A 57,021-nucleotide genomic window follows, 5' to 3' on the forward strand; every position below is an offset into this window, starting at 1 on the left:
GCGGGGCGCGCTCGCCCGTTGCCTGGGGCGCGCCCTTCGCGGCCGGCTGGCGCGCGCCGCCGCGCCGTTCGTCGCCGCGCGGTGCGGGTGCCGCCGTGCCCGCCGGCTTGTCCTGCTGCTGGCGGGGCGGCTGGCCCTGCTGCTGGCCCTGCTGCTGGCGCGCATCGGCCGCACCATCCGGGTGCTGCGCCGACGGCGTATTGGCCCGCGTCGGCGCGGGACTTTTAGAAACATTCGACATGGGGGCGCATTATAATCCCGCCCATGAATTCCCAAACCGACCTCCCTCCCGCCCAGACCGGCGCCGCGACGCCGCCGGCCGCCGACGATTCGGCCGCCAGCCACGCGCAGTTCGTCGACTGGATGCGCTCCGTCGCGCCCTATATCCACAAGTTCCGCAACAGCACGTTCGTCGTGGGGTTCGGCGGCGAGGTGGTGCAGCAGGGGCTGCTGAATGCGCTCGTGTCCGACATCGCGCTGTTGCAGGCGATGGGCATCCAGATCGTGCTGGTGCACGGCTCGCGCCCGCAGGTCGAGGAGCAGTTGAGCCTGCACGGTGTCGAATCCGAGTTTTCGCACGGGCTGCGCATCACCGATGCGCGCGCGCTCGAATCCGCGAAGGAAGCGGCCGGCGAGGTGCGTCTCGACATCGAGGCCGCGATCAGCCAGGGTCTGCCGAACTCGCCGATGGCGCACGCGCACATCAGCGTTGTGTCGGGCAACTTCGTGACCGCGCGGCCGGTGGGGATTCTCGACGGGGTCGATTTCGCGCACACGGGCATCGTGCGCAAGATCGACGCCGAATCGATCCGTCATTCGCTCGCGAGCCGCAAGCTCGTGCTGCTGTCGCCGCTCGGTTTCTCGCCGACCGGCGAAGCGTTCAACCTGTCGATGGAAGACGTCGCGTCGGCGGCCGCGATCGCGCTGCGCGCCGACAAGATCATCTTCCTGACCGAAGGGCCCGGCATCGTCGACGACGAAGGCGAGCTGGTCCGCGAAATGTCGCTCGACGCCGCGGCCGAGCTGCTCGATTCTGGCAACATCCAGGGCGACGACGCGTTCTTCCTGAAGCATTCGATCCGCGCGTGCCGCGGCGGCGTGACCCGCGCGCACCTGATCCCGCAGTCGCTCGACGGCAGCATGCTGCTCGAACTGTTCCTGCACGACGGCGTCGGCACGATGATCTCGTACGAGAATCTCGAGAGCCTGCGCGAGGCGACGCCGGACGACGTCGGCGGCATCCTGTCGCTGATCGAGCCGCTCGAGTCGGACGGCACGCTGGTGCGGCGCGGCCGCCACCAGATCGAACGCGACATCGACCACTTCTCGGTGATCGAGCACGACGGCGTGCTGTTCGGCTGCGCGGCGCTGTACCCGTACCAGCAGGAGAAGATCGGCGAGATGGCGTGCCTGACGGTCGCGCCGGAAGCGCAGGGCTCGGGCGACGGCGAGCGCCTGCTCAAGCGCATCGAGCAGCGTGCCCGCGCGCGCGGCCTCACGCACATCTTCGTGCTCACGACGCGCACCGAGCACTGGTTCCTCAAGCGCGGCTTCGTCAAGGTCAGCGTCGACGACCTGCCGGAAGACCGTCGCAAACTCTATAACTGGCAGCGCAAGTCGCTCGTGCTGATGAAGCAGCTCTGAGCACCGGCACGACTGCCCTTCCCCCCAGACACCGATTACAGGAGAAGTACACGATGGCTCGAATGATCCAATGCGCGAAGCTCGGCAAGGAAGCCGAAGGCCTCGATTTCCCGCCGCTGCCGGGCGAACTCGGCAAGCGCATTTACGAGAGCGTCTCGAAGGAAGCGTGGCAAGGCTGGCTCAAGCAGCAGACGATGCTGATCAACGAAAACCGCCTGAACATGGCCGATCCGCGCGCGCGTCAGTACCTGATGAAGCAGACCGAGAAGTACTTCTTCGGCGACGGCGCGGACCAGGCGTCCGGCTACGTGCCGCCGACGGAAGGCTGAAGCGACGCGACTCGCGACGGCAGGCCGCGCCGGCCTCGTCGCGACGTGAAGCCAACGCCCAGGCAAACGGCACCGTGTCTCGCACGGTGCCGTTTGCTTTTGGGAAGCGTGATCCGGTGCGAGCCGACGCCGCGCGACGCACGCTCGGTCCGGCACGCGATGCCGCCGGAGCGCCGAATTACCGCGCGACCGCGCCGGCGGATTGCCGCCTCACCGAATTACCGCGTCGCCAGCGTGCCGAATCGCGCCGGCCTCCCCGCGTCACCCCGCCGGTTTCAACGTGCCGCGATCGTCGGGCTGCGCCGGCGCGCCGGCCGGACAATCGGCCCCCGCGCCTTCGGTGCCCCACTCGGCCGCATCGCTGCGCTCGGCGCTCGACAACTCGTCGGCGCGATACCCGGTGCGGTTCAGCAGCGCCAGCATGCACGCCAGCGACACGAGCGCGTACAGCCCCGACGCGATCGCGACGCCGACGATGCTGCCCGTCGCATTGAGAATCGCCTGCGCGAGCACCGGCGTGCCGCCGCCGACGACCAGCGCGCTCAACTGATACGCGAGCGACAGGCCCGTATAGCGGATGTTCGCCGGGAACACGCGGGCGAGCACGCCGCCGACCGCGCCGTAGAACATCGCCGACGGAATCGTCGAGATGCACATGCCCGCGACGGCGACCCAGTACGAACGCGTCGCGAGCGCGTGGAACATCACGGGCATCAGCACGATTTCCGGGATCAGGATCCAGCCCATCGCGCGCCGCATGTCGACCTTCGACACGAACCACGCACCGACCGGCTGCATCAGGAACTGCACGACGAGCGAGATCGACAGGATGCCGAGGAACGTGCCCTGCGCGTAGCCGAGTTCCTTCGTCGCCCACGACAGCGCGAACGTGCTGCGGAAATACGTGACGTTGATCACCGGCAGCGTGCCGGCCGCGAGCAGCACGACGACCCAGTGGTCGCGCACGACGTCGCGCAGCGGCAGCTTCACCGTGCGCTTGCGCGCGAGCACGCGCTGCATGTCGATCGACTCCTCGAGCCGCAGCCGGATCACCATCCCGATGACCACGAGCACGGCCGACAGCAGGAACGGAATGCGCCAGCCCCACATCAGGAACGACGGGGTCGGCAGCGCGCTCAGCGCGAAGAATGCCGCCGTGGCCAACAGGTTGCCGGTGGGCGAGCCTTGCTGCGCGAACGCCGCATACAGGATGCTGCGATGCTTCGGCGCATTCTCGCTCGCGATCAGCACCGCGCCGCCCCACTCGCCGCCGACCGCGATGCCCTGCAGCACGCGCAGCACGACGAGGCCCGCCGGCGCCCACACGCCGATCGACGCGTAACCGGGCAGCAGGCCGATGCCCGTCGTCGCGAGCCCCATCATCACCAGCGTGATCACGAGCGCGGTCTTGCGGCCGACGCGATCGCCGAGATGCCCGAACACGATGCCGCCGAGCGGCCGCGCGGCGAAGCCGGCCCAGAACGTGACGAACGCGAGCAGCGTCGCGACGCCGGGATCCATCGTGCCGGAAAAGAACACCTTGCCGAACACGAGCGCCGCGGCCGTGCCGTAGATGTAGAAGTCGTACCACTCGATCGTGGTGCCGACGAACGCCGCGAGGGCGGCGCGGCCGGGCCGCGGTTGTGCGGCGGGCGGGGATTGAGGACGGCTCATCGATGTCTCCATATTGGGGTGATCGGGGGCGCGACTCGCGCGCGCCTTTCCCGGTGGCCGGCATCACGCCGCCGGCCAGCGGCGTCGTGTCAGTCGGGCGGCGATTCGCCGGCCGCCGTCTTCAGCACGCCGGCATCGAGCAGTTGCTGCTGAAGCGCGCGATCGACGCCGAGCCGGTCGAGCACCGCGCGCGTGTCGCGGCCGAGCGCGGGCGGCGCCGACCGGTAGGTGGCCGGCGTGCGCGACAGCTTCACCGGCGACGCGGTGCCGCGATACGCGCCGATCTCGACGAACAGGTTGCGGTGCAGCGCATGCGGATCGTGCGCGACGTCGGCCACCGTGCGCACCGGCCCGCACGGCACGCCGGCCGCCATCAGGTCACGCGCGAGCGGCTCGCATGCGTGCGCGGCGAGCCGCGCTTCCAGCTCGGCCTTCAGCGCGGGCCGGTGCGCGCAGCGGCTGCGGTTGTCGACGAAGCGCGGATCGCCGGCGAGCGCCGGCGCGCCGAGATGCGCGACGAGCCGCGCGAACTGCCGGTCGTTGCCGACCGCGAGGAAAATCGGCACGGTGGCCGTGCGGTAGCTGTCGTACGGCGCGATGTTCGGGTGCGCGTTGCCGCTGCGCTCCGGCACGCGACCCGAGCCGAAGAAATTCGGCAGGTGCGGATGCAGCAGCGACACGCCGCAGTCGTACAGCGCGACGTCGATCGACTGCCCGCGCCCGCTCTTCTCGCGCTCCGCGAGCGCCAGCAGGATGCCGGCGAGCGCGTTGAGCCCCGTGACCATGTCGACGATCGGCAGGCCGATGCGGGTCGCGTCGCCGTCGCGTTCGCCGTTCACGCTCATCAGCCCGGCCATCGCCTGGATCACCGCGTCGTAGCCGGGCAGCCCGCCGAGCGGGCCGTCGTCGCCGAAGCCCGTCACCGCGCAGTGGATCAGGCGCGGAAAGCGCGGCTGCAGGTCGCGTGCGTAGTCCATCCCCCAGCGCGCGAGCGTACCCGGCTTGAAATTCTCGACGAGCACGTCGGCTTCCTCGAGCAGGCGCCACAGGATCGCGCGCCCTTCGTCGCGCGACAGGTCGAGCGCGAGCCCTTCCTTGTTGCGGTTCACGCCCATGAAATACCAGGCCGTGTCGCCGAGGAACGGCGGCCCCCAGCCGCGCGTCTCGTCGCCGGCGGGCGGCTCGATCTTGACCACCATCGCGCCGTGATCAGCGAGCGCCTGCGTGCAGTACGGGCCGCCGAGCACCCGGCTCAGGTCGATGACCTTCAGGCCGTCCAGTGCGCCACGCGTCGCGTTCATCGCTCGACCTCCGGCAGCAGGTCGAGCGCCGTGTCGAGCGCGACCGGCAGACCGCGCAGCAGCGCGTCGGACGCGGCCGATTCGTCGTCGCGCAGAGCCGGCGCGAGCGGATCGACCGGCAGCAGCTTGTGACGCACGATCAGGTGCGCCAGCGCGAGACGGCGGAAATCCGGCGCGAGCCGCGCGCCCTCGCAGGCCATCAATACGGCCGCGCTCGCGTAATACAGCGCGGACGCGGCTTGCCGCACACGCGCGTCGTCGCCTTCGTCAGCGACCCGCGCGAGCCCGTCGCACGCCCGCGCCAGAATGCGCCGCAACGCCGTGCGGCTCGCCTCGGGCAGCGGCGCCGCGCCCAGGCGATCGCCGAGGAACGTGCGCAGCGCGTCGAGCGCATGCTCGCGCTGCGCGGCGCGCGCGACGTCGAGCGCGACGATGTTGCTGGTGCCCTCCCAGATCGAGCCGAGATGCGCGTCGCGCACGAGCCGCGCATCGCTCCATTCCTCGATATAGCCGGTGCCGCCGCGCACTTCCATCGCGTCGCCCGTCACGCGGCGCGCGTCGCGGCACGCGCGGAACTTGATCAGCGGCGTCAGGATCCGCACGCAGCGCGCGGCCTGCTCGTCGCCCGCGTCGGCCTGCGGCAGCAGCAGCGCGATCTGCATGAACATCGCGCGCGCGGCCTCGGCCGGCAGCAGCATCTTCATCAGCTGGCGCTGCATCAGCGGCATCTCGATCAGCTTGCGGCCGAACGCCTCGCGATGCGCGGCCACGTGCAGCGCTTCGTTCAGCGCGCGCCGCATCAGCCCCGCCGCGCGCACGCCGTTCGACAGCCGCGACATGTTGATCATGTCGGCCATCTGGTGAAAGCCGCGGCCGATCTCGCCGATCAGGTACGCCTGCGCGCCTTCGAGCGCGATCTCGCCGCTCGCCATCGAACGGCTGCCGAGCTTGTCCTTCAGCCGCACGATCCGGTAGCGGTTGCGCGTGCCGTCCGGCAGCGTCTTCGGCAGCAGGAACAGCGCGAGGCCCTTGATGCCGTCCGGCGCGCCGTCGGGCCGCGCGAGCACCATCGCGAGATCGGCGTCCGCGTTCGAGCAGAACCACTTGTCGCCGGTCAGCCGCCAGACGGTCTCGCCGTGCACGTCGGTTTCGCAGGTCGCGCGCGTCGCGATCCGGCCGACGTCGGAGCCGGCCGCCTGCTCGGTCATGAACATCGCGCCCTGGTACAGCGTGTCGAAGTCGCGCGACGCGAGCATCGGCAGGTAGCGCGCGACCAGCGCGGGATCGCCGAAGCGGCGCAGCGTGCGCGTCAGCGAATCGGTCATGCTGACCGGGCAGCACAGCCCGAATTCCGCCTGCACGAACAGGAACGTCAGCGCGTACTTGACGAGCGGCGGCACGGTTTCGGCTCCGTGGCTCAGCGACGCGAGCCCCAGCTCCGCATACGCGACGCGTTCGAGCGCGACGTACGCCGGGTCCTTGTCGATCCGCTGCACGGCCTCGCCGCGCCGGTTGCGATGCTCGAGCACGGGCGGATGCTTGTCCGCGCGCGACGCCCATTCGTCGAGTTCGCCCGACGCGCGCGCGCCGAGCGCGTGCAGCCGCGGCTCGAGTTCGGCATAGCGCGCATCGCCGAGATGCAGCTTCAGCAATGCGCCGAGATCGGGGTCGACGGTGAAGAAATTGATGCCCCGGCTGTCGGGGATATTGGATGCGCCGGTGTCGGGCGTGCGAGCGGTGTCGTTCATGCATGCGTCTCCTGGGTTGCCTGTGCGGCGACCGGGCCGCGCGCCGCGGCGTCCGGCCGATCCTGCGTCAAGCCTCCCGCAGAGCGTAGGCGCGCGATCGATAAGCGTCCAATACAGGATTTGTCCGGTACGATAGATATCGCTTATCAATGCGGACGCCGGGAGGAGACACCATGGAACTGAGGCAGTTGCGCTACTTCGTGGCGGTCGCCGAGGAACTGCATTTCGGGCGCGCGGCGAAGCGCCTGTTCATCTCGCAGCCGGCGCTGAGCTTCGACATCCGCAAGTTCGAGGACGCGCTCGGCGTGCAGTTGTTCTCGCGCACCAACAAGACGGTCGCGCTGACCAACGCGGGCGAGGTACTGCTCGGCGAAGCGCGCCGGCTGCTGCTGCAGGCGGCCGAAGCCGAGCGCCTGACGGTGCGCTCCGCATCGGGGCTCGCGGGTCGGCTGCGGATCGGCTTCGTCCACTCGATGCTGTATCGCGGGCTGCCCGACGCCGTGCGGCGCTTCGAGGCCGACTATCCGGGCGTCGAGGTCGTGCTGAGCGAGATGAACACGCACGCGCAGGTGCAGGCGATCCAGCGTGGCCAGATCGATCTCGGCTATGCGCACTGGGGCCACTTCCCGCCCGAGGTGGAATCGGTGCCCGTCTATGCGGAGCCGTTCGTGTGCTGCCTGCCGGCCGCGCATCCACTGGCGCGGCGCAGGCAGGTCGCGCTCGCCACGCTCGCGACCGAACCGTTCATCCTGTTTCCGCGCGACGCCGCACCGCACTATCACGACCTGATCATCGCGCAGTGCGTGAACGCGGGATTCAGTCCGCTGATCCGTCACGAGGCGCGGCTGTGGCAGACGATCCTGTCGATGATCGAATTCGGGATGGGCATCGCGCTGGTGCCGCGCGTGCTGCAGCAGGCGAAAAGCGACCGGCTCGCGTTCCTGCCGCTGAAGGATGCGTCGCTCGAATCGCGCACGCTCGCGCTGAAACGCAGCGGCACCGCCGAACCGGTGGCGCTGCGCTTTGCCGGCTACGTACGCGCGTCGATCGATGCGCTGCCCGCGCTCGCGGGCTGAGCGCGCGGCTCGCGAACCGGTGCTTGCGGCTATTTGAAAAAATTTGCAGAAAGGGCTTTACGAGCCCCAAAATCTCTGACATAATTTGATTCTTCTTTGGGCGGTTAGCTCAGCGGTAGAGCACTGCCTTCACACGGCAGGGGTCACTGGTTCGATCCCAGTACCGCCCACCAAAGAATTCAAGGGCCTGCGTCTCACGACGCAGGCCCTTTTCGTTTTGGGCGTCGCGCGTGCCCCGAGCGACGCGGGCGCCACGTCATACGACGCCCACGTCCGCACGCAGCTACCGGCTTACCGTGCGCGTCCCACCCGCTCCGCCGTCGCGTCGAACGCGCGCTTCGCCTTGTCGACGATCTCGTCGACCTCCGCCTCGCGAATCACGAGCGGCGGCGACAGCAGCATCCGGTCGCCGGTCGCGCGCATGATCAGGTTGCCGTTGAAGCAGAAGTCGCGGCAGATCGTGCCGATATCGACGTCCGCGCCGAAGCGCTCGCGCCGGCTCCGGTCGCGCGCCAGCTGAACGCCGGCGACGAGTCCCGCTCCCGCGATCTCCCCGACGATCGGGTGGTCGCCCAGCGCGTCGCGCAGCCGGCGCTGGAAATACGGCCCGATGTCGGTCTTCACGCGCTCGACGATGCCCTCGTCGCGCAGCAGCTTCAGGTTCGCGACCGCGACGGCGGCTGCCACCGGGTGACCCGAATACGTGAGGCCGTGATTGAATTCGCCGTTGTCGATGATCGGGCGCGCGACGCGCTCGTGAATGCCGACCGCGCCCATCGGTACGTAGCCCGACGTGAGGCCCTTGGCCATCGTGATCAGATCCGGCTCGAAGCCGAAGTGCTGGTGCGCGAACCATTCGCCGGTACGGCCGAAACCGCCGATCACTTCGTCGGCGGCCAGCAGGATGTCGTACTTGCGGCAGATCCGCTGGATTTCCGGCCAGTAAGTCGACGGCGGGAAGATCACGCCGCCCGCGCCCTGGAACGGCTCGCCGATGAAGGCCGCGACGTTCTCCGCACCGAGTTCGAGAATCTTCGCTTCGAGCTGCTGCGCGCGCGCGAGGCCGAATGCTTCGGGCGTCTCGCCGGCTTGCGCTTCGCCGAAGAAATACGGCTGGTCGATGTGCACGATGTGCTCGACCTTCGACGGCATCTGCTCGTGCATGTAGCCCATCCCGCCGAGCGTGCCGCCCGCGATCGTCGAGCCGTGATAGCCGTTCTTGCGCGAGATCACGTATTTCTTCTGCGGCTTGCCCTGCACGCGCCAGTACTGGTGCACGAGACGCAGCACGGTGTCGTTGCCTTCCGAGCCGCTGTTGCAATAGAAGAAGTGGTTGAAGCCGGCCGGCGTCACTTCCGCGAGCATCGCGGAAAGTTCGATCACCGGCGGGTGCGTGGTCTTGAAGAACGTGTTGTAGAACGGCAGTTCCTGGATCTGGCGATACGCGGCGTCGGCGAGTTCCTTGCGCCCGTAACCGACGTTCACGCACCACAGGCCGGCCATCCCGTCGATCACCTTGTTGCCGTCCGAGTCCCACAGGTAGACGCCGTCGGCCTTCACGATCACGCGGCTGCCGGCACGATTGAGCGCGCCCATGTCCGAGAACGGATGGATGTGGTGCGCGGCGTCGAGCGCGCGAAAATCGGCGGTCGAGCGCGGCGAAAAAGCTTCGTTTCGATCGGTCATGTTTTCTCCGTCAAACAGCGCCGCACGCTTACACGTGCAGCAGCAGATGCCTGCGTTCCCACGAGCTGATCACGCGGAAGAACGCTTCGTATTCGGTTTCCTTCAACGCCAGGTAGGCCTTCACGAACTTGTCGCCGAGAATGCCGGCGAGCGGCTCGCATGCGGCCATCAGCGAGATGCCCTCCTCGAGATTGCGCGGCAGCTGGTACGGCAGGTCGTAGCCGTCCGACGCGATCGGCTCGGTCGGCGCAAGCTGTTGCGTCATGCCGAGATAGCCGGCGGCAAGCGTTGCCGCGAATGCCAGATACGGATTGCAGTCGACGCCCGGAATCCGGTTCTCGATGCGTCGCGCGACGGGGCTCGACTGCGGAATGCGAAAGCCCACCGTGCGGTTGTCGTAGCCCCACTGCACGTTGATCGGCGCGGCCATGAAGCGCGACAGGCGGCGGTACGAATTGATGTACGGCGCGAAGATCGGCATCAGCGCCGGCGTGTACTTCTGCAGTCCCGCCAGGTAGCTGTGGAACAGCGGCGACACGGCGCCGCCTTCGTCGGCGAACAAATTGCGCCCGGTGCGCGCATCGGCCAGGCTCTGGTGAATGTGCATCGCGGAGCCCGGCTCGCCTTCCATCGGCTTGGCCATGAACGTCGCGTACATGTTGTGACGCAGCGCGGCCTCGCGCACCGTGCGCTTGAACAGGAACACCTGGTCGGCGAGCGGCAGCGCGTCGCCGTGCACGAAGTTGATCTCCATTTGCGCGGCGCCGACTTCGTGAATCAGCGTCTCGATGTCGAGGCCCTGCATTTCGCAGTATTCGTAGATGTCCTCGAACAGCGGATCGAACTCGTTGACGGCCTCGATCGAATACGACTGGCGGCCGGTTTCCGCCCGCCCGGTGCGGCCGACGGGCGGACGCAGCGGCAGGTCGGGATCGGCGTTCATGTCGACCAGGTAGAACTCCAGCTCGGGCGCGACGACCGGCTTCCAGCCCTTCGCCTCGTACAGGTCGAGCACGCGGCGCAGCACGTAGCGCGGCGAGATCTCGACCGGCGAGCCGTCGAAGTGCACGCAGTCGTGGATCACCTGCGCGGTCGGGTCGACCGCCCACGGGATCAGGCAGATCGTCGACGGATCGGGCACGCACACCATGTCGGGATCGGTCACGCCGGTCAGCGTGCCGTCCTCCGGATAGTCGCCGGTGACGGTCTGCACCATCACGGCCTGCGGCAGGCGCATCGATTCGCCGGATTCGAACTTGTTGCGTGGAATGATCTTGCCGCGCGCGATGCCGGCCATGTCGGGAATGATGGCCTCGACTTCGGTGATGCGGTGCTGTCGCAGGAATTCGCTCAGTTCGGGTTGCATGATCGGCCTCGTTCAGTCGATGTCGGATGCGGCCGGCGACGGCATCGCGCCGCCGGTCGCATGAATGCGATGTGTCATGTGCGCGCGGCACGCCGCGCCGAATGCCGCGAAGATGTCGCGCGACAGCGGCTGCTCTGCGTAGCGCCATTCGGGATGCCACTGCACGCCCAGCGCGAACGCACGCGCGCCGCGCACGCTGACGGCCTCGATCAGCCCGTCGGGTGCGCTCGCTTCGACGGCGAGCCCCGCGCCCAGACGCGCGATGCCCTGGTCGTGCAGCGAGTTGACCGTCGCCTCGTGCGCACCGCGCGCGACCCGCTGCAGCAGACCGCCGGGCGCGAGTTGCACCACGTGCGCGGGACCGTACTGCCGCTCGAGCGGATCGGCCGGGCGTTCGCGATGATCGTCGAAGCCGGTCGTCGCGTGCAGCCGCTGATGCAGCGTGCCGCCGTACGCGACGTTCAGCTCCTGCATGCCGCGGCAGATCGCGAGCACCGGCACGCCCGCGTCGATCGCCGCGCGGATCAGCGGCAACGCGGTCGCATCGCGCGCCGGATCGTGCAGCGTGTCGGGCGCGCTCGCGGCACCGCCGTAATGATGCGGTTCGACGTTCGAATAGCTGCCGGTCAACAGCAGCCCGTCGATTGCCGCGACGATCGCGTCGGCCGGCTGCCGCGCGCCGAGCGCGGGCAGCACGAACGCCAGCGCGCCGGCGCCGTCGACGACGGCGGCGAGGTACTTCTCGCCCGCCGTGTGGTTTGGATGGGCGCCGCGCAGGATGCGGTCGGCGGTGACGGCTACGATCGGTCGTGCGCGCATCGGCGTCTCTCCGGTAATGGCGCGCGACATGCTTGCGCGCGCAACGAGGCGGGTTCGCGGGTACGCCGCACGCGCGTGCCATCCCGCCGCGCAGGCGCGATCCTGCCGCGCGGATGCCGCGGCAACAGGCGGTACGGCCCGGGACGGAAGCGGAAAGGGACGCTAGGGCAACAACGATGCGCTGCCGTCGCACTGCACCGCGCTGCACAGGTGCGCGGTCACGAGATTGAAGCGGCGCGGGCCGCGATGAGAAATGGCGAAGAAGCGAGGCTCGCGTAACGGGGCGGCGCGCGTGCCGCGATCAGCATGCCGGTTCGGCCCGGCCTGAGGCGGCGCGCCCGCCGACGGACTTCGGGTCCGGCGTATCGAAGGGCTGGCGGCTTTCACGATCGTACTCGACTGACTGATGGAGACAGGACACGTGTCGCAATGCCGCGTGGCGACACGTCAGCAAGATGTCTCGCAGCGGATTCGGCGTAGCACGGCCATCGTCGAGGGCCTCGCCGCCGGTGCGCGCGTGACGACTTCCTGACATTCAGCTTATATCACCTAAAAATTGCGTCAACTTTTCGGGGGCGGACGACGATATCGATCAGACGAAAAAAACGGCATCGATCCGCGCGATCGATGCCGTTTCGTGCGTTGCATCGGCTTGCCTGCTACGTGCCGGCGGGGCGGCACGCATCGTCGCGCCGCGCCGCCGCATGGACGCGGCCCGTGCTCAACGATGCGCGAGTGCGGTTTCGACGAGCGTCTGCAATAGCGGCGCGATCCGTGCTGCACGCGCTTCGTCGTACGCGTACGGACGCGTCTCCTCCATGTAGGTGATCTGCGACAGTTCGAGTTGCACGGCCTCGACGCCGGTATCGGGCACGCCATAGTGTCGCGTGATGTAGCCGCCCTTGAAGCGCCCGTTCGCGACGGCCGTATAGCCGCCGTGCGCGAGCACGCGCGCGGCCAGTGCCTCCGCGAGGCCCGGCGCCGCACTCGCGCCGCTCGACGTGCCGAAGTTGAAGTCCGGCAGGCGGCCGTCGAAGAAACGCGGCACGTGCGAGCGGATCGAATGCGCTTCCCACACGAGCACGCGGCCGTGTTCGCCCTTCAGCCGCGCGATCTCGCGTTGCAGCGCGTCGTGATACGGCACCCAGTAGCGGTCGCGGCGACGCATGATCTCGTCGTTGCCGGGCAGCGCGTTCGCCGGATACAGCGGCGCCTTGTCGAACGTATCGACCGGCACGAGCCCCGTCGTGTCCTGCCCCGGATACAGGTTCTCGTTGTCGGGCGGACGGTTCAGGTCGACGACGTAACGCGCGTGCGACGGCACGAGGATCGACGCGCCGAGATCGGCCGCGAACCCGTACAGCCGCTCGAGATGCCAGTCGCAATCGTCGACGAAGCGCGCGTCGGGCGTCATCGTCGCGGCGATGTCGTCGGGGATGTGCGTACCTGCGTGCGGAATCGAGATCAGCAGCGGCAACGTGCCCTGCTTCAGCGTGAATACAGCCGGTTGTTCAGTCATGTCGCCTCACCGTAAGAGTCGGCCGGCGCACGCATGCGGCGTGCGCCGGTTGCCGCGCGTCAGCGCAGCAGTTGCGCCAGCGCGGCGCGGTAGTCGGCATACGCGGCGGCTTCGTCGCGATGGCGGCGGCCGCTCACGACGCGCTCGCCGCCCGTGTAGACGTCGAGCACCGGCGTCTCGCCGTGCTCGGCGAACACGATGCCCGACAGCCATGCCGCGCTGCCGTGTTCGGCGATCGCCGGGTGATCGGGATCGAGCACGAGCCAGTCGGCGCGACAACCTTCGCGCAGCGCGCCGATGCGTCGCCCGCTCGCCTGCGCGCCGCCCGCGAGCGACGCATCGAACAGGCGATCGGCGACGTGCGCCTGCGTGTCGCTTGCCAGCACGTTGCGCGCGCGGTGCACGAGCCGCTGCCCGTATTCGAGCAGGCGCAGCTCCGAGCGCCAGTCGACCGACGCGTGGCTGTCCGAGCCGATGCCGATCACGCCGCCTTGCGCGAGATAGTCGACGGCCGGGAACACGCCGTCGCCGAGGTTCGCTTCGGTCGTCAGGCACAGCCCGGCGACCGCGCGGCGCTTCGCGAGCGCCGCCGTCTCGACCGCGTCGACGTGCGTCGCGTGCACGAGACACCAGCGCGCATCGACGTCGAAGCGATCGAGCAGCCATTGTACGGGGCGTGCGCCGTACGCGCGAACGCAGTCGTCGACTTCGGCCGTCTGCTCGGCGATATGGATATGCACCGGCGCATCGTCGGGCAATCCTTCGAGCAGCGCACGCAACCCGTTTTCGGATACCGCGCGCAGCGAATGCGGCGCGACGCCGTAGCGCAGCCCGCCATGCTCGGGCGCCGCGCGACGCATCGCATCGAGCAGTTCGAGCACGCCGTCGGGCGTGTTGATGAAGCGGCGCTGGTCGTCGCGCGGCGGCTTGTTGCCGAAGCCGGCGAACTGGTACGACACGGGCAGCATCGTGATGCCGACGCCGGCCGAGCGCGCGGCATCGATCACGCGCGTGCCGAGCTCCGCGATCTGCGGATAGCGCGAGCCGTCCTGCGCGTGATGCACGTAGTGGAATTCGCACACCGACGTGTAGCCGCACTTGAGCATCTCGACATACAGCCAGCGTGCAATCGCCGCGAGCGCGTCGGGCGTGATCTTCAGCGCGAAGCGGTACATCAGGTCGCGCCAGCTCCAGAAGCTGTCGGCGGGATTCGCGCGGTATTCGGTGAGCCCCGCCATCGCGCGCTGGAACGCGTGCGAATGCAGGTTCGGCATGCCGGGCAGCACCGGCCCGGCCGCGCGTGCGACGCCTGCCGGCGCGTCGGTGTCGGGCGTGACGTCGGTCAGCGTGCCGCTCGCGTCCCAGCGCAGCAGCACGTTGCGGCGCCAGCCATCGGGCAGGTAGGCATGGTCCGCGAACAACAGGGTGTCGGTCATTGCGAGTCCTTATCGACCGGTTCAGGCGCGTCAGCGTCTCGTCCGGTCCGGTGCCGCGGCCGGCAGGCGTGAGCGCGTCGCGCTTGCCCCTGCCTCGCGGCGATCGACCGGAGTGCGCCGTTGCGCCGGGTCCGGTCCCATGCAAAACGTCGGCCGGACCGGGTCCGTCACGACCCGGCCCGATCCGTCGCCAAACTTATCCGTTCATCCGGCGAAACACGGTCGTGCCGCCGCGTACGACCTGCTCGCACAGCGGCCGGCCGATCCAGTACGCCAGCTCGGCCAGCGAGCCGACCGACCAGACGGCGAAGTCGGCCTGGCGACCGACCTCGAGCGCGCCGTGGCGATCCGCGCGGCCGAGCGCCGCGGCCGCATGGCGCGTGACGCCCTGCAGCACCTCGGGCACCGTCATGCGGAACAGCGTGCAGCCCATGTTCAACGTCAGCAGCAGCGATTCGAGCGGCGACGTGCCCGGGTTGTGATCGGTCGCGAGCGCGATCGGCACGCCGTGCTTGCGCAGCAGCTCGATCGGCGGCAGTTGCGTTTCGCGGATGAAGTAGTACGCGCCGGGCAACAGCACGGCGACCGTGCCGGCCGCCTTCATCGCCTCGATGCCGGCTTCGTCGAGAAATTCAAGGTGATCGGCAGACAGCGCGCGGTAACGCGCGGCGAGCGCCGTCCCGCCCGCATTCGACAGTTGCTCCGCATGCAGCTTCACCGGCAGCCCGCGCCGCGTCGCGGCCTCGAACACGCGCTCGGTTTGCGCGAGCGAAAAGCCGATGCGTTCGCAGAACACGTCGACCGCGTCGACGAGCCCTTCATCGGCCAGCGTCGGCAGCATGCGGTCGCACACTTCGTCGATGTACGCATCCGCGCGCCCCGCATATTCGGGCGGCAGTGCGTGCGCGCCGAGGAAGGTCGTATGGACGGTGACCGGGAAGCGTTCGCCGAGCTGGCGCGCGACGCGCAGCATCTTGCGCTCGCTCGCGAGGTCGAGCCCGTAGCCGGACTTGATCTCGATCGCGGTCACGCCTTCGGCGAGCAGCGGCTGCAGGCGCGCGGCGGCCTGCACGAACAGCGTCGTCTCGTCGGCCGCGCGCGTCGCGCGCACCGTCGACACGATCCCGCCGCCCTGCCGCGCGATTTCCTCGTAGCTGACGCCCGCGAGGCGCTGCGCGAACTCGTCGGCACGCGTGCCGCCGTACACGAGATGCGTATGGCAGTCGACGAGGCCCGGCGTCACCCACGCGCCGTGCAGGTCCTCGCGCCGCCAGTGCGCATAACCGTGCGGCAGCGCGGACAGCGCGCCGAGCCACGCGATCGTGCCGGTTTCGTCGACGGCGATCGCCGCGTCGTCGATCGTCTCGTCGGGATGGCCGTGCGGACACAGCCTCAGGTGATGCCAGACAGTCGGTTTCATGCGTTCAGTCTCGTTCGCCGACGGCAAGCGAGACGGCGAGCAGCGCGCCGCCTCCGCTCACGACGACGTCAAACGCACGCCGCGGCCCGTCGAGCCGCAACGTGTCCATGTCTTCCAGCGCGTAGTGCGTGCCGTCGAGGTCGACGCCCACCGCACCGGCCGCGCAAAACAGCAGCACGGTATCGGCCGGCGCAAGGCGGTGAGCCCCCGCGCGCCACACGTCGAGCGTGCCACGCGCGGCCGAACGGCGCGTCATCAGGTTGAAGTCGCGCGTCGCGCCGTCGTGCAGCGTCGCGTCGATCGCCGTCTCGCCCGCGAAATCCGCACGGGCCAGCGGTGCGTCGAGCACGTGCCGCGGGCCGCCCGCCTCGGCGAGCGTCATGCCCGCGCCGGACAGCAGCACGAGCGTGCGGTCGATCCCGTCGAAACGCGAGAACGGGCCGGCCGTGCCGACGTCCGCGACGCTCACGCGCCACGCGAACGCATCGAGTGCCGCGCCGGGCGGAAACGCGCCGATCTCGCGCGTCACGCCGCCGCCGTTCTTCCACGGCGACGCAACGAGATCCGCCGCGCGGATCATCGTTGCGTGCAGCGGCGCCTGGTCGAGCGCCGTCATGCTCAGCGGCCGAGCATCGGCAGCTTCAGGCCGGCTTCGCGAGCCGTCTGCTGCGCGAGTTCGTAGCCGGCATCCGCATGGCGCATCACACCCGTGGCCGGATCGTTCAGCAGCACGCGGCCGAGACGCTCGTGCGCGTCGGCGGTGCCGTCGGCGACGATCACGACGCCCGAGTGCTGCGAGAAGCCCATTCCGACGCCGCCGCCATGGTGCAGCGACACCCACGATGCACCGCCCGCGGTATTCAGCAGCGCGTTCAGCAACGGCCAGTCGCTGACGGCGTCCGAACCGTCCTTCATCGATTCCGTCTCGCGGTTCGGGCTCGCGACCGAACCGGTGTCGAGGTGGTCGCGGCCGATCACGATCGGCGCCTTCAGTTCGCCGTTCTTCACCATCTCGTTGAACGCCTGGCCGAGGCGGTAGCGATCCTTCACGCCGACCCAGCAGATCCGCGCCGGCAGGCCCTGGAACGCGATGCGCTCACGCGCCATGTCGAGCCAGTTGTGCAGGTGCGGATCGTCGGGGATCAGCTCCTTCACCTTCTGGTCGGTCTTGTAGATGTCTTCCGGATCGCCGGACAGCGCGACCCAGCGGAACGGACCCTTGCCTTCGCAGAACAGCGGGCGGATGTACGCCGGCACGAAGCCCGGGAAGTCGAACGCGTTCTCGACGCCCATTTCCAGCGCCATCTGGCGGATGTTGTTGCCGTAGTCGAGCGTCGCCGCGCCGCGTTCCTGCAGCGCCAGCATCGCGCGCACCTGGACGGCCATCGACTGCTTCGCAACCTTCACGATGCTCTGCGGATCGACCTTCTGCGCTTCGCGCCATTGCGCGACGGTCCAGCCTTGCGGCAGGTAGCCGTTGATCGGGTCGTGCGCGCTCGTCTGGTCGGTCACGCAGTCCGGCGTGATGCCGCGCTTGACGAGTTCCGGGAACACGTCGGCCGCGTTTCCGAGCAGGCCGATCGACACCGGCTTGCCGGTGCGCTTCGCTTCGTCGATCATGGCGAGCGCTTCGTCGAGCGTCGTCGCCTTCTTGTCGACGTAGCGGGTCTTCAGGCGGAAGTCGATACGCGTCTCGTCGCATTCGACCGCGATCATCGAGAAGCCGGCCATCGTCGCGGCGAGCGGCTGCGCGCCGCCCATCCCGCCCAGGCCGCCCGTCAGGATCCAGCGGCCCGACGGATCGCCGTTGAAGTGCTGGTTCGCGACCGAGAAGAAGGTTTCATAGGTGCCCTGCACGATGCCCTGGCTGCCGATGTAGATCCAGCTGCCGGCCGTCATCTGGCCGTACATCATCAGGCCCTTGCGGTCGAGCTCGTGGAAGTGATCCCAGTTCGCCCAGTGCGGCACCAGGTTCGAGTTCGCGAGCAGCACGCGCGGCGCATCCTTGTGGGTGCGGAACACGCCGACCGGCTTGCCCGACTGGATCAGCAGCGTTTCGTTTTCCTCGAGATCCTTCAGCGACGCGAGGATCTGGTCGTAGCATTCCCAGTTGCGCGCAGCACGCCCGATGCCGCCGTACACGACGAGCGCATGCGGATGCTCGGCGACTTCCGGGTCGAGGTTGTTCTGGATCATCCGGTAGGCCGCTTCGGCCAGCCAGGTCTTGCAGGTCTTCTCGCTGCCGCGCGGCGCGCGGATCGTGCGCGTCGGATCGAGACGGGGATCGATGTGTTTCGGATGGTTCATGACGACTGCTCCCGAAGGAAAATGACTATCAAATAGGAATCAGAAATGCCCGGTGAAGCGATAACGGCTGCCGGGATGCCACAGATTCGCCACCGAGGCGACGACGCCCTGCGACCAGGTGCGCCGATGTAAAACCAGACACGGCTCGACGTCGTCCATCCGCAGCTGCTCGCGCCGCTCCGGCGCCGGGGCCGCCGCTTCGATCCGGTACTCGACGCGCTGCAGCGGCGCCGCGCGCATCAGGTACAGGTTCGGCGTCGTGTTCGTGAAATCCTGCTCGGCGTAATCCGGCGCGACCGCCGGATTCACCCATCGTTCTTCGAGCTGCACCGGCTCGTCGTTCTCGAAGTGCAGCACCTGCGAATGAAACAGCTTGGTGCGCACGGCCACCTGCATCTCGTCGGCGAGGGCATCGTCGGCGCGGATCGTGTCGAGCCCGAGCACGCTGGCGCGGTACGCATGCCCGCGCGCGCCGACTTCCTCGGAGATGCTGCGGATCGCGACCAGCGTCGACTCGTACTTCGGCCGCGCGACGTAGGTGCCCGCGCCCTTCATGCGCGTGAGCACCTGCTCGGCCGTCAACTCGCGCAGCGCGCGGTTGACGGTCATGCGCGCCACCTTGAACTCGCGCGCCAGCTCGTTCTCGGACGGCACCTGGTCGCCCTCCTCCCACTCGCCGGCATGGATGCGGGCCAGGATGAAATCCTTGATCTCCTGGTAGACCGGCGCACTCATCGGCTTACTGTTCCGATGCGAACGAGAACGGCGCGACCTTCGCGAACGCGCGCTCGCCGACCAGCTTCGCGATCACCGCGATGTCCGGTGCGAAATAGTGGTCGAGTTCGTAGTGCGCGACCTGGCTGCGGATCGTCTCCATCACCGGCGCGAGCTTCGGGCTCGTGTGGTACGGCGCGCGCAGGTCGACGCCCTGCGCGGCGGCCAGCAGTTCGATCGCGAGGATGTGCTTCGTGTTGTCCGCGATGTCGGCGAGCTTGCGCGCGGCGAACGTCGCCATCGACACGTGGTCTTCCTGGTTCGCCGAGGTCGGCAGCGAGTCGACCGACGCCGGGTGCGCGAGCGTCTTGTTTTCCGATGCGAGCGCGGCTGCCGTCACGTGAGCGATCATGAAGCCGGAGTTCACGCCGCCGTCCTTCACGAGGAACGGGGGCAGGCCCGACAGCGTCGCGTCGATCAGCAGCGCGATGCGGCGTTCGGCCAGCGCACCGATTTCCGATGCGGCGAGCGCGAGGTTGTCGGCCGCGAACGCGACGGGCTCCGCGTGGAAGTTGCCGCCCGACAGCACTTCGCCGGTGTCCGGGAAGATCAGCGGGTTGTCCGACACGGCATTCGCTTCGACCAGCAGCACGTCGGCCGCATGACGCATCTGGTCCAGGCACGCGCCCATCACCTGCGGCTGGCAGCGCAGGCTGTACGGGTCCTGCACCTTGTCGCAGTCGCGGTGCGACTGGTTGATCGGCGAGCCTTCGAGCAGTTCGCGGTACGACGCGGCCGCGTCGATCTGGCCTTGATGGCCGCGCAGTTCGTGGATGCGCGCGTCGAACGGCTTCACCGAGCCGGCTGCCGCGTCGACCGACAGCGCACCGGCGACGAGCGCGGTGCGGTACAGGTCTTCGATCGCGAACATGTTGTCGAGCGCCAGCGCGGTCGATGCCTGCGTGCCGTTCAGGAGCGCCAGGCCTTCCTTCGCCTGCAGCGTCAGCGGCGCGAGGCCCGCGACGCGCAGGCCGTCGAGCGCGCTCGCCCGTTCGCCGCGGATGAACACTTCGCCGACGCCCAGCAGCACGGCCGACATGTGCGCGAGCGGCGCGAGGTCGCCCGACGCGCCGACCGAGCCCTTCACCGGGATCAGCGGCAGCACGTCGGCGTTGAACAGCGTGATCAGCGCGTCCATTACTTCACGACGGATGCCCGAGTGGCCGCGGCCGAGGCTCGACAGCTTCAGCGCCATCAGCAGGCGCACCGACGAACGCGCCATCGGCTCGCCGACGCCGACCGCGTGCGACAGCACGAGGTTCTTCTGCAGCAGTTCGAGCTGGTCGTGCGGGATGTGGGTGCTGGCCAGGCGGCCGAAGCCCGTGTTGATGCCGTAGGCCGGCTCGCCCTTCGCGGCGATGTCGGCGACGGCCTTCGCGCCGGCGTCGATCTTCGCGAAGCTCGCCGGATCGAGCTTCAGTTGCACGGATTCGCGTGCGATCTGGCGCAGTTGCGGGAGGGTCAGATGGCCGGGGGTCAACGTAATCATGTGAGCAATCCTGTCTAGACAAGTTCGGAATGGATTGAAGTGTAGCCACGTCAACTTGTCTAGACAACCCGTTTTTCACCGAATTCGACTCGGGAGTTTCCCTGATGTCCGGCGCGGCCCGCCCGGCCGGCCGGCGACGCACGGGGCTTAACATGTGTTGCAATTATTTTGTTTTTGGCAACATACGGATCACCACTCGCCCCGGAGACCGTCATGCACCTCCCGTCCCGATTCGCCGCCCGCCTCGGCGGCTCCCTGCTCGTCGCCGCATGCGTGCTCGCGTGCGGCGCATCCGTCGCCGCGGAACCGCTGTCCGGCACGCTCGAGAAGATCCGGCAGGCCAACCTGATTTCGATCGGTCATCGCGAAACGTCGGTGCCGTTCTCCTACGTCGATGCGGGCGGCAAGGTCATCGGCTTCTCGCAGGACCTGTGCGAGCGCGTGATCGCCGCGGTGAAGGCGCGCACCGGCAAGCCCGACCTGCAGGTGCGCTTCATTCCGGTCACGTCGCAGAACCGCATTCCGCTCGTGCAGAACGGCACCGTCGATCTCGAATGCGGCGTGACGACCAACCTCGCCGCACGCCATGCGCAGGTCGCGTTCTCGACCACCTTCTTCGTCGCGACGACGCGCCTGCTCACGCGCACCACGTCGGGCATCCGCGACTTCCCCGATCTGGCCGGCAAGACGGTCGTGACGAACCAGGGCACGACGTCCGAACGCCTGCTGCGCAAGATGAACGAGGAAAAGAAGATGAACATGCAGATCATCAGCGCGAAGGACTACGGCGAAGGGCGCCTGACGCTCGAATCGGGCCGCGCGGCCGCGTACATGATGGACGACGTGCTGCTCGCGGGCGTGCGCCAGCTCGCCGCGAAACCGGCCGACTGGCGGCTCGTCGGCACGCCGCAATCGTCGGAAGCCTACGGGTTCATGCTGCGCAAGGACGATCCGCAGTTCAAGGCGCTCGTCGACGGCGTGCTCGTGCAGTTGATGAAAAGCGGCGAGATCGACGCGCTGTACGACAAATGGTTCATGAAGCCGGTGCCGCCGAAGGGGCTGTCGTTCGACTTCCCGATGAGCGACGTGATCAAGGCGCGCTATGCGGCGCCGAACGACGCGCCGCTCGAGTAAGCGCCGCGCGTCGACTCCGGCTTACGCGCGCGTCCACGCGACGCATGCCGCGTAGTCGGGCGCCGCGTCGAGCCACGCCGCGTCGAACGCCGCGACGCCGGCAGCAGGCGCGGCCGGCTCGACGATCGTCGTCGCGGGCGTCGTGGCGTCGCGCGGCGGCACGACCGCGAACGCGCGCAGCCCGCCGACGATGCCGGTGCCGAGCGCCTTGAGCAGCGCCTCCTTCGCGGACCACACCCGCATGAATTCGCGCTCGCGCGTGCCGCCCGGCAGGCTGTCGAGATACGCGACCTCCGCGGGGGCGCACACTTCGCGCGTCAGCGCGCGCCAGTCGGCCGCGCGATTGCAGCCCTCGATATCGACGCCGACTCGGCCTGCCGGCGCCCACGCGATCAGCGCATGATCGCCTGCGTGCGATACGTTGAAGTCGAGCGACGTGCGATGCGCGCGGTCCAGCGACGGCCGCCCCGATGCGTCGACGACGATCGCGACCGCTCGTGGTGCGATGCCGAGCACCGCGCCGAGCACGTCGCGCAGTGCAGCGCGCGTCGCGGCGCTGCGTACCGCATCCTCGTGCCGCAGGAAGCGCGCGGCGCGTGCGCGCTCGTCGCCGCTCAGCGCCGCATACGCGGGCGACGCGAGCGGCACGCGCCAGTCGAAATCGACGCGCGCGATCCGCACGCCGGCGCGCGCCGCGGCGGGCGGCACGTCGAGTGCGTGCACGCGCCATGCGCGGCACGCTTCAACGGGAGAAGCGGAATCGGACGGAATGGACATCGGCGCGCGGCAGCCTGTGCTGTGAAACGAAACGTCCGATGTTAATCGATCGCGGCCGCCCGAGGCCGCCGCGACACGATCGGGAATTGAACGGGGGCGGCGTGACGCGTTCGTGTCTGCCCCCCGATCACCCGTTCGCGGCCCTACCCGGCACGCCGCTTCCCGTCACTCGTCCACGCGAAGCCGGATGCAGCGCATGCACGGCGCCCGGCGCGTCGGCGGGCAGCACGCCGTGTTGCAGCCAGTACAGCGCGACGGGCCACAGCGTATCGGTGAAGCGGCTGTGGAAAAACGCGAAATGGCCGATCGCGTCGACGCCGATGTCGGCCGGCGCGATCCGCAGATGCGTGACGTTGCTGCCCGTGTAGTAGCCGACCAGCCGCTCGATCGCGTCGACCGTGCCAAACGCGTCGTCGTCGAGGCCGATCGCGAGCATCGGCGCCGACAGCCCCGCGAAGCGGGCCGGCAACGCGGCGCGGCTCGCGCCGCTGTCGTCGAGCTCGCGGCCGATGTAGCCGTCCTCGAAACGCGGCTGCGAACGCGCCCACGACAGCGCGATACCGCGCGGCGTGTCCTCCATCCAGCCGAGCCGCTTCGCGGGCACGTAGCCGAACACGGCCGCGAGCGCCGGCATCGCGACATGCCACTTCCACCACATGCGGCGCCGCTCGGCCGGCAGGTAATCGCGCCAGTACGCATACTGCGCGCCGACGGTCACCGCATGCCGCACATGCACGTTCGATGGCGCGAGGCCGAGCACGCAGCCGCCGATGCTGTGCGCGACCACATCGAGCGGCTGGCCCGGAAACGCGTCGCGCGCGTAGTGCAGCGCGGCCTCGCAATCGAGCCGCCCCCAGTCGAGCCAGTTCGCGCGCAGCTTCGCAAGCTGCGCCGGGCGCGACCCGCCGATGCCGCGATAGTCGTAGACGAGCACGTCGCGCCCTTGCGCGAACAGCCAGGCCGCGAAGCGGAAGTAGTAGTCGCAGCGCACCGACGTCGCGCAATTGATCACCGTGACCGGCCGCACGGCGCCGCCGCCGCGATGGCGCCAGACGTGGCCGCGCAATGCGTAACCGTCGGCTGCGCGCAGCGTCACGGGCTCGGGCGGCAACGCCCCCGCCGCGCGACTGCCCTGCGCCGCCGCCCCGCCTGCTTCGTTCGAAATCGTCATCGTGTCTCCTGTCGACCTCAGTTAGCGCTTTGGCGCTTACTGAAGTCCCATGCATGGCTGTCGGTCCGAGTGAGCGCTTCAGCGCCGATTCGGACCCGATGCATCGCGGTCGGCCCGGTGGGCGCTTCGGCGCCTGCTCGGCCCCTTCATTCGCGATCAACCGGCCTCCATTGAACTTGACGCGTGCCGCGTTCTCAACCAATCTTGCTGCTCCGTTCGCATGAGTCACGCGCATGTCAACGCCACTCGTCCGTCTCCCGTCGCTCGATCTCGTCCGCGGTTTCGTCGCCGTCGGCCGCCGCATGAGCATCACGCTCGCCGCGCAGGACCTGTGCGTCACGCAGTCGGCGGTCAGCCGTCAGATCCATGCGCTCGAAGCGCATCTCGGCGTCGCGCTGCTGCAGCGCGGCTACCGGAAGATCGCGTTCACGCCGGAAGGCGAGCGACTGTTCCGCGTCGCCGATGCCGCGCTGCACGGCCTGCAGGACACCGTCGCGTCGCTCGCCGCCGCGCGCGAGCGTCAGCCCGTGACGATCACCGCCAGCATCGGCGTCACCGCGCTGTGGCTGCTGCCGCGGCTCGGGCGACTGCAGGCGCGGCTGCCCGGGATCGACCTGCGCGTCGCCGCGAACGACAAGGTACTCGATTTGCGCGCCGAAGGCATCGACCTCGGCATCCGCTACTGCCCGCGCGAGCGCGCGCCGGCCGGCGCGCTGCGCCTGTTCGACGAGATCGTCGTGCCGGTCGCGCACCCCGCGCTCGCCGCGCGGCCGGTCACGAGCGCGGCCGCGATCGCCGATCACGTGCTGCTCGAATTCGACGGGCCGCCGCAACCGCAACTGCAGTGGCACGCGCATCTGCATGCGGCCGGGCTCGACGACGCGCGCCCGAAAGGCGTGCTGCGCTTCAACCAGTACGACCAGGTGATCCAGGCCGCGATCGCCGGCCAGGGCATCGCGCTCGGCCGGCTCGCGCTGGTCGCGCCGATGCTCGCCGACGGCCGGCTCGCGGTGCTCGGGCCGCACACGCAGACGCTGTCGGAAACGTACGGCTACTGGCTGTTCCAGCACGATCCGGCCCCGCGCCGCGAAGTCGCCGACGTGCGCGACTGGATGCTCGCCGAAGCGGCCGAATGCGACGCGGCGATGCACGCGCACGATACGACGTCGGCCTGAGCCGGCCGCGCGGAGACCCGTGCGGACAGGCAAGCGCGCCCTCGCATTCCCGCTGCGCATGCGAACCTGACCGAATGATCGCTTGAGCGACGGCAGCCGCGATCGTCTAATCGGATCGAGCGCGGCCGTTTCGCCGCGCGCCTTCATCCGGAGACACGCATGACCCCGATCGAGCAGGAAGTCCGGCGCCGCTGGCTGCCCGTGCTGGCAGGCGGCCTGATCATGGGCGCCGCGCTCGGCATCCGTCACGTGCAGGGCCTGTTCCTCGCGCCCGTGTCGCTCGACCACGGCTGGTCGCGCGAAGCGTTCGGGCTGGCGCTGGCGCTGCAGAACCTGATCTGGGGCGTCGCGCAGCCGTTCACCGGGATGGTGGCCGACCGCTTCGGCTCGGTGCGCGTGATCGTCGCCGGCATGCTGCTGTACGCGGCCGGGCTCGTCACGATGGCGCACGCGGCCACGACCGGCCTGTTCACGGTCGGCGCCGGCCTCGTGATCGGCATCGCGCTGTCGGGCTCGGCGTTCGCGTCGATCTACGGCGCGCTGAGCCGCCTGTTTCCACCCGACCGGCGCGGCTGGGCGCTCGGTGTCGCCGGCGCGATCGGCGGGCTCGGCCAGTTCTGCATGGTGCCCGTCGCGCAGGCACTGATCGGCGGCATCGGCTGGCGCCACGCGTTCATCGCGCTGGCGCTCGTCGCCGCGCTGCTCGCGCCGCTCGCGGTGCTGCTGCGCGACCGGCCCGCGCAGGTGGCCAGCGCCGCCGCCGGCCCCGACCAGTCGATCGGCGAAGCCGTGCGCGAGGCGTTCGCGCATCGCGGCTTCTGGCTGCTGAACGCGGGCTTCTTCGCGTGCGGCTTCCAGCTCGCGTTCATCGCGACGCACCTGCCCGCGTACCTGCTCGACCACGGGCTGCCGGCGCGCCCCGCGAGCGTCGCGCTCGCGCTGATCGCGCTGACCAACGTGGCCGGCACCTACGCGTGCGGCCATCTCGGCGGGCTGCTGCGGCGCAAGTACGTGCTGTCGGTGCTGTATCTCGTGCGCGCGCTCGCGATGGCCGCGTTCGTCGCCGTGCCGCTGTCGCCCGCGAGCGTCTACGTGTTCGCGGCCGTGATGGGGTTCACGTGGCTCGGCACGGTGCCGCTGACGAACGGCGTGATCTCGCAGGTGTTCGGCGTGCGCTACATCGCGACGCTGTTCGGCTTCGTGTTCTTCGGACACCAGCTCGGCAGCTTCTTCGGCGTGTGGCTCGGCGCGCTCGTGTACGACGCGACGCATTCGTACCTGCCGCTGTGGCTCGGCTCGATCGCGCTCGGCGTGCTCGCGGCGCTGCTGCACCTGCCGATCGACGACGCGCGCGTCGCCCGCCCGACGTCGGGCCGCGCGGCATGGGCCTGATCCGGGCGGCGCTGACCGCCGGCACGCTCGCGTTCGTCGCGTGGTGCGGCGCGGCCTACTTCGGTTCCGACGTCGCCTACGCGCTGCTCGAGCACGTCGCGTTCTGCAATTGAGGCGGCGAACCGCGGCGTACGGTCAGCGGCGCTTCGGCAACGCGGCCAGCGCGTCGAGCGCACGGGCACGCGCGGCCGCGTGTTCGACGAGCGGCGCCGGATAGTCGATGCCGAGCCGGATGCCGGCCGCTTCGAGCGCCAGCGGCGACGCTTCCCACGGCGCATGGATCGACGCATCGTCGAGGCCGGCAAGCTCGGGCACCCAGCGCCGTACGTACGCGCCGTCCGGATCGAACTTCTGCCCCTGCGCGACCGGATTGAAGATGCGGAAATACGGCGCGGCATCGGCGCCGCAGCCAGCCACCCACTGCCAGCTCGCCGCGTTGTTCGCGGGATCGGCGTCGACCAGCGTATCGCGGAACCATGCTTCGCCCGCGCGCCAGTCGATCAGCAGGTGCTTGATCAGGAACGACGCGACGACCATCCGCACGCGGTTGTGCATCCAGCCGGTCGTCCACAGCTCGCGCAGGCCCGCATCGACGAGCGGGTAGCCGGTCCGGCCGCGCTGCCACGCACGTAACGCGGCGGGATCGTCGCGCCACGGCATCGCATCGAATTGCGCGCGGAAGTTGTCGGTCGCGAGCGTCGGGAAGTGATACAGCAGCGTGTAGCTGAATTCGCGCCAGCCGAGCTCGCTCAGGAACTTGTCGGCATCGGCCGCGTATGCCGCGCCGCCCGCGCTCGCCGCGCCCTGCACCGCATGCCACACCTGCCTGGGCGACACGTTGCCGAAGCGCAGGAACGGCGACAGCCGGCTCGTCGCCGGGCGGTCGGGCCGGTCGCGCGCATCCGCATAGCCGGCGAGCGATGTCGTGAGAAACGCATCGAGCTGTGCATGCGCACCGGCTTCGTCGGGCGCCGGCCACGCATCGCGCAGTCCGCCGGCCCAGTCCGGCGCATGCGGACGCAACGCGAGCGCGTCGAGCGCCAGCGCGCGGTCGCGCACGGCCTTCGGCCACGAATGAAACACGATCTGCCCGGGTGCCGGCAGCGGCGCGGCGACCGCGCGATCGCGGCGTGCCGCGCGCCAGTACGCGGTGAATACCTGATACGGGCCGCCGCTGCCCGTCAGCACCTCCCACGGCTCGTTCAGCAGGCTGCCGTTGCTGCTCTCGACCGCCACGCCGCGCGCCTTGAGCGACGTCTTCAGCGCCGCGTCGGCGTCGCGCTGCGGCTGCGCATAGCGGCGGTTCCAGTACACGGCCGCCGCGCCCGTGTCGCGAACGAGTCGCTCGATCTCGCGCTGCGCGTCGCCGCGCAACAGCAGCAGGCGCCCGCCATGCCGCGCGAGCGCGGCGTCGAGCCCCGCCAGCGACCCGTGCAGCCACCAGCGCGCCGCCCCGCCGAGCGCGGGCCCGGCGCCGGCGCCCGTGTCGTCGACGAAGACGCACACGAGCGGCCGGCCGGATTCGACCGCAAGCGTCAGCGCGGGCTGATCGGTCACGCGCAGATCGTCGCGGAACCAGACGATCGCGGGAGCAACGGACGACTGGGCGGGCACGGGCACCTCGATGACGAAAGCGAAAAGAGATGCGTATTGTCGCGGCTGCGCGGCGCGGTGTCGACGCCGCCGACGGTCGGGCCAATCCTGCCGCCCCGCCGCGCCCGGTGAAACGCCTTAGTCCGTTCCGACGATTCTTCACCGTGCGCGCCGGCCTACGCTCGATGTCGGGTGCGCCGCGCGGCGCCGCACGTCGCCGGCCGCGACCGGCCCCGCCTGCTCCGCGCCGCACCCGTCGCGCGCGCCGGCCGATACCGGCGCGATTCCTTCCGACCGCTGCACCGCCTGAAGCCACGCGGGCGCGCAGCCTGATCCGATCCGCCGCCATGACCAAACCCTCGAATCTCGTCACCTCGATCACCGTCGACATCGATGCGCCGGCCGCCGTCGTCTGGGAAGTGCTGACCGACTTCCCGCGCTACGGCGAATGGAACACGTTCTGCATCGGCTTCGAAACGACCGGCAAACTCGGCGATTTCGTGCACATGCAGATTCGCATTCCGGGCACGGAGACCGTGATTCCCGTCGACGAAATCCTCGTCGCATACGAGCCCGAACGCCTGCTGTCGTGGGAGCAACGCCCGACCGACGACAACAAGGACGCCGCGCGCCGCGACCAGTACATCGACGCGACGGGCGCGGAGCGCTGCCGCTACTTCACGACCGACCAGTTCCTCGGCGTCAACGCGGACACGATCATGCAGCACCACGGCGCGTGGGTGAAACAGGGTTTCGATCAGTGCGCGCGCGACGTGAAGCGGCGCGCCGAAGCGCTGCATGCGGCACGCACGCGCAAAAGCAGCTGAGCGGGAGCGGTCGATGCCCGATCTGCACACGCTGTCCGATCATCACGACATCCGCGAGCGGGTCGTCCCGTATTCGAGCGCGATCGACTCGTGCGACTTCGATGCGCTCGACACGGTATTCACGCCCGACGCGGCGATCGACTGTCGCGCAATGGGCGGCATCGCCGGTCGCTATCCGGACGTGAAAGCGTGGCTGCGCACCGTGCTGCCGCGATTTCCGCGGTATCAGCATCTGGTCGGCAACCTGTCGATCCGGCTCGACGGCGACACCGCGCGCGGCCGCACGATCTGCTTCAATCCGATGGAAGTCGCGCTGCCGGACGGCGGCACGCAGGTGATGTTTCTCGGGCTGTGGTACGTCGACCGGTTCGTGCGTACCGCGCACGGCTCGCGCATCGCCGAGCGCGTCGAGGCGCGCTGCTACGGCCACAACGTGCCGGCCGCGCTCGCCGGGACGATCGGCTGATCCGGTCATGCTACGCGCGCCGTGCGATGGCTGCGCGACGCGCGCAGCGTCGATGCATTGCGTCGATCGCGGCGTCAGTCGAGCCGGAACGCGGCCTCGAAACGCTCGGCGAATGCGTCGAACTCGGCTTCCGGCAGATGGTTGATGCCGCCCGCGCGCTTGCGCCCGCCGCCCGTCGCGAAGCCGCGGCAGAACTCGTCCGCGCCGATCGGCCGGCCGTCGGGCACGCGCACGCTGACGACCAACCCGCCGTCCGCGCGCGGCGACAGCACCGCGAGCGCCGCATGCGGCGCATTGCGCATCCGCTCGTTCGCGAGCATGCCGGTCGCACGCCGCGCCCACGGGTGGTCGGGCATCCGGACCAGCGTCGCGCCCGGCACCTCGCGCAGCGGCGCGAGTGCGCGCGCGCGCGCCATGTCGTCGCGGTAGCCGTCGCGCAACGCGGCGAACACGGCCGTCTCGCGCACGAACTCGAGCGGATCGGTGCACGGCAGCATCGCGTCCGCGAGCGCCGCCGGATCGAAATGCAGATCGCCGACGCACTCGCCGTACGCGTTGTAGTTCAGGTAGAGCCCGAGCTCGGCCAGCACGCAACGCTCGGCTTCGTCGACCCCATGCTCGCGCGCGAGTGCGTCGCCGAGCGCCGGCAGTTCGTCGCCGAACGCCGCGACGATCGCCCAGCGCACGTACCGGCCGCCGAGATAGCGATTCACGATCGCGCTCGTGCAGACGTCGGCTGCCGTGTCGATATGCGCGTCGAAGCGCGGATCGTCGGGCAGCGCGCCCGCGAAGTGATGGTCGAAATAACGGACCGTCGCGCCGTCACGCAGCAATCGCGCGCACGCGTCGCGGTTCTGGTCGTGCGATACGTCGAGCACGGTGACGAGGTCGCCCACGCGCGCGTCGATGCGCTCGAGCAGCCGGATGTCGCGCTTCACGCCGGTCACGAGCGTGCCGTGCACGCGTTCCGCGAGCCGCAGTTGCTGAAGCGCGCACAGGCCGTCCGCGTCGCCGTTGAACGCGAAGACGTGCCGCGCGTACTGGTTGTCCTGCATGATCCGTGGCTCCATCGTCAAGGCATGAAATCGCCGCCGTTCGCGTCGAGCGTCGCGCCCGTCACCGCGTTCGCGTAGTCGGACGCGAGGAACAGCGCCGCACGCGCGCAATCGTCGTCGGTCGGCAGCTTCGCGAGCGCGATGTTCGACGCGATCGGCGCAACGATCTGCGCCTCCGTCATCCCGTAGTCGGCGGCCGCCTGCCGGAAATAGGTCTGCGTCGGCACGCCCCACATCCAGCCCATGTGGATGCTGTTCGCGCGAATGCCGTGCACGCCGAGTTCGCGCGCCAGGTATTTTGCCGCAACCGCGAGCGCGCCCTTCGATACAGCGTAGCCGCCCTCCCCTGCAAACGGCTTGCGGGTCGCCTGCGTGTTGATCATCACGATCGCGCCGCGCTGCTGCCGTTTCATGTGCGGCACGACTTCCTGCGTGAGCGCCATCGTACCGAACACGTTGGTTTCGAACACCGCGCGCCAGCCGTCGAGGTCGGCTTGCTCCACCGGCTCCGGAAACGTCCCATGCACGAACGCGCTGTTCACGAGCGCGTCGATCCGGCCGAAGCGCTCGACGGCCCGCGTCGCGAGCTGCCGGCATTGTGCCCGATCGGTGATGTCGGTCTGCACCTTCAGCACCGCGCAATCGACATCGAGTGCACGGATTCGTGCGTCGGCGTCGTCGAGCTTTTCCATCGTGCGCGCCGCGACCACCACGCCGCGTGCGCCCTCGCGCGCGGCTTCGACCGCGAGCTTCACGCCGAGCCCCGGCCCGATTCCGGAAATCACGACGATCTTGTCCTTCAGCAACATGGGTTGTCTCCTGGTTGTCGTTCGTCTTGCGTACGCGGCCGTCAGACGGCGGCCTGCAGGTGCCGCGCGCGATACGCGGCGAAGTCGCGCGCGAGCTGCGCGTCGGTGAAGCCGAAGCGGGCGATCGAATAGTCGTGCGCGGCGCGCTTGTCGCGGCCGTTGCGCGCGATCCAGTCGGCCATCGCCGCACGCTGCCGCGCATCGACGGACATGCCGGCGAACGCATACACGGCGTGCGCCACCCCCAGCGGATTCGACACGGTGTCCTCGAACCGCACGTCGAGAAACCGGTGGGCTGGCAGCGCATCGCGCGCCGCCATCGCCGCACCGATCGCGCGCGCCATCCCCGCGTTCCACTGCGCGCCGACGGCGAGCGGATCGGGATCGTCCGCGTACAGTTGCCACAGCGTGTGCGCCATGCTCGCCATCGACGGAATCGTCTGCGCCGGATCGCGGTGCGTGAGCACGACCTGCGCACGCGGAAACACGCGGCACAGCACGTCGAGCGCATGCAGGTGCTGCGGCGTTTTCAGCAGCCAGCGCTCGGCCGGCGCGACGCCGCGCCGCGCCTTCTGCCACTGCAGGAACTGCAGCATCCGTTTCAGGTACGTGTAGACCGGCGTGAGATCCTGCCGCGCGAGCCAGGCCGTATAGCGCGGCACGTTCGCGTACGAATCCATCGCGCACACGAACGAATGCTCCATCAGCATGAATTCCTCGTCGGCGAGCATCGCGTCGAGCGGATGGATCGTCAGGATCTGCGGGATGCAGTCGATCATCGTCGCGACCTCGGCCTGCGCGCGCGCGATGCGCACGGCCGGCGCGTCGAGCGTCTCGCCGGCAAGCGGCGCCGGGTAGCGCGTTTCCCACCACGCGGCCGAATGAAAGCGCGGGTCGACGGCCAGTAGCCGCTGCAGCAGCGTCGTGCCCGTACGCGGCAGGCCGACGATCACGAGCGGATCGTCGATTGCAATGTCCGCGATCTCCGGATGGCGCCGGAAGTAATCCTCGACGACGAGCCGGTTCACGAGCTGGCCGACGAGCTTTTCGCGCATCATCGCCGCGCCGCGCGCGGACAGCGCCGCTTCGTCGATCAGCGACGCGCACATCACGTCGAGCGCGTCGCGATACGGCCCGTCGCCGAACGCGGTGAGCCCGCCCGTGCGCGACACGGCCTCGGCCATCAAGCCATCGGGGGCGAGCAGCGTGCGAGCCTGGTCGAGCGGCGCGTTCATGCGGCCTCCTTCAGCGCGGCGAGCTTCACGACGCGCGTGCGCGGATGCACCGGTTGCGCGGCGCCCACCCAGCGCCAGCAGATCGTGCCGGTGCGATGCCCGGCGGTATCGAGCCAGTTCGCGCTGCCCGGCCGCGTGGCCGCGACGATCACCGTCACCCCGCCGTCCGCATTGGGCCGAGCGCTGTGCTTGTTCACGCAGATGTCGAAGTGCCGATAGTCGAGCGACTCCATCCAGTAGTTGTTGAGCTGCACGTTCCAGAAATCGCAGTCCGGCACGGTATCGACGTCGATCACGAGCGCCTCGTCGGCGGCGAGCGACCAGCACGAGTGGTAGTAGTAGATGTTCGGATCGCCGCCGACCGACTGGCACAGCGCCTGGTCGGCGGGCGGCAGCGCGTTCATGTGCGGGCGATAGCTCGCGGCCCAGTCCGCGAACAGCTTCGACGTCTGCTCGACGAACTGCGCGGCGCGCATCAGGCCGCCCTGCAGCGCGAGCGGATCGAGCGGCGCGGGGCGCGCCTGCGCATCGATGCGTTCGATCTTCAGTTGCGCGGGCGTCTCCGTGCGCCGGTCGAGGAAGGTCTGGCGCACCAGCAGCGCGTTGGTGTCCGGCTCCATCCGCACCCAGTTGCCCGCGCGCGGCGTCGCGCTCAACACGATCTCGACGCTGCCGTCCGGCGCGATCTCGAGCTGCTTCGCGTCGAGAAAGCCTGTCTGCAGCATCTTGCCGTCGGTCTCGTAGCCGCCCTTCTGCGTGCCGAAGCTCAGGTATGCGACCGTGCCGCGCCGTCCCGTCACGCGGTATTCGCAGCGGCCGTCGACGCGCGCGTACTGGTACAGGTTGTCGGGGTTGTCGGCGCCGATCTTCGCGGTCTCGTGGGACGGCGAGAAGAAGCCCGGCCACGCGCCGTCCGCGAACTCGACGTGCATTTCCAGCGCGATGCGCATCAGTCGGCTCAGGTAGCGGAAGCCTTCCGCACGCGTGAGCGGATCGTCCGGCGCGTCGGTGCGCAGGATCTGTTCTCCGCTGCGTTTCAGGGTGTCGCAGAAATCGGCCCAGGTCTGGCCCGAAAGCAATTGCGTGGCGCGTGTGTCATCCGTCATGTGTCGTCTCCGCCGATGGTCGAGCGCTCACCTTAAGCGGCGCCGCCGCGCGCCACTTCGTCCGGGTGGACTAAGGAAAGATCCGCTCCACGGCCGCGTGCCGGTTTAGTCCACCCGGACGAAGAGCGGCATGCCGCCCGCTGGATACCGTTGGCGCCATGCCCGCAACGCCGCACATGTCGCGCGGCGCCGGCATGAAACAAGGAGACGAACGATGTTGACCCACCTGGAGCGGCTGGAGGCCGAAAGCATCCACATCATGCGCGAGGTCGTGGCCGAGAGCGAGAACCCGGTGATGCTGTATTCGATCGGCAAGGACAGCTCGGTCATGCTGCATCTCGCGATGAAGGCGTTCTACCCGGCGAAGCCGCCCTTTCCGCTACTGCACGTCGATACGACGTGGAAATTCCGCGAGATGATCGCGTTTCGCGACGAGACGGCCGCGCGCCTCGGCCTCGACCTGCGCGTGCACGTCAACCCCGACGGCATCGCGAACGGCATCAATCCGTTCACGCACGGCTCGGCCGTGCACACCGACGTGTGGAAGACGCAAGGGCTCAAGCAGGCGCTCGATCACTACGGTTTCGACGCCGCGTTCGGCGGCGCACGCCGCGACGAGGAGAAATCGCGCGCGAAGGAGCGCATCGTGTCGCTGCGTTCGGACCAGCACCGCTGGGACCCGAAGCGCCAGCGCCCCGAGCTCTGGTCGCTGTACAACGCGCGCAAGCGCAAGGGCGAAAGCCTGCGCGTGTTCCCGATCTCGAACTGGACCGAGCTCGATATCTGGCAGTACATCCGGCTTCACGACATCCCGATCGTGCCGCTCTACTTCGCGAAGGAACGGCCCGTCGTCGAACGCGACGGCGCGCTGATCATGGTCGACGACGAACGCCTGCCGCTGCGTGACGGCGAAGTGCCGCGGATGCGCAACGTGCGCTTTCGCACGCTCGGCTGCTATCCGCTCACGGGCGCGATCGACAGCGACGCGACGACGCTCGACGACATCCTGCGGGAGATGCGCGACACGCGGACGTCCGAACGCCAGGGACGGCTGATCGACAGCGATTCGGCCGGTTCGATGGAAAGGAAGAAACAGGAGGGATATTTCTGATGGCACACGTACTCGCCGCGCCCGAGGCGCCCCCTATCCACGCCGACGAGACGCGAACGAAGGACCTGCTGCGTTTCATCACCTGCGGCAGCGTCGACGACGGCAAGAGCACGCTGATCGGCCGCCTGCTCTACGAATCGAACATGCTGTTCGACGACCAGCTCACGCAGCTCGAAGCCGATTCGAAGAAGGTCGGCACGCAGGGCGGCGAACTCGATTTCGCGCTGCTCGTCGACGGCCTGTCGGCCGAACGCGAGCAAGGCATCACGATCGACGTCGCGTACCGCTTCTTCGCGACCGCGCGGCGCAAGTTCATCGTCGCCGATACGCCCGGCCACGAACAGTACACGCGCAACATGATCACCGGCGCGTCGACCGCCGATCTCGCGGTGATCCTGATCGACGCGCGCAAGGGCGTGCTCACGCAGACGCGCCGTCACAGCCATCTCGTCGCGCTGATCGGCATCAAGCGCGTCGTGCTCGCGATCAACAAGATGGACCTCGTCGACTACGACCGGGCCGTGTTCGAGCGTATCGATGCGGACTACCGCGCGTTCGCGGCCGAGCTCGGGTTCGCCGAGATCGTCAGCATTCCGATGTCCGCGCTGCGCGGCGACAACGTGATCGCGCCGAGCGCACGGATGCCGTGGTACGCGGGCCCGCCGCTGATGCAGCATCTCGACCGCCTGCCGCTCGCCGCGCGCGTGACGCACGACGAACCGTTCCGGCTGCCGGTGCAATGGGTCAACCGTCCGCACCTGAATTTCCGCGGCTACGCGGGCAGCATCGCGTCGGGCGAGATTCGCGTCGGCGAACGCGTGCGCGTGCTGCCGTCCGGCAGGGAAAGCCGCGTCGCGTCGGTGATCACGCCGGCCGGCGAAGCCGGCATCGCCCGCGCCGGCGAAGCGGTGACGCTCACGCTCGCCGACGAAATCGACATCAGCCGCGGCGACCTGATCGCGCGTGCGGACGCGCCGCCGGAAGTCGCCGACCAGTTCGAGGCGACGCTCGTGTGGATGCACGACGAGCCGCTGCTGCCCGGCCGCCCGTATCTCGTGAAGCTCGGCACGCAGACGGTCGGCGCGACCTGCGCGACGCCGAAGTACAAGATCGACGTGAACACGCGCGAGCATCTCGCCGCGCGCACGCTCGCGCTGAACGAGATCGGCGTGTGCAACCTGAGCTTCGACCGGCCCGTCGCGTTCGATCCGTACGACCGGAACCGTCATACGGGCGGCTTCATCGTGATCGACCGCTTCAGCAACGACACGGTCGGCGCCGGGATGCTGCACTTCGCGCTGCGCCGCGCGCACAACGTGCACTGGCAGGCCGTCGACGTCGATCGCGACGCGCGCGCGCGGCAGAAGGCGCAGACGCCGCGCATCGTGTGGCTGACGGGGCTGTCGGGCGCCGGCAAGTCGACGATCGCGAACCTCGTCGAGCAACGGCTGCACGCGCTCGGCAAGCATACGTACCTGCTCGACGGCGACAACGTGCGGCACGGCCTCAACCGCGATCTCGGCTTCACCGAGGCCGACCGCGTGGAGAACATCCGGCGCGTCGCCGAAGTCGCGCGGCTGATGCTCGACGCGGGGCTCATCACGCTCGTGTCGTTCATCTCGCCGTTCCGCGCCGAGCGCGACATGGCGCGCGCGCTGGCGGGCCCGGACGAATTCGTCGAAGTGTTCGTCGACACGCCGCTCGCGGTCGCGGAGGAGCGCGATCCGAAGGGCTTGTACAAGAAGGCGCGGCGCGGCGAGCTGAAGCACTTCACCGGCATCGATTCGCCATACGAGCCGCCCGTGCAGCCGGAGTTGCGTGTCGACACGGTGACCGAGTCGCCGGAGGTCGCGGCGGATCGCATCGTCGCGTACCTGCTGCGCGAACGCGCGGCGTAAGCGGCGCCCGCCTGCCCGCGTCGCCTACTCCGTTCGGATGACGCGCGCGGCAGGCGGGCCGCTATGCTGGTTCGGAACCTTTCATCCGGACCAGGAGAACACGAGCATGCGGATCGCGCTGGCGCCCGGCGACACGGCCGCGCACGATGGTTTCGACGACGCGGCATGGAGCGCGCGCGAGCTCAGCGCATGGCTCGGGCTCGTCTATCAGGGTCCGTCGGAAACCACGCCGTGGGCCGGCTTTCTCGAAGCGGTTCGCGTGCGACTCGATGCGAGCTTCACGACGCTCGTGCTGCGCAATCCGGGCGGCGCGCGACACGGGCTGATCATCAACGCGTCCGCGCACGGCCCGCTGCTGCCCGGCGAACCGTCGTACAGCGAGCAGTTCTATGCGCTGTGCCCGTTTCTCGACCACCCGCCCGGCCAGGTGTTCACGGCCGACCGCCTGTTCGGCGACGCCGCGTGGCGCGCGCACGATTTCTACCGGCAATACCTGCAGCCGCTCGACCTGCGCTACATCCTCGGCGCGAACCTGCGCGGCGAACGCGGCGTCGAGTGCGCGTTCTTCGTGAGCCGCCCGCACGGCGGCCGCGATTTCGACGCGACCGAGCGCGCGCAGGTCGCGACGCTGCTGCCGCACCTGCAACGCGCGGTCGAGCTGCACGCGGCGCTCGACGTCCTCGATGCCGAACGCGCGCTGTATGCGGGCACCGTCGACCGGCTCGACGTCGGCACCGCGATCGTCGACGAGGACGGCCGCGTGATCAAGCGCAACCGCATCGCCGAACGGCTGATCGACCAGCAGGACGGGCTGTGCGTGCGGCAGGAGCGGCTTCACGCGTCGTGCCCGCTCGACGAGCGCCGGCTGCAGAAGGCGCTGCAGGCCGCGCTCGAGCATTTCCGCGCCGGGGCGCTCACGCGCATCGAGGCCACCACGCTGTCGCGTCCCGGCGGCGCGATGCCGTTGAGCGTGCTGCTGCGCCCGCTCGCGCCCTATCGCGGCGCCGAGGACCGCCAGCATCGGCCGGCCGTCGCGGTGTTCGTCCGCGATCCGGCCGCGTCGCCGCAGACATCACGCGACATGCTGCACCGGCTGTTCCGGCTCACGCCGATGGAAACCGAAATCGCGCTGCTGCTGGTTGACGGGCTGACGCTCGACGAAGCGGCGGCCGCGACCGGCATCACGAAGAACACTGCCCGCGCGCACCTGCGCGGCATTTTCGCGAAAACGGGGGCGACGCGGCAGGCCGTGCTCGTGAAGACGCTGCTCAACAGCGTGGTGTCGATGGCGTAGCGCGCCGTGCCGGCACTCGGCACGATCTCATTTCACGTCATACGTCATCAGACGTTGTCGAATGACGCGTCGATCGCCGGCATTCGCCAAATTTTAGGAAATTTCCGGGTAAACCCGCGACGTCATCGTCGATGCTCCGGCGTACCATGTCATACGACGACATACTACATCGACCGCCACCCAGACGCCGACGCGGGCTGCCGCCCCGTCCGCCGCCCGACCGGAGACACCCTTGAACCCGCCCTCGTCCGCCCTGCCCGGCCGCGACCCGCTCGCGTCGGCCGTCTCGAAAGTGAAGTGGCACGTGCTGCCGCTCGTGCTGATCATGTTCATCGCGAACTATATCGACCGCGTGAACGTCGGCTTCGTCGATCGCCATCTCGAAGCGTCGATCGGCATCGGCGCGGCCGCGTACGGGCTCGGCGCCGGGCTGTTCTTCGTCGGCTATGCGCTGTTCGAAGTGCCGTCGAACCTGCTGATGCAGCGCTACGGCGCGCGCGTCTGGCTGGCGCGGATCATGGCGACGTGGGGCATCGTCGCGGCCGCGATGGCGTTCGTGTGGAACGACACGTCGTTCTACACGCTGCGCTTCCTGCTCGGCGCGGCCGAGGCCGGCTTCTTCCCCGGTGTCGTGCTGTACCTGTCGCAATGGCTGCCGCCGCAGGAACGCGGCAAGGCGATGGCGATCTTCCTCGGCGGCTCCGCGTTCGCGTCGGTGCTGTCCGGGCCCGTGACCGGCGCGCTGCTGTCGATCCGCGGCTTCGGCCTCCAGGGCTGGCAATGGATGTTCCTGATCGAAGGGCTGTTCTCGGTCGCGCTGTGCGGCGCGAGCTGGCTGCTGCTGAAATCGCATATCCGCGACGCGACGTGGCTCACGGCCGAGGAACGCACGGCGCTCCAGCACGCGCTCGACGCGGAGCGTGCGACGCGCGACGTCCGCTCGAACGTGCCGGTGCGCGCCACCGCGCTGCTGCGCGATCCGCAGATCATGCTGTTCTGCTTCCTGTATTTCGCGATCCAGCTGACGATTTACGCGGCCACGTTCTGGCTGCCGACCATCATCCGCAGGATGGGCGGCCTCACCGATTTCCAGGTCGGCCTGTACAACACGATTCCGTGGATCATCGCGATCGGCGCGATGTACGGCTTCGCGGTGCTGTCGTCGAAGTGGAAGCATCCGCAGCGCTGGCTCGCGTTCTCGCTCGTGCTCGCCGCGTGCGGGCTGTTCGCGTCGACGTCGCCCAGTCCGGTGTGGTCGTTCGCGTCGATCTGCTTCGCCGCGCTCGGTTTCAAGGCCGCGGCGTCGCTGTTCTGGCCGATCCCGCAGGGCTATCTCGACACGCGCGTGGCCGCCGCCGTGATCGCGCTGATCAACTCGGTCGGCAACCTCGGCGGCTTCGTCGCGCCGACGGCCTTCGGCTATCTGAAGCAACATACGGGTTCGATCACGGGCGGGCTGTATGCGCTCGCGATCGCTTCGCTCGTCGCCGCGGTCGCCGCGCTGTTCGCGCGCACGCACCGGCGCAGCGAGCCGCCGCGCGGCCAGCCGGCCGACGAATCCTTCACGCACGCTCCGATGCTCCGCCATGCCGAACACTGACCGCCTGACCGTCGTCGTCTCGAATGCCGTCGACGGCGACCTCGCCACGTTCTCCCTCGCAGGCGACGGCACGCTCGCGCCGCTCGCCCGCTATCCCGCCGCCGACGTCGCGATGCCGATCGCCGTGCAGGCCGACCGCACGCGGCTCTACGTCGCGACCCGCGGCGAACAGCCGACGATCGTCGCGTTCCGCGTCGCGGCCACGGGCGCGCTCGCGCGCATCGGCACGACCGCGATCGACGCGAGTCACGCGTACCTGTCGCTCGACCGCGGCGGCCGCTGGCTGCTCGGCGCGTCGTACGGCGGCCATTCGCTGAGCCTTTACGACGCCGCGCGCGTGCGCGACGGCGACGGTACGCCGCTGCAGGTCGCGGGCGGCATCGCGAACGCGCACGCGGTGATCGTGTCGCCGGACAACCGCTTCGCGTACGTCAGCTCGCTCGGCTCGGACCGCGTGTTCGGCTTCGCGCTCGTCGAGGACGCCGCCGGGTTGCGCGCGGTCGAACACGGCGAAACGCGCGTGCCGGCCGGCTTCGGTCCGCGTCACCTGCGATTCGCGGACGACGGCCGCACGCTCGTCGTCGTCAGCGAATTCCAGGCCACGCTCGCCACCTTCGCCCGCGACACCGCCACCGGCCGGCTCGGCGACGCACACGTGAGCGCGCGTCACCCGGCCGTCGCCGCGCTCGCGCAAGGCCATGCGCGCCCGCCCGCTCCTGTCGAGCCGTCCGTGTGGGCCGCGGACCTGCACCTGACGCCCGACGAGCGCTTCGCGTACGTCAGCGAACGCACGTCGAGCCGGTTGCTCGGCTATCGCCGCAACGACGACGGGTCGTTCGCCCCCGCGCACGCGACGGCCACCGAAGCGCAGCCGCGCGGGTTCGCGATCGATCCGTCGGGACACTGGCTGATCGCCTGCGGCGAGCAGTCCGAACACGTCGCGGTGTATGCGATCGCGCCGGACGACGGCACGCTGTCGCTGCACGCGCGCGTGCCGGGCGGCCGCGGCGCGAACTGGGTCGCGATCGTCTGAAGTCGGGCGGTCTGAAGAAGAAACGGCGCCCGTACGGGAACCTGCACGCCCATGCGGGTGCGGCGTTCAGCGCCGCTCGCTCGGCGCGACGCCCGTCCAGCGCTTGAACGCGCGCGTGAAATTGGCGCGATCGGTATAGCCGACGCGCGCCGCGATCTCGTCGACCGGCAGCCGCGTGCCTTCGAGCAGCCGCAGCGCGTCGCGCAGCCGGATCTCGTCGAGCAGCGCCGAATAGGTCGCGCCGTATTCGGCGAGCTTGCGCTTGAGCGTGCGCGCCGACACATGCAGCTCGCGCGCGACGTCGTCGACCGACGGATAGCCGCCTTCGCCGCAGATCAGCAGGTTGCGCACGCGCTCGACGATGCTCTCCGCATAGCCGAGCCGCGCGAGTTCCGCCTCGCACTGCTGGACGATCATCTGCGCGGTCTGCGCGTTCGCGGTGCCGATCGGCTCGTCGAGCAGCGCGGCGTCGCAGCGGATGCGGTTCGCGCTCGCATCGAAATGGCAGCGCGGCAGCCGCGCGCGATAACGCTCGAACCACGGCGGCTCGGGCCATTCGAAATGGAGTTCGGCACGCGACTGGAGCGTGCGGCCCGGCGTCGGATACAGCAGCGAATTGAACAGGATCGCGGTTTCGACCAGAAAGTTTTCCACCGCGAACTGGCGCAGCCGGCCGAGCGGAAACGCTTCGAGCACGTCGATGTCGACGATGCCGTCGAGCTGCGCGAGCCGCACCGAGAAAAACGGCACGCGCGTCGGCAGGTAGCGGATGCCGAGCGCGATCGCCTCGCCGAGCGTCGCGCAGCTCATCAGCCCGAAGCCGATCAGTCCCGCTTTCGTGAGGCTGCTGCGCAGGCCGATCTCGATCGCGATCGACGGATCGTCGGTCGCGTCGAGCAGGTTGAACACGATCGCCGCCTGCTGCAGCGGCGTGATGCGCGCATCGGGCTGCGCGAGCCGGTCGCGCTCGACGCCCGAGCCGGCGAGAATGCGACCGCCGTCGATGCCGCGCTCCTCGGCCAGCATCAGCATGAACAGCGCATACGCGGACGACACCGTCGCCTTGTTCAACTGGCGCGCGGCATCCGGAACGGACAGGGCCATGCGGCTAACTCCGGAGCGGTTTCGGCGGATTGTAGCGTCGCTGGCCCGCAATGACACCGCGGCGGCACTCTAGCCATGGGACGGCATCGGCCACCGGAGCGCCGGCCAACGTGGCCCGAAATGACACCACCATTGGCACCGACGGCCCTCGCATGCGCGCCGGCACGCGCCTATGCTTGTCACATCGGCATTGCGCCCCACTCTTTCCGCACGGATTCCGGTCGATGAGCCAACCCGCACGAACCGCCTTTCGCCACGACGCCGACAAGGTCGCGTACGTCCGCCGCGAAGTGAACGCCGCGAGCGACGCGATCCGCGCACGCTTTCCGCTGCTCGACAACCAGAACCTCGTCGGTGCGACCGTGATGGCCGTGTCGGTGAGCGCGATGCTCGCGATCGCGTGGCTGTATGCGCGCGGCGCGATCGCGTGGTACGTCGCGCTGCCGCTCGCCGCGTTCGTCACGTCGCTGATCCACGAGCTCGAGCACGACCTGATCCACCTGATGTACTTCAAGAAGACGCCGTGGGCCTATCACCTGATGATGGCGCTGTGCTGGCTCACGCGGCCCGGCACGATCAACCCGTGGACGCGCCGGCGCATGCACCTGCATCACCACAAGGTGTCGGGCGGCGAATCGGATCTCGAGGAATTCGGCATCACCAACGGCGAGCGCTGGGGCGTGAAGCGCCTGCTGATGATCGCGGACGGCATGCTCGCCGTCGTGCTGCGGCCGGCCGCGATGCGCCGCAAGGTGAAGCAGTACGTGGCCGCGCAGCCGGTGCAGGATCCGTCCGAGCGCCTGCAGTTGCGCATCGAGCAGGTGTCGTCGTACATGCCGGTCGGTCACCTGTACTACACGCTGTGGCACGCGTTCATCGTCTATCACGTCGGCCTGTTCGCGCTGCATGCGTTCGGTTACGCGGTGACGGTGCCGGCCGTCGTCGAACGCGCGATGAGCGTCGTCGATTTCCTGGCGGTGGTGTGGCTCGGGCCGAACTTCGTGCGCAGCTTCTGCATCAACTTCGTCAGCTCGAACATGCACTATTTCGGCGACATCGACTCGCGCAACGTGATCCAGCAGACGCAGGTGCTGAACCCGTGGTGGATGCTGCCGTTCCAGCTGTTCTGCTTCAATTTCGGCAGCACGCACGCGATCCATCACTTCGTGGTGCGCGATCCGTTCTACATCCGGCAACTGACCGCCCGCACCGCGCACGCGGCGCTGCGCGAAGTCGGCGTGCGCTTCAACGACGTCGGCACGTTCGCCCGTGCGAATCGCTGGGGCGGCTATCACCCGTCTCGCGGCACACACCACGCGCAGGCCGACGCGTAACGCCGGCGGCGCGCGGCATCAGCGCCTCGTCACTCGCCGATCGGCGGCATCGGCCCCTGCCCGCGGATCCACGACCAGTTCGCGAGTTCAGCCATTTCCTTGTCGCCACGGCTGTCGCCGTACGCGAACAACTGCTTCGGCGGCCGGCTGCCCCACCATCCGCGCAGCCGCACGACCTTCTGCGGCCCCCAGCAGTTCTCGCCGTCGAGCCGGCCGGCGAAGACGCCGCGCTCGAACGCGAGCCGCGTCGCGAGCACGGCGTCGAAGCCGGCCGTCTTCGCCCACTTCTCCAGATACAGCGACGGCGACGCGCTGACCAGCACGACTTCATGCCCGCGCGCCCGATGCTCGCGGACACGCTCGAGCATTTCCGGACGCACGAGGTTCGGCAGATAGCTATCGACGAACCGGCGCGCCTGCGCGTCGAGCACGTCCTCGCGGATCGGCCCGAACGCGAACGACGCGAACTTCGCCTTCGCGTCGCCGCGCGACAGCAGCCCGGCCTTCATCGCGACGATCCACGGCAGCGCGCGCAGCCCGGCCCACGCGAAACGCGGCGTGCCGACCGTCTGGCGGACGAAATGGCGAAAGCTGTCGGTGGTCGTGATGGTGCCGTCGAAATCGAAGGCGGCGACGATGCGGTCGGTCATGGAGAATCGGCGGGAAAGCGATGAGATGCCCGGGAAGATAGCAGACTCGCGGCCGCCCGCGCGAAACCGTCGCGCCCGACACGCGACTGCGCGCGCCGCAGCGCGTGCGGTCGCATCGTTCGCTCAGCGCGACGGCCGCGCAGCCAGCGCCGCCGGCAGCACGACGTTCATCAGGTGATCGGCACGCGACAGCAGGTCGGTCACGCGCTCGTCGAGCCCGCGCAGTTGCGCCGGCTGCATCCGGATCTGCTGGACGGCCTGTCCGACGATGTTGCGGCGGTCGAACAGCGTGCGCTCGACGCCCGCATCGTCCGGCGCGCGCACGACGTCCGACACCGCGCTCAGCGCCGCGAGCACGACCACGAGGTTTTCCTCCGCATGGCGGACCTTGGCGGCGAGTTCCTCGGTACGGCGCGGGAAAAAGCCGAGCGACTGCTTGAGCGCACCGAGCGCCGCGCGATAGTCGACATGGCCGGACGCCGCCCCGAACCAGCGTTCGAACATGCCGGCCTTGCGCGTCGCTTGCGCGAGCATCCCGGCCATCATGTCGGCCGCGCCGAGTTCGTTGAATTCGCGCGTCGTCGCCGCGACCGCTTCGACGAGGTTGCCGGCCGTCTCCAGCGCGCCGTCGCCGATCGTCGCGACCGTCGCGAGCTTCAGCGGCACCAGTTGCCGGATATGCCGCTCGATGCGCGGCGCGTAGTCGGGATAGAGATTCGGAAAGCTGGCCTGTGCGGCGCGGAAGCACGCTTCGAGCTGCGGATGGTTCGATGCGCCGAACAGCGCACGGCCGATTGCGTCGGCGGGCGCCGCACGCACGGCGTGATCGGACGCGGGCGCCGGCCCGAACTCGAGCGCCTGCGGGGCGGGCCGCGCCGGCGCACGCGCGACCGGCGCACCGGGCGCGGCCGGCGCGTCGAACGCAAGACGCCCGGGCGTGCGCTCGGGCGTCGTATCGAACTCGAGCCGCTTCGGCTCGTCGGACGGATTCGTCATCGCTGCTTCCTGCCCGGCGCCGCGGTGCTCCGCGCGCCGGGCTGCCGCCAGTCAGACCGCGCCGCCGTACGCGCGGACGAAATCGCCGAGGCCACGGTTGTAGCCCGCGCCGACCGCCTTGAACATGAAGTGGCCGTCGCGGCGATAGAAGCTGCCGACCTGCACCGACGTCTCCATCGAGAAGTCTTCCTCGAGCGCGTACTTCGCGATCACCGCGCCCGACACCTCGTCGGCGATCTGGATGTAGCTGTTGCGAACCTGCCCGAAATTCTGCCGGCGCGCTTCGGCCTGGTCGATCGTCACGACCACCGAGATTTCCTCGACGTCGGCCGCAAGCTTCGTCATGTCGATGAAGATCACCTCATCGTCGCCGTCGCCGCTGCCCGTGCGGTTGTCGCCGCTATGCACGACGCCCAGGCACTTCGACGAAGGCATCCCGCGCTTCGGGAAATCGTCGCCGGGCTGGATGAAGGTTTCCTTGCGCTCCATCGTGCGCACTTCGCTGTTGTAGAACACGAAATGCTGATCCGAGATCAGCTTCGGATTGCTCTGCGCGTCGTACTTGCACAGGAACACCGACACGTCGAGATCGAAATCCGTGCCGGTGTCCGTCGCGTTCGCGTCCCAACCGAGACCGATGCGGAATTTCTGCGTGCCGGGCGCTTCCTTCGACAGGTTGACGCGACCGCCTTTCGACAAATTGATCATCTGAACCTCTTCTGCTGGAACCGCCGTAGCGCCGGCGGCGATGCCGGGCCGCACACGGCGGCCCCTTCGTTGATGGTGTTCGCGCCGCGTGACGCGCGCTTACTTGCCCGCCACCGCCGCGCGGTCTTCCTTGCGCTGCACGACGATCGACGACCACACGGCCGCGGCGATCATCGCCGCGCCGATCAGGCCCGTGACGACCTCCGGCACCTCGAACTTCACGCCCAGGAACATGATCGTCGCGAGCGCGCCGATCGCCCAGAACGCGCCGTGCTCGAGAAAGCGATACTGCGCGAGCGTGCCCTTCTTCAGCAGCACGAGCGTCATCTCCCGGATGTAGGCCGCGCCGACGCCGAGGCCGAGCGCGATCAGGAAAATGTTGTTCGACAGCGCGAACGCGCCGATCACGCCGTCGAAGCTGAACGACGAATCGAGCACTTCCAGATACATGAACCCCGCGACGCCTTCGCGCACCACGCGCGTGCCCGTGTCCTCGCCGCCGACCAGGTCGCCCACGCCGTGCGCGATCACGAAGCCGATCACGCCGAACGCGCCCGCGAGCAGAAAGCTGACCTGCTCGGTCGCCGGCACGTAGAACGACGCGACGATCACGATCGCCAGCGTCAGCGCCACTTCCAGTGCGGTGATGCGGCCGAGATGGCGCATCGGGCCTTCGAGGAAGCCGATCCAGTGCTCGTCCTTCTCGGTGTCGAGCATGAACTTGAAGAACACCATCAGCAGGAACGCGCCGCCGAACGCCGATACCTCATGATGCGCGGACGTCAGCACCGCCGCGTACTTGTCCGGCGATTCGATCGCGAGCGTCAGCGCGTCCCACAGACCGATATGGCCGATCACCGCGACGATCAGCAACGGAAACACGAGCCGCATGCCGAACACCGCGACCGGCAGGCCGAACACCATGAAGCGGTTGCGCCACTTCTCCGACCAGTTCTTCAGCACCGACGCGTTGACGACCGCGTTGTCGAGCGACAGCGAAATTTCGAGCACGCACAGGACCGCGACGATCAGCATGTCCTTCACGCCGCCGAGGAGATAGGCCGCGATCAGCGCGAGCGCCGTGAGCGACAACGGGATCTTGAAGTCTTTCAACATGATGGGGTAATCGAGTTCAGAAAAATGGGCAGGCGGGCCGCGCTTACTTCGCGCGCACCCAGTCGCAGAATTCCTGCGTGATCAGCTGTTCGTAGATCTGTTCGTCGCTGAGGTCGAGCGATTCGAGATGCAGGAAGCCGACGTTCGGCATTTCGTCCGCGACTTCCGCGAGGAAGTCGAATTCGCTCGGATCGCCGACGCCGACGAGCGACCAGTACAGCGGGAAATGTTGCGATTCGGTCAGCAACTGGCGCACGCGCTTGCGGTCGTTCTTCGGGTTCTGGCCGTCGGTGACGAACAGCACCCATGCGGGCAGATGGCCGTTCACGGGCGCGGAGGCGGCCGGCGCGGACGGGTCGTCCGCACCGCCGAACAGCCGGCTCAGGAAGCCGCGCTTTTCTTCGCGCTTCGGCTCCGGCGCGCGGAAGAAGAAATCGACGATTTCGTTCATCACCGGCGCGTACTGCGTGCCGCCCCACTTGTCGATCCGCGCGTTGAGCACATGATCGGAAATGTACGAGCCGTAGTTGTCCGGCGTCGCGGTCGGCAGCCGGTCGTAGCCTTCGGTGAAGGTCCACGTGTCGACTTCGCCGTTGTCGTCGAACTTCAGTGCAATGCCGAGAATCCGGTCGTGCGTCTCCTGGATCACGCCCGACTGGTACAGCGGCTTCGCGGAGCCCGAGATGTCGAGCGCCGCGCCGACGCGCACGACCGGCGGCTTCAGGATCTGACGTTTTTCGAGGACGATCGCGACCTTCGCCGCGCGTTTCTCAAGCGTAATCATGCGGTGTTCTCTCAGTTCTCTTAGTTGTGCTTCGGAGCGAATCGGGTGATCAGGTCCTGTTCGAGCTGGCGCAGGCGCGGCGCGTCCTGCTCGCGCTGGCGGCGGCCGTCGGCAATGATCTGCGTGATGTCGTCGAACGCGCCGAACAGCTGCTGCTGCGCGTATTCGAACGTGTCGGTCGAGATCACCGGGCGCTGGCCGAGCTTCGCGACTTCCTGCGCGTTCTGGCGATTCAGGTCGGCCTGCGCGCGGATCGCCTCGTCGGCGGCGTCGTACGTCGCGTTCGCGAGCGCCGCCGCGCGCTTGGTGCTGAGCTGCTCGAGGTAGAGCGCGAACGCATTGGTCCACGCGGGAATCAGCACGGTCTTGATCGTCATGAACTTCGACGTCAGCGTGCGTTTCTGGTCCTGCTCCATCCGGATCTGCGGCGCGAGCTGCTTCGACATCAGCATCGCGCGGTCGAGGTCGTCGAGCTTGCTTTCGAGCGCGTCGACCTTGCGCTTCACGTCGAGCAGGCGCTGTGCGGCGAACGCATCGTCCGCCGGCTGCTGGCCGGCCGCGAGATGCGCGCGCAGCGCCGCGAGCGCCGTTTCGCCGTGCGCCTTCGACTGCGCGAGCTCCTGGTGCAGCGCGTAGTTGTCGTTGTACATCCGCTCGAGCTCGTCGATGCCGGCCTTCTGGCGCTGCGCATGGTTTTCGAGCTCGACGACGAGCGTATCCATCCGCTTGCTCACCGACTCGTATTGCGACAGCAGCTTCTCCTTGGTCGAGCGGAACAGCCGCGTGACCTGCGTGAGCAGCCCGCCCTTGTCGGCGCCGCGCGGGTCGAGCCCCTTCGCGGTCGCGATCAGCTCGTTGAGCTTGTCGCCGAACTGGTCGGCGTCCGACGCCCGGACGCTTGCGAGAATCTGCTGGGAGAAGGCGGCGATCCGCGTGCCCTGCGTCGCGCCGAGCTGGTCGATCTCGTCGACGGTGATCAGGCGCGCGTGTTCCGTCGGCTGCGCTGCCGGCACGACGACGTTGGCGACGGCGGCTGGCCCGGCGACGGGCGACAAGGACGGCATGGAAGGACGATCGCTGACCGCATCGGATTTGTTGTCGTCGAATAGCGGCTTCATGTGGCTACCACGTTCCTTTTCTGCTTTTTGCTACGTGTGTTGTCGTGCGCGCAACGCGCGCTTCCGCGATTGCCGCCGTGCTCTCTCACGGGCGGCAGACGGACAATAAATGGCGACGGTGCGGCGCGTCAAGCCAGGCAAGTCTTTCAATTTCCATACGCTTTGTAATATATACGACGGCCATCTCGATACTGCTTCCGGCAATGTAAGGACATATGCGTTGATGGAGCATGAATCCGGAATTCTCGGCACACGCCGACGGAGAGAAATGGAAAGTATTTTGAAAGAATTGGCCTGTCGCTATTCCGCTGATTGTTACAGATTGCTTAACGCGGGCGTCGCGCCCTAGTCCGAGTAGCCTTGCGACGCCGGGCGCGCGTCGTGGCGGCGGCCCCACCACGGCAAGTACGCGTTGTTCTCCCCGCGTGCGCGGAACCAGTCCTTGCCGGGATCGATCGGCGTCAGCTTCGACGGTGCGACCACCACCACGGCCGTCGGATGTTCGGTGTCCGTCGTGCCCGCCACAAGCACGTTGCCGCCGAGATGATTTGCGCGGCCGATCGCGAGCGCCACATCGGTCAGCGCCGCGCCGGCCCCCATGTCACCGAGCAGTGCCGACGTATTGAAGGTTTCGCCGCGAAGATCGCTTTCCGGCACGGCTTCGGCGAGCCCTTGCGACAGGGACGCGGCCCTTGACGACGCGGCCGCGCTGCCCTTGCCCGCATCGGGGATAACGTAGTTCAGCGACGAGACCGCGACGCCCGCATTGGCTGCCGCCGCGTCGATCGTCGACTTCCATGCCTGCACCGCGCGGCCCTCGCCTTGCTTCGCGTCGAAATCCTGGACGCTGCCTTGCGCCGCCTTGCCGATCCAGGCCAGCGGTTCGCGCTCGGTCTTCAGATCCGGGCCGGCGAGGAACAACACCACCATGTTCTCGTTGATCTGTTCATCCTGCGGCGGAAAGCTTGGCGCGTCCCAGTTCATCACCCACACGCTTTTGTCGGGATGCGCGGCCAGGTAGTCCAGCGCGGCGTTCAGTGACGTGAAGCCGGCATTGCCGTGGCCCGACGTCACGTGCACGTCGGGCGGTATGTCGCGGATCCATAGATTTTTTGCGGAGGGGTTGCCGATTTCATACATATTTACCATCTCGTCGCGCAAGAACGCTCCGGCGCCTTCCGGGTCGAGACGGCCGGCAGGAAGTGCGAGTTCGACATGCACCCCCGCCAGTTCACGCCACTCCCGCTTGTACTTCGAGCCGATGGTGTAAAAATAATCGGGGTTCATCACGTAGCGCGTCCGAAACAACACGAGAAGTTCGCGCACATATTTCTTGTAAAAACCCGCGAACGACTCACGCCCCCGCCGCCCGTCCGCGACGATGGAAACCGCCTGCAAGGTCGAGTATTTTTTGGGGTTTGTGCGCACCATGTCGTCGTTGGCGTTCGGCTTCACCAACCCGAGCGTCCACAGCAATTGCCACTCCGTCGGATAGTCACGACGCTGCAGCGGATTGAGCCATTCAAGTCCGACAACTTGGGCAACAAACGGCGCGGCAGACGCACCTTCGACGGATTGCGTCGATGCGGCGCGCGTCTCAGCCCGCAATGGCGGGCTCGACAAGAATGTCGCCATCACGATCGAGACGCACCCGATACGTCTGGCAAGAGTGAAGCAGTGCATGAATACCCCGATCGAACCGGCCATCCCCGCGCGCCGGTCCGGCAATTCATTCCCGCCCGGACGATGCCAGGCTCGAAATCAGCGTCGCACCACACGACGTCTTGTGTCCATCGAATGCAGCCGGTTTCCCGTCGACAATGACCTGCGGATCGCCTTCGGCGATAAAGCAGGCCTGATGGCCCGCGATCGGACAGATACACGTATCGCCGAGCCGGGCGACCGGCCGCCCCATCACTTCGCTGACCGCGCTGCCGGTCACGACCTGACCGCCGTGGCTCGTTGCGTCGCCGACTCGAATGATTCCGCGCATGCGTGTTCCTTATTCCGAATAGCCTTGCGACGCAGGGCGCGCGTCGTGACGGCGCCCCCACCACGGCAAGTACGCGTTGTTCTCACCGCGTGCGCGGAACCAGTCCTTGCCGGCGTCGATCGGCGTCAGCTTCGACGGCGCGACGACGACGACTGCCGTCGGATGCTCGGGGTCCGTCGTTCCGGCTACGAGCACATTTCCACCGAGGTGATTCGCTCGGCCGATCGCCAGCGCCACATCGGTCAGCGCCGCGCCGGCGCCCATGTCACCGAGCAGTGCCGACGTATTGAAGGTCTGCGTACGGAAATCGTATTCCGGCAGTACTTCCGTCAGCGTCTGCGACAGCGATGCAATTCTTGTCGATGCAGCATCGCTGCCCTTGCCCGCGTCGTGCACGATGTAATTCAATGACGATACCGGCACGCCTGCATTAGTCGCCGCCGTATCGATCGTCGACTTCCATGCCTGCACCGCGCGACTCGCGCCTTGCTTTGCGTCGAAATCCTTGACGTTGCTTCGAGCGGCTTTACCGATCCACGCCAGCGGCTCGCGCTCGGTCTTCAGATCCGGGCCGGCAAGGAACAGCACCACCATGTTCTCGTTGATCTGTTCGTCGTTCGGCGGGAAACTCGGCGCATCCCAGTTCATCACCCACGCGCTTTTGTCGGGGTGGGCGGCCAGATAGTCCAGCGCCGCATTCAACGACGTGAAGCCGGCATTCCCCTGCCCTGATGTCACGTGCACATCCGGCGGTGTGTCGTGGCTCCACAGATCTTTTGCCGATGAATTTCCGATCTCGAACGTGCTGATTATTTGATCACGCAAATATGCCTTTGCCTTGATGGGATCAAGACGACCAGAAATTGCCAGTTCAACATGCACGCCAGCCAGCTCACGCCATCTACTTCTGTCACCAGGTTTCACGGTATAGAAATAGTTGGAATCGGTAAAATATCTAGTACGGAACAATACGAGCAACTCGTCGATATATTTCTCGTAAAATCCACCAAATGATTCACGTCCAGAGCTGCCATCCGCAATGATTGAGATCGCTTGAACGGCAGAGTACTTTTTAGGGTTGGCGCGCACCATATCGTCATTCTTGTTCGCAGAAGCCAAGCCCAACGTCCACAGCAATTGCCACTCCGTCGGATAGTCACGACGCTGCAGCGGATTGAGCCATTCAAGTCCGACAACTTGGGCAACAAACGGCGCGGCAGACGCACCTTCGACGGATTGCGTCGATGCGGCGCGCGTCTCAGCCCGCAATGGTGGGCTCGACAAGAATGTCGCCATCACGATCGAGACGCACCCGATACGTCTGGCAAGAGTGAAGCAGTGCATGAATACCCCGATCGAACCGGCCACCCCCGCGCGCCGGTCCGGCAATTCATTCCCGCCCGGACGACGCCAGGCTCGAAATCAGCGTCGCACCGCACGACGTCTTGTGTCCATCGAATGCAGCCGGTTTCCCGTCGACAATGACCTGCGGATCGCCTTCGGCGATAAAGCAGGCCTGATGGCCCGCGATCGGACAGATACACGTATCACCGAGCCGGGCGACCGGCCGCCCCATCACTTCGCTGACCGCGCTGCCGGTCACGACCTGACCGCCGTGGCTCGTTGCGTCGCCGACTCGAATGATTCCGCGCATGCGTGTTCCTTATTTTGAATAGCCTTGAGTCGTAGGGCTCGCATCGTGACGACGTCCCCACCAAGGTAGATAGGCGTTGTTTCCGCCGCGTGCGCGAAACCAGTTCTTAGTTGCATCGATCGGCGTCAGTTTCGAAGGCGCGACCACCACCACCGCTGTCGGGTGCTCGGCGTCGGTCGTTCCGGCTACGAGTACATTTCCCCCGAGGTGATTCGCTCGCCCGATCGCCAGCACCACATCGGTCAGCGCTGCGCCGGCCCCCATGTCACCGAGCAACGCCGATGTATTGAAGGTCTGCGTACGGAAATCGTATTCGGGCAGTACTTCCGTCAACGTCTGCGACAGGGACGCAATGCGTGTCGACGCAGCATCACTGCCCTTGCCCGCATCGTGCACGATGTAATTCACCGACGACACCGGCACGCCAGCATTACTCGCCGCCGTATCGATTGTCGACTTCCATGCCTGCACCGCGCGACTCGCGCCTTGCTTTGCGTCGAAATCCTTGACGTTGCTTCGAGCGGCTTTACCGATCCACGCCAGCGGCTCGCGCTCGGTCTTCAGATCCGGGCCTGCAAGGAACAGCACCACCATGTTCTCGTTGATCTGTTCGTCGTTCGGCGGGAAGCTCGGTGCATCCCAGTTCATCACCCACGCGCTTTTGTCAGGATGCGTAGCCAGATAGTCCAGCGCGGCGTTCAGCGATGTGAAGCCGGCATTGCCGTGGCCCGTCGTCACGTGCACATCCGGCGGTGTGTCGCGACTCCATAGATTCTTTGCGGACGGGTTGCCGATTTCGAATATATTGACAATGCGATTACGCAGATATGACGCAGCCGATGCAGGCTCAATTCGTTCGGAAGGAATAGCCAACTCCACATGCACGCCAGCCAGCTCACGCCACTTTCTTTTGTCATCCGAGCTCACGGTGTAAAAATAATCTTCACCCGTAAAATATGGAGCTCGGAAGAGCAACAATAGTTTATCGACATATTTCTCATAAAATCCAGCAAAAGATTCACCTCCTCCATTACCATCCGCGACAATGGAAATTGCCTGCAACGTCGAATATTTCTTCGGATTCGTTCTAACCATATCATCGTTGACATTTGGCTTGACCAGACCAAGCGTCCACAATATTTGCCACTCGGTAGGGTAGTCCCTGCGCTGGAGGGGATTCATCCATCCAAGGCCTACAACCTGCGCAACGAAAGGCTTGGATGAACTGGCCCCAGCGATCGGGACTGCCTTATCGGCCGATGAGGCGGCCATCGCGCGAGGAGCAGCAATCACTGTTGCGAACGCAAACACCATGATTGCCACGAGCCCCGGGACCAACACCAATCGTTTCAACAGATTACCCATACCCAATAACTCCCCTGCCGGCTTGCCAGACGAAATCAATATCAAAAACGACGCCCCTAAAGCAAAAAACAACGCAAGGCTCGCAACTCCGACTCGACGCGGCCAGGTGGCAATGACCGCCTTCATAAAATACCTCCCAACTTCATGAAAAAGCCACCATCTCGCTCGTCATGTATTTTCCCCGGCATTGCGGCACTTTCGTCTTTTTTAACCCAGTCAGGCAAAAATAGGTCGCCGTGCTTGCCGGTATTTATATAATCCATCAAATTAAAATTAGGATCACCCTTCTTGGAATCACTGGCAAATCTCCAATCAGCCTGGATTCTGAGATATTTGAAATCATCTTCAGTTAAATAACAAAGCCCAATTGCCACATCATAAGCCAACGCCCTTTCAGCATGATCCTTGTTGGTCATGATGGTCGAATGGTTAGTGGGGTTATTCTTGTCCCCGCCGTTCAGAATCTGGAATATCTCGTTGTTCCGCCATTCGGTATAGTCAGCACTCGCTGCCTCCGGATTGTCCTCCCCGATCACATTCCCTTCCTTGTCGACCCAGCGGCGATTTCCGGACCTTCTCGCTTCCATCCGAAGAATGGAATGATCCTCATACCGCTGCGCAGCCTCGGACGCCGCGTCCCCCTGCGCCTTCAGCGCATCACCCTCGGTCTTGAATTTTTCCGACTTCGCGTCGAAGTTGTCGTATGGATCGTCATCACGCTTGTTCTCCTTGTTGGCGTCACGCCCAGCCGACGGCGGATCGTAACCCTCGTTGAAGCGCCCTTCCTCAATCGGTTTCCCTTGCGCATCGCAAGCGCCCGACGGCTTACCGTAGCGCAACGCCTGCGGGAGGAAGCGCGTTTCCTTGTCGAGCATCGGTGCCGTAATCGGGATTTCCCAATTTTTCGGTGGCTCGGCATTGACTGCCATGTCCGTCAAATTGAACAGGTAGAAGACCGGACTCGTTGCAAGCGTGAAAATCTTCGCGATCCACCCTTCATTGGAATGCATACCTCGTCCAAGACCATACCGCGCCGGTGGTGATGGCGGATACCAGAAACCTTCCTTCTGGTTCTTGTCCTTGCGCCAGTCATCCTGCCAGTACCGATAGAGCTTGCTCTCTCCGCCCACCTCGAAATTCGACGCGAACACGCGTTGCGAAAAAACGCCCCACGCGTTCGTCGCACTGATTTCATCGATACTCATCCCGCGCCAGCCGATTCCCTGAACGGTCAGGGCGGAAATGACCTGATCGTGCGGGCAGCAGTACAGCGTCACTCTTCCGTAGGTGTTTTTCTGGTACAGCCCATGCGCCTCCCGGTCCTTGGCTGCGCTATACGGTTTGCCTCCGTCCTTCGACGGTCTCGCGCTTTCCATCGCGCGATCGAGATCCTCCGCAGGCATCTCGAGCTCGGCCCGGGCACGCAGGATATCGAAGTACGCCCTCAACGTCTCCTTGCGCGCGACATAGGTCTCGCGCCCCACGTGACCGTTCTTGTCGCGCACTCCGCGCTGGGCCCATGAGTCGGTCATGTTGGCCTCGACGAGACTGTACGGAGGATTGGCGAGCACATAAGTGTCGGCGACGCAGCGCCCTTTCTTGCCCCACTGATCCGTCACCTCGGGCAACCGGTCGCCGAGGAATGCGGCGGCAAGGCCGATCATGTTTCCCTGGCTGTGGCACACGATCGTGATCGGCGCGTCGGCCTGTCGTTTGCGGATCGACTCGACCAGGCGTGCCAGCCGCAGCGCGCCAAGTACGCCGTAAGTGCGCGGCGGCGTGGAGTAGATTTTTCGATTGCCGATGCTGTTCATGTGCTGAACGGTCAGCCACAGAAAGAGCCGATCGTTCAACCCGTCGTTCCACAGATCCGGCAGACTCGAACACCCGCCCGCGAACGGACCACCGCCCCAGTAATTCTTCTCGTTGAGCATGATCTTGTCGCCATACTCCTTCAGCTCCTGCGCATTCGCGGCATAGCCCCACCGAAAGTGGATGACGGGCGAAAACGACGGATCGGGCTTGATGTACGTCTTCGACGACATTTCCGGATTCAGGAAGCCGTCCGGCGTCAGGCTTTCGATATAGCTGACCGGCGTCATCTGCCCGGCCACCGGCCCCCAATGGAACAGCTGATCGTCATAACGCCCCATGCGCCGGTTCAACCCGGCACACAGCCCCTTCTCGGCCTCCTGGAACCATTCCCCTTCCGAATTCACCCCGTGCACGAAAATGACGACGCCCGGCAGCGGCATCTGCATCACGCACTCGAGGTCGTTGCGGTTGAACAGCGTCGTCCCCAGTCCACCACCCACCGGAGTCTGCGACGGGTCGTCCGTCGACGGTTGCCCGCCCGGGTTCTGCGCAAAGTTGTAGTTGAACATGTTGTTTTTCTTGAAGACTCGGCTCAGGTTCTCGACTTGAAGAAGCGAACCGCCAATTGTTCGAACTGGTCGCTGCTGACCGGCGCCAGCTTGCCTTGCGCGTCGGTCTTCCCCTTGATCAATTCGCCCGACGCCTTTCGCACCTCGGCTTCCATGCCCTCGACCGGCTGTCCGTCGGTGGCCCGGACCAGCTTCGGCACCCGCCCCAGCGAGCCCTGGTCGAACTTCGGAAAGTCGGCGCTCATGCTCGCCGGCCCGGCCCACGTATGCGACGCCGACTTGACGGTGAAACTCCCCGGACACCCGAGCTCGATATCGCCGCCCTGCAGCTTCAGGTACGCGCCGCCCGACGTCACGAACACGACCTGCTCGCTGGCCATACCCGCGAGCTTGCCGCCGCCCGCCGTCATCTGGATGTTCTTCGCCGAATCGATCTGCGTGTCGTCGTTCTGGCTCTGCAGCGCCACTTTCCCCTGGTTGGCGATCGCCGACACGCCCTCGCTGTGCGCGAACATCGCCACGCCATGCCCGGCCTGCAGGTTGATCCGCTGCCCGCTCGTGTACTGCAGGTGGTTCTGCGCGACGACATCGACGTTGCCGCCCGCATGGGTCGTCACGGTCTTCGGCGTCGCCATGCTGATGCCGGCCGGCGCGGTGATGCCGATCGCGGCCATCGACGCGCCTGACGACTCCCCGCCGTCGGACGCCTTGCCATTCGGCCAGCCTTTCACCGTGGTCATGAGCGCATCGTGCGGCTGCGTATCCGGCGCCACGCCCTGATGCTGGCCCGCATAGTCGCCGAGACTCTTGAACAGTTCGACGCATTCCTGCATCAGTTGCAGATACTCGTCGCGCGCGAGGTGGCCGTCGCTCGCGCGCAGCCGCTCCCAGGCCGAAATCAGCATCGCCTTGCCGCTGCGAATCGCCACATGCGCATCGCTGCGCAACTCCGCGCCTTCGCCGCGCGCCGTACCCTGCCCGTTGTCGCGCGGCTGCGTCAGATAGCCGAGGTTCAGCTGACTGTACGCATGCTCGCTCGCCAGCTGGCTGCTGATCTGCCCGGGCGTATCGTCGAAGCGGATCTGGTTGTAGCGCTGCCCCTTGATTTCCTTCGTCTTCGTGCCGGAAAGATAGCGGTTGCCCGGCAGTGCGCCGGTATGGCTGAAGGTCGCCGGCATGTTCGGCCCGTTGGCCAGCACGCCCATCACGACCAGCCGGTCCGGATCGCCGCCGATATGGCCGATCAGCACTTCCATGCCGACGCGCGGCAACGTATTCGCGCCGAAGCTCGGCCCGGCGAGCGCGCAGGCGACGCGCACCGGCGCGCTGTCGGACGGCGTGCCGCTCGTGCCGGCGCCCTGCGCGTGCGCATGATCGTCCGCGCTGAGCCCCTGGATTCGCACCCGGATGCGGCCCATTTCATCGCAGAACACCTCCTCGCCCTCCGGCCCGACGACGACCGCCGTCATCGGATGAACCGGCGGCAGGTCGACGTGGGGATCGTAGGCCGGCGTCAGCGGCACGCCGCGCCGCACGCACGAGAACGTATTC

Annotated in this window: 49 protein-coding genes, 1 tRNA gene and 1 pseudogene (1 of these 51 only partly in view); 16 read left to right on the plus strand and 35 right to left on the minus strand. The window is 67.6% G+C overall.

The window, feature by feature from the left end; all coding sequences use genetic code 11:
• Positions 1–241: pseudogene (locus MMB92_RS25695) on the minus strand (hypothetical protein); the annotation flags it as partial.
• A 23-nt stretch (positions 242–264) separates the two neighbouring features.
• Between MMB92_RS25695 and argA the strand changes: the two are divergent.
• Both argA and MMB92_RS25705 read left to right on the plus strand, forming a co-directional pair.
• Complete coding sequence (argA, locus tag MMB92_RS25700; RefSeq protein WP_006485509.1) at positions 265–1,644, plus strand: amino-acid N-acetyltransferase; 1,380 nt, start codon at positions 265–267, stop codon at positions 1,642–1,644.
• 53 nt (positions 1,645–1,697) lie between these two features.
• Positions 1,698–1,973: an oxidative damage protection protein gene (locus tag MMB92_RS25705; protein ID WP_006478357.1), complete on the plus strand. Its 276-nt coding sequence runs from the start codon at positions 1,698–1,700 to the stop codon at positions 1,971–1,973.
• A gap of 261 nt (positions 1,974–2,234) precedes the next feature.
• Here the strand turns inward: MMB92_RS25705 and MMB92_RS25710 are convergent, their stop codons facing one another.
• The 3 genes from MMB92_RS25710 to MMB92_RS25720 all read right to left on the minus strand — a co-directional run bounded on the left by MMB92_RS25710 (position 2,235) and on the right by MMB92_RS25720 (position 6,696).
• Positions 2,235–3,647, minus strand: a complete 1,413-nt coding sequence (locus tag MMB92_RS25710) for an MFS transporter (RefSeq protein ID WP_006485508.1) — start codon at positions 3,645–3,647, stop codon at positions 2,235–2,237.
• Positions 3,648–3,736: 89 nt separating this feature from the next.
• Positions 3,737–4,948: a CoA transferase gene (locus MMB92_RS25715; protein WP_006497805.1), complete on the minus strand. Its 1,212-nt coding sequence runs from the start codon at positions 4,946–4,948 to the stop codon at positions 3,737–3,739.
• Positions 4,945–6,696, minus strand: coding sequence for an acyl-CoA dehydrogenase family protein (locus tag MMB92_RS25720; RefSeq protein ID WP_060265380.1), 1,752 nt, complete (start codon positions 6,694–6,696; stop codon positions 4,945–4,947). The genes MMB92_RS25715 and MMB92_RS25720 overlap by 4 nt, the downstream gene beginning before the upstream one ends.
• A gap of 173 nt (positions 6,697–6,869) precedes the next feature.
• Here MMB92_RS25720 and MMB92_RS25725 point away from each other — a divergent pair, with 173 nt between their 5' ends.
• Entirely contained in the window at positions 6,870–7,772 is a 903-nt protein-coding gene (locus tag MMB92_RS25725) for a LysR family transcriptional regulator (protein WP_006497802.1), read from the plus strand.
• A 98-nt stretch (positions 7,773–7,870) separates the two neighbouring features.
• Positions 7,871–7,945: transfer RNA gene (locus tag MMB92_RS25730), tRNA-Val, on the plus strand.
• A gap of 118 nt (positions 7,946–8,063) precedes the next feature.
• Here the strand turns inward: MMB92_RS25730 and MMB92_RS25735 are convergent.
• From MMB92_RS25735 to hutH, 10 genes are all read right to left on the minus strand, one after another.
• Positions 8,064–9,458, minus strand: coding sequence for an aspartate aminotransferase family protein (locus tag MMB92_RS25735; protein ID WP_069275290.1), 1,395 nt, complete (start codon positions 9,456–9,458; stop codon positions 8,064–8,066).
• 28 nt (positions 9,459–9,486) lie between these two features.
• On the minus strand, positions 9,487–10,824 hold the full coding sequence (locus tag MMB92_RS25740) for a glutamine synthetase family protein (protein ID WP_006497799.1): 1,338 nt from the start codon (positions 10,822–10,824) through the stop codon (positions 9,487–9,489).
• 12 nt (positions 10,825–10,836) lie between these two features.
• Positions 10,837–11,643, minus strand: a complete 807-nt coding sequence (locus MMB92_RS25745; protein WP_006488099.1) for a gamma-glutamyl-gamma-aminobutyrate hydrolase family protein — start codon at positions 11,641–11,643, stop codon at positions 10,837–10,839.
• A gap of 721 nt (positions 11,644–12,364) precedes the next feature.
• Positions 12,365–13,162 carry an N-formylglutamate deformylase gene (hutG, locus tag MMB92_RS25750; RefSeq protein ID WP_006488072.1) on the minus strand — a complete coding sequence of 266 codons (798 nt, stop codon included), beginning with the start codon at positions 13,160–13,162 and terminating at the stop codon, positions 12,365–12,367.
• 59 nt (positions 13,163–13,221) lie between these two features.
• Positions 13,222–14,598 (minus strand): formimidoylglutamate deiminase, encoded by a 1,377-nt coding sequence (locus MMB92_RS25755; protein WP_060211736.1) that lies wholly within the window; start codon positions 14,596–14,598, stop codon positions 13,222–13,224.
• Between the two features lie 196 nt (positions 14,599–14,794).
• Positions 14,795–16,018, minus strand: a complete 1,224-nt coding sequence (hutI, locus tag MMB92_RS25760) for an imidazolonepropionase (RefSeq protein WP_006488078.1) — start codon at positions 16,016–16,018, stop codon at positions 14,795–14,797.
• 4 nt (positions 16,019–16,022) lie between these two features.
• A complete protein-coding gene (locus MMB92_RS25765) occupies positions 16,023–16,634 on the minus strand; it encodes a HutD family protein (protein WP_006488093.1) in 612 nt (203 codons plus the stop codon).
• Between the two features lie 2 nt (positions 16,635–16,636).
• Complete coding sequence (hutU, locus tag MMB92_RS25770; RefSeq protein ID WP_006488101.1) at positions 16,637–18,325, minus strand: urocanate hydratase; 1,689 nt, start codon at positions 18,323–18,325, stop codon at positions 16,637–16,639.
• 39 nt (positions 18,326–18,364) lie between these two features.
• Entirely contained in the window at positions 18,365–19,060 is a 696-nt protein-coding gene (hutC, locus tag MMB92_RS25775; RefSeq protein WP_006488107.1) for a histidine utilization repressor, read from the minus strand.
• Positions 19,061–19,064: 4 nt separating this feature from the next.
• The gene (gene hutH, locus MMB92_RS25780; RefSeq protein ID WP_006488089.1) at positions 19,065–20,588 is read right to left on the minus strand and encodes a histidine ammonia-lyase; all 1,524 of its coding nucleotides are present in this window, start codon (positions 20,586–20,588) and stop codon (positions 19,065–19,067) included.
• Between the two features lie 213 nt (positions 20,589–20,801).
• Here hutH and MMB92_RS25785 point away from each other — a divergent pair, with 213 nt between their 5' ends.
• Positions 20,802–21,722 carry a glutamate/aspartate ABC transporter substrate-binding protein gene (locus tag MMB92_RS25785; RefSeq protein WP_060264868.1) on the plus strand — a complete coding sequence of 307 codons (921 nt, stop codon included), beginning with the start codon at positions 20,802–20,804 and terminating at the stop codon, positions 21,720–21,722.
• Positions 21,723–21,743: 21 nt separating this feature from the next.
• On the opposite strand, the gene MMB92_RS25790 is transcribed toward MMB92_RS25785, so the two are convergent.
• Positions 21,744–22,499 (minus strand): 4'-phosphopantetheinyl transferase superfamily protein, encoded by a 756-nt coding sequence (locus MMB92_RS25790; protein WP_060264872.1) that lies wholly within the window; start codon positions 22,497–22,499, stop codon positions 21,744–21,746.
• A gap of 127 nt (positions 22,500–22,626) precedes the next feature.
• On the minus strand, positions 22,627–23,670 hold the full coding sequence (locus MMB92_RS25795) for an alpha/beta fold hydrolase (protein WP_034201535.1): 1,044 nt from the start codon (positions 23,668–23,670) through the stop codon (positions 22,627–22,629).
• Positions 23,671–23,903: 233 nt separating this feature from the next.
• On the opposite strand from MMB92_RS25795, the gene MMB92_RS25800 reads away from it, so the two are divergent.
• The 3 genes from MMB92_RS25800 (at position 23,904) to MMB92_RS25810 (ending at position 26,350) form a co-directional block, all read left to right on the plus strand.
• A complete protein-coding gene (locus MMB92_RS25800) occupies positions 23,904–24,845 on the plus strand; it encodes a LysR substrate-binding domain-containing protein (RefSeq protein ID WP_006497790.1) in 942 nt (313 codons plus the stop codon).
• 159 nt (positions 24,846–25,004) lie between these two features.
• Positions 25,005–26,237: an MFS transporter gene (locus tag MMB92_RS25805; RefSeq protein ID WP_060264876.1), complete on the plus strand. Its 1,233-nt coding sequence runs from the start codon at positions 25,005–25,007 to the stop codon at positions 26,235–26,237.
• Entirely contained in the window at positions 26,228–26,350 is a 123-nt protein-coding gene (locus tag MMB92_RS25810; RefSeq protein ID WP_006488066.1) for a hypothetical protein, read from the plus strand. Before MMB92_RS25805 ends, MMB92_RS25810 begins: the two co-directional genes overlap by 10 nt.
• Before the next feature lie 22 nt (positions 26,351–26,372).
• Here MMB92_RS25810 and MMB92_RS25815 read toward each other — a convergent pair whose 3' ends face one another.
• Complete coding sequence (locus MMB92_RS25815) at positions 26,373–27,851, minus strand: deoxyribodipyrimidine photo-lyase (RefSeq protein ID WP_020979781.1); 1,479 nt, start codon at positions 27,849–27,851, stop codon at positions 26,373–26,375.
• A 326-nt stretch (positions 27,852–28,177) separates the two neighbouring features.
• On the opposite strand from MMB92_RS25815, the gene MMB92_RS25820 reads away from it, so the two are divergent.
• Entirely contained in the window at positions 28,178–28,657 is a 480-nt protein-coding gene (locus MMB92_RS25820) for an SRPBCC domain-containing protein (protein WP_006486060.1), read from the plus strand.
• A 13-nt stretch (positions 28,658–28,670) separates the two neighbouring features.
• Positions 28,671–29,123, plus strand: coding sequence for a nuclear transport factor 2 family protein (locus MMB92_RS25825; protein ID WP_006486058.1), 453 nt, complete (start codon positions 28,671–28,673; stop codon positions 29,121–29,123).
• Positions 29,124–29,197: 74 nt separating this feature from the next.
• Here the strand turns inward: MMB92_RS25825 and MMB92_RS25830 are convergent, their stop codons facing one another.
• Genes MMB92_RS25830 through MMB92_RS25845 form a run of 4 tightly spaced genes read right to left on the minus strand, consistent with a single transcriptional unit; the run spans position 29,198 to position 33,328 of the window.
• A complete protein-coding gene (locus MMB92_RS25830; protein WP_060264877.1) occupies positions 29,198–30,178 on the minus strand; it encodes a hypothetical protein in 981 nt (326 codons plus the stop codon).
• A gap of 17 nt (positions 30,179–30,195) precedes the next feature.
• Positions 30,196–30,987, minus strand: a complete 792-nt coding sequence (locus MMB92_RS25835; protein ID WP_006486063.1) for an SDR family oxidoreductase — start codon at positions 30,985–30,987, stop codon at positions 30,196–30,198.
• 41 nt (positions 30,988–31,028) lie between these two features.
• Positions 31,029–32,222: a sulfotransferase gene (locus MMB92_RS25840; protein ID WP_034201529.1), complete on the minus strand. Its 1,194-nt coding sequence runs from the start codon at positions 32,220–32,222 to the stop codon at positions 31,029–31,031.
• On the minus strand, positions 32,219–33,328 hold the full coding sequence (locus tag MMB92_RS25845) for a DUF1214 domain-containing protein (protein WP_277563031.1): 1,110 nt from the start codon (positions 33,326–33,328) through the stop codon (positions 32,219–32,221). Before MMB92_RS25845 ends, MMB92_RS25840 begins: the two co-directional genes overlap by 4 nt.
• 130 nt (positions 33,329–33,458) lie before the next feature.
• Here MMB92_RS25845 and cysD point away from each other — a divergent pair, with 130 nt between their 5' ends.
• From cysD to MMB92_RS25870, 5 genes are all read left to right on the plus strand, one after another.
• Complete coding sequence (gene cysD, locus MMB92_RS25850; protein ID WP_227746346.1) at positions 33,459–34,439, plus strand: sulfate adenylyltransferase subunit CysD; 981 nt, start codon at positions 33,459–33,461, stop codon at positions 34,437–34,439.
• Positions 34,439–36,337, plus strand: coding sequence for a sulfate adenylyltransferase subunit CysN (gene cysN / locus MMB92_RS25855; RefSeq protein WP_048985000.1), 1,899 nt, complete (start codon positions 34,439–34,441; stop codon positions 36,335–36,337). The genes cysD and cysN overlap by 1 nt, the downstream gene beginning before the upstream one ends.
• Positions 36,338–36,443: 106 nt before the next feature.
• Complete coding sequence (locus tag MMB92_RS25860) at positions 36,444–37,631, plus strand: helix-turn-helix transcriptional regulator (RefSeq protein WP_006486068.1); 1,188 nt, start codon at positions 36,444–36,446, stop codon at positions 37,629–37,631.
• A gap of 232 nt (positions 37,632–37,863) precedes the next feature.
• Positions 37,864–39,231, plus strand: a complete 1,368-nt coding sequence (locus tag MMB92_RS25865) for an MFS transporter (protein ID WP_277563032.1) — start codon at positions 37,864–37,866, stop codon at positions 39,229–39,231.
• Entirely contained in the window at positions 39,218–40,264 is a 1,047-nt protein-coding gene (locus MMB92_RS25870) for a beta-propeller fold lactonase family protein (protein WP_048984999.1), read from the plus strand. The genes MMB92_RS25865 and MMB92_RS25870 overlap by 14 nt, the downstream gene beginning before the upstream one ends.
• Before the next feature lie 66 nt (positions 40,265–40,330).
• Here the strand turns inward: MMB92_RS25870 and MMB92_RS25875 are convergent, their stop codons facing one another.
• Complete coding sequence (locus MMB92_RS25875; protein WP_006486061.1) at positions 40,331–41,368, minus strand: AraC family transcriptional regulator; 1,038 nt, start codon at positions 41,366–41,368, stop codon at positions 40,331–40,333.
• Positions 41,369–41,592: 224 nt separating this feature from the next.
• Here MMB92_RS25875 and MMB92_RS25880 point away from each other — a divergent pair, with 224 nt between their 5' ends.
• Positions 41,593–42,702, plus strand: coding sequence for a fatty acid desaturase (locus MMB92_RS25880; RefSeq protein WP_060264881.1), 1,110 nt, complete (start codon positions 41,593–41,595; stop codon positions 42,700–42,702).
• 29 nt (positions 42,703–42,731) lie between these two features.
• Here the strand turns inward: MMB92_RS25880 and MMB92_RS25885 are convergent, their stop codons facing one another.
• The 13 genes from MMB92_RS25885 to MMB92_RS25945 form a co-directional block, all read right to left on the minus strand.
• A complete protein-coding gene (locus MMB92_RS25885) occupies positions 42,732–43,352 on the minus strand; it encodes an HAD family hydrolase (RefSeq protein ID WP_060264884.1) in 621 nt (206 codons plus the stop codon).
• A gap of 123 nt (positions 43,353–43,475) precedes the next feature.
• Entirely contained in the window at positions 43,476–44,348 is an 873-nt protein-coding gene (locus tag MMB92_RS25890) for a hypothetical protein (protein WP_006497779.1), read from the minus strand.
• Between the two features lie 51 nt (positions 44,349–44,399).
• Positions 44,400–45,056, minus strand: a complete 657-nt coding sequence (locus MMB92_RS25895) for a TerD family protein (RefSeq protein WP_006482759.1) — start codon at positions 45,054–45,056, stop codon at positions 44,400–44,402.
• A gap of 99 nt (positions 45,057–45,155) precedes the next feature.
• Entirely contained in the window at positions 45,156–46,172 is a 1,017-nt protein-coding gene (locus MMB92_RS25900) for a DUF475 domain-containing protein (RefSeq protein ID WP_006482747.1), read from the minus strand.
• 43 nt (positions 46,173–46,215) lie between these two features.
• Complete coding sequence (locus tag MMB92_RS25905) at positions 46,216–46,956, minus strand: VWA domain-containing protein (protein ID WP_277563033.1); 741 nt, start codon at positions 46,954–46,956, stop codon at positions 46,216–46,218.
• A 20-nt stretch (positions 46,957–46,976) separates the two neighbouring features.
• Complete coding sequence (locus MMB92_RS25910) at positions 46,977–48,074, minus strand: toxic anion resistance protein (RefSeq protein WP_006482744.1); 1,098 nt, start codon at positions 48,072–48,074, stop codon at positions 46,977–46,979.
• A gap of 345 nt (positions 48,075–48,419) precedes the next feature.
• Positions 48,420–49,781, minus strand: a complete 1,362-nt coding sequence (locus MMB92_RS25915; protein WP_006482742.1) for a hypothetical protein — start codon at positions 49,779–49,781, stop codon at positions 48,420–48,422.
• Positions 49,782–49,803: 22 nt separating this feature from the next.
• Positions 49,804–50,067 (minus strand): PAAR domain-containing protein, encoded by a 264-nt coding sequence (locus MMB92_RS25920; protein WP_006482760.1) that lies wholly within the window; start codon positions 50,065–50,067, stop codon positions 49,804–49,806.
• A gap of 9 nt (positions 50,068–50,076) precedes the next feature.
• Positions 50,077–51,435 carry a hypothetical protein gene (locus MMB92_RS25925; RefSeq protein ID WP_006482748.1) on the minus strand — a complete coding sequence of 453 codons (1,359 nt, stop codon included), beginning with the start codon at positions 51,433–51,435 and terminating at the stop codon, positions 50,077–50,079.
• Between the two features lie 22 nt (positions 51,436–51,457).
• Complete coding sequence (locus tag MMB92_RS25930) at positions 51,458–51,721, minus strand: PAAR domain-containing protein (protein WP_006482760.1); 264 nt, start codon at positions 51,719–51,721, stop codon at positions 51,458–51,460.
• Positions 51,722–51,730: 9 nt separating this feature from the next.
• Positions 51,731–53,212: a hypothetical protein gene (locus MMB92_RS25935; RefSeq protein WP_012492725.1), complete on the minus strand. Its 1,482-nt coding sequence runs from the start codon at positions 53,210–53,212 to the stop codon at positions 51,731–51,733.
• Entirely contained in the window at positions 53,209–55,470 is a 2,262-nt protein-coding gene (locus MMB92_RS25940; protein ID WP_277563034.1) for a DUF3274 domain-containing protein, read from the minus strand. The genes MMB92_RS25935 and MMB92_RS25940 overlap by 4 nt, the downstream gene beginning before the upstream one ends.
• Before the next feature lie 23 nt (positions 55,471–55,493).
• Positions 55,494–57,021: the 3' portion of a type VI secretion system tip protein VgrG gene (locus tag MMB92_RS25945; RefSeq protein WP_060264706.1), read on the minus strand. It continues 1,250 nt past the right edge of the window; 1,528 of the gene's 2,778 nt are visible here — the last part of the coding sequence; its start codon lies off the right edge, out of view; its stop codon occupies positions 55,494–55,496.

Source organism: Burkholderia sp. IO2 (assembly GCF_029522185.1).
GTDB classification, from domain to species: Bacteria; Pseudomonadota; Gammaproteobacteria; order Burkholderiales; family Burkholderiaceae; genus Burkholderia; species Burkholderia cenocepacia.

What these genes read in the sequence shown, in the direction of transcription:
- argA (WP_006485509.1), top strand. Translation starts at nt 265, where the DNA reads ATGAATTCCCAAACCGACCTCCCTCCCGCCCAGACCGGCGCCGCGACG.
- MMB92_RS25705 (WP_006478357.1), top strand. Translation starts at nt 1,698, where the DNA reads ATGGCTCGAATGATCCAATGCGCGAAGCTCGGCAAGGAAGCCGAAGGC.
- MMB92_RS25710 (WP_006485508.1), bottom strand. Translation starts at nt 3,647, where the DNA reads ATGAGCCGTCCTCAATCCCCGCCCGCCGCACAACCGCGGCCCGGCCGC.
- MMB92_RS25715 (WP_006497805.1), bottom strand. Translation starts at nt 4,948, where the DNA reads ATGAACGCGACGCGTGGCGCACTGGACGGCCTGAAGGTCATCGACCTG.
- MMB92_RS25720 (WP_060265380.1), bottom strand. Translation starts at nt 6,696, where the DNA reads ATGAACGACACCGCTCGCACGCCCGACACCGGCGCATCCAATATCCCC.
- MMB92_RS25725 (WP_006497802.1), top strand. Translation starts at nt 6,870, where the DNA reads ATGGAACTGAGGCAGTTGCGCTACTTCGTGGCGGTCGCCGAGGAACTG.
- MMB92_RS25735 (WP_069275290.1), bottom strand. Translation starts at nt 9,458, where the DNA reads ATGACCGATCGAAACGAAGCTTTTTCGCCGCGCTCGACCGCCGATTTT.
- MMB92_RS25740 (WP_006497799.1), bottom strand. Translation starts at nt 10,824, where the DNA reads ATGCAACCCGAACTGAGCGAATTCCTGCGACAGCACCGCATCACCGAA.
- MMB92_RS25745 (WP_006488099.1), bottom strand. Translation starts at nt 11,643, where the DNA reads ATGCGCGCACGACCGATCGTAGCCGTCACCGCCGACCGCATCCTGCGC.
- hutG (WP_006488072.1), bottom strand. Translation starts at nt 13,162, where the DNA reads ATGACTGAACAACCGGCTGTATTCACGCTGAAGCAGGGCACGTTGCCG.
- MMB92_RS25755 (WP_060211736.1), bottom strand. Translation starts at nt 14,598, where the DNA reads ATGACCGACACCCTGTTGTTCGCGGACCATGCCTACCTGCCCGATGGC.
- hutI (WP_006488078.1), bottom strand. Translation starts at nt 16,018, where the DNA reads ATGAAACCGACTGTCTGGCATCACCTGAGGCTGTGTCCGCACGGCCAT.
- MMB92_RS25765 (WP_006488093.1), bottom strand. Translation starts at nt 16,634, where the DNA reads ATGACGGCGCTCGACCAGGCGCCGCTGCACGCAACGATGATCCGCGCG.
- hutU (WP_006488101.1), bottom strand. Translation starts at nt 18,325, where the DNA reads ATGAACCATCCGAAACACATCGATCCCCGTCTCGATCCGACGCGCACG.
- hutC (WP_006488107.1), bottom strand. Translation starts at nt 19,060, where the DNA reads ATGAGTGCGCCGGTCTACCAGGAGATCAAGGATTTCATCCTGGCCCGC.
- hutH (WP_006488089.1), bottom strand. Translation starts at nt 20,588, where the DNA reads ATGATTACGTTGACCCCCGGCCATCTGACCCTCCCGCAACTGCGCCAG.
- MMB92_RS25785 (WP_060264868.1), top strand. Translation starts at nt 20,802, where the DNA reads ATGCACCTCCCGTCCCGATTCGCCGCCCGCCTCGGCGGCTCCCTGCTC.
- MMB92_RS25790 (WP_060264872.1), bottom strand. Translation starts at nt 22,499, where the DNA reads ATGTCCATTCCGTCCGATTCCGCTTCTCCCGTTGAAGCGTGCCGCGCA.
- MMB92_RS25795 (WP_034201535.1), bottom strand. Translation starts at nt 23,670, where the DNA reads ATGACGATTTCGAACGAAGCAGGCGGGGCGGCGGCGCAGGGCAGTCGC.
- MMB92_RS25800 (WP_006497790.1), top strand. Translation starts at nt 23,904, where the DNA reads ATGTCAACGCCACTCGTCCGTCTCCCGTCGCTCGATCTCGTCCGCGGT.
- MMB92_RS25805 (WP_060264876.1), top strand. Translation starts at nt 25,005, where the DNA reads ATGACCCCGATCGAGCAGGAAGTCCGGCGCCGCTGGCTGCCCGTGCTG.
- MMB92_RS25810 (WP_006488066.1), top strand. Translation starts at nt 26,228, where the DNA reads ATGGGCCTGATCCGGGCGGCGCTGACCGCCGGCACGCTCGCGTTCGTC.
- MMB92_RS25820 (WP_006486060.1), top strand. Translation starts at nt 28,178, where the DNA reads ATGACCAAACCCTCGAATCTCGTCACCTCGATCACCGTCGACATCGAT.
- MMB92_RS25825 (WP_006486058.1), top strand. Translation starts at nt 28,671, where the DNA reads ATGCCCGATCTGCACACGCTGTCCGATCATCACGACATCCGCGAGCGG.
- MMB92_RS25830 (WP_060264877.1), bottom strand. Translation starts at nt 30,178, where the DNA reads ATGCAGGACAACCAGTACGCGCGGCACGTCTTCGCGTTCAACGGCGAC.
- MMB92_RS25835 (WP_006486063.1), bottom strand. Translation starts at nt 30,987, where the DNA reads ATGTTGCTGAAGGACAAGATCGTCGTGATTTCCGGAATCGGGCCGGGG.
- MMB92_RS25840 (WP_034201529.1), bottom strand. Translation starts at nt 32,222, where the DNA reads ATGAACGCGCCGCTCGACCAGGCTCGCACGCTGCTCGCCCCCGATGGC.
- MMB92_RS25845 (WP_277563031.1), bottom strand. Translation starts at nt 33,328, where the DNA reads ATGACGGATGACACACGCGCCACGCAATTGCTTTCGGGCCAGACCTGG.
- cysD (WP_227746346.1), top strand. Translation starts at nt 33,459, where the DNA reads ATGCCGCCCGCTGGATACCGTTGGCGCCATGCCCGCAACGCCGCACAT.
- cysN (WP_048985000.1), top strand. Translation starts at nt 34,439, where the DNA reads ATGGCACACGTACTCGCCGCGCCCGAGGCGCCCCCTATCCACGCCGAC.
- MMB92_RS25860 (WP_006486068.1), top strand. Translation starts at nt 36,444, where the DNA reads ATGCGGATCGCGCTGGCGCCCGGCGACACGGCCGCGCACGATGGTTTC.
- MMB92_RS25870 (WP_048984999.1), top strand. Translation starts at nt 39,218, where the DNA reads ATGCCGAACACTGACCGCCTGACCGTCGTCGTCTCGAATGCCGTCGAC.
- MMB92_RS25875 (WP_006486061.1), bottom strand. Translation starts at nt 41,368, where the DNA reads ATGGCCCTGTCCGTTCCGGATGCCGCGCGCCAGTTGAACAAGGCGACG.
- MMB92_RS25880 (WP_060264881.1), top strand. Translation starts at nt 41,593, where the DNA reads ATGAGCCAACCCGCACGAACCGCCTTTCGCCACGACGCCGACAAGGTC.
- MMB92_RS25885 (WP_060264884.1), bottom strand. Translation starts at nt 43,352, where the DNA reads ATGACCGACCGCATCGTCGCCGCCTTCGATTTCGACGGCACCATCACG.
- MMB92_RS25890 (WP_006497779.1), bottom strand. Translation starts at nt 44,348, where the DNA reads ATGACGAATCCGTCCGACGAGCCGAAGCGGCTCGAGTTCGATACGACG.
- MMB92_RS25895 (WP_006482759.1), bottom strand. Translation starts at nt 45,056, where the DNA reads ATGATCAATTTGTCGAAAGGCGGTCGCGTCAACCTGTCGAAGGAAGCG.
- MMB92_RS25900 (WP_006482747.1), bottom strand. Translation starts at nt 46,172, where the DNA reads ATGTTGAAAGACTTCAAGATCCCGTTGTCGCTCACGGCGCTCGCGCTG.
- MMB92_RS25905 (WP_277563033.1), bottom strand. Translation starts at nt 46,956, where the DNA reads ATGATTACGCTTGAGAAACGCGCGGCGAAGGTCGCGATCGTCCTCGAA.
- MMB92_RS25910 (WP_006482744.1), bottom strand. Translation starts at nt 48,074, where the DNA reads ATGAAGCCGCTATTCGACGACAACAAATCCGATGCGGTCAGCGATCGT.
- MMB92_RS25915 (WP_006482742.1), bottom strand. Translation starts at nt 49,781, where the DNA reads ATGGCCGGTTCGATCGGGGTATTCATGCACTGCTTCACTCTTGCCAGA.
- MMB92_RS25920 (WP_006482760.1), bottom strand. Translation starts at nt 50,067, where the DNA reads ATGCGCGGAATCATTCGAGTCGGCGACGCAACGAGCCACGGCGGTCAG.
- MMB92_RS25930 (WP_006482760.1), bottom strand. Translation starts at nt 51,721, where the DNA reads ATGCGCGGAATCATTCGAGTCGGCGACGCAACGAGCCACGGCGGTCAG.
- MMB92_RS25935 (WP_012492725.1), bottom strand. Translation starts at nt 53,212, where the DNA reads ATGAAGGCGGTCATTGCCACCTGGCCGCGTCGAGTCGGAGTTGCGAGC.
- MMB92_RS25940 (WP_277563034.1), bottom strand. Translation starts at nt 55,470, where the DNA reads ATGTTCAACTACAACTTTGCGCAGAACCCGGGCGGGCAACCGTCGACG.